Source organism: Kocuria sp. KD4, from assembly GCF_011769905.1.
Taxonomy (GTDB): Bacteria; Actinomycetota; Actinomycetes; order Actinomycetales; family Micrococcaceae; genus Kocuria; species Kocuria marina.
On the sequence record NZ_CP050449.1, the window covers coordinates 912,149 to 969,265 of the forward strand.

52 protein-coding genes and 1 pseudogene (2 of these 53 only partly in view) are annotated in these 57,117 nt (G+C 69.0%); 29 read left to right on the forward strand and 24 right to left on the reverse strand.

Annotation, left to right across the window (positions count from 1 at the left end):
• On the reverse strand, nt 1-187 hold the start of the coding sequence (locus HBK84_RS04255) for a malate dehydrogenase (RefSeq protein ID WP_167318279.1). Its footprint begins 800 nt before the window's first position; only the first 187 of its 987 coding nucleotides appear in the window; the start codon lies at nt 185-187; the stop codon falls past the left edge of the window.
• A gap of 176 nt (nt 188-363) precedes the next feature.
• Between HBK84_RS04255 and tpx the strand changes: the two genes are divergently transcribed.
• Nucleotides 364-861: a thiol peroxidase gene (gene tpx / locus HBK84_RS04260; RefSeq protein WP_085107133.1), complete on the forward strand. Its 498-nt coding sequence runs from the start codon at nt 364-366 to the stop codon at nt 859-861.
• A 179-nt stretch (nt 862-1,040) separates the two neighbouring features.
• Here the strand turns inward: tpx and HBK84_RS04265 are convergent, their stop codons facing one another.
• Nucleotides 1,041-3,254 (reverse strand): NADP-dependent isocitrate dehydrogenase, encoded by a 2,214-nt coding sequence (locus HBK84_RS04265; protein WP_167318280.1) that lies wholly within the window; start codon nt 3,252-3,254, stop codon nt 1,041-1,043.
• A 202-nt stretch (nt 3,255-3,456) separates the two neighbouring features.
• Nucleotides 3,457-3,993 (reverse strand): lipopolysaccharide assembly LapA domain-containing protein, encoded by a 537-nt coding sequence (locus tag HBK84_RS04270; RefSeq protein ID WP_240919098.1) that lies wholly within the window; start codon nt 3,991-3,993, stop codon nt 3,457-3,459.
• Nucleotides 3,994-4,268: 275 nt separating this feature from the next.
• On the opposite strand from HBK84_RS04270, the gene HBK84_RS04275 reads away from it, so the two are divergent.
• The 3 genes from HBK84_RS04275 to HBK84_RS04285 all read left to right on the forward strand — a co-directional run bounded on the left by HBK84_RS04275 (nt 4,269) and on the right by HBK84_RS04285 (nt 8,843).
• Nucleotides 4,269-6,062, forward strand: a complete 1,794-nt coding sequence (locus HBK84_RS04275; RefSeq protein WP_167318281.1) for an ABC transporter family substrate-binding protein — start codon at nt 4,269-4,271, stop codon at nt 6,060-6,062.
• Between the two features lie 106 nt (nt 6,063-6,168).
• Nucleotides 6,169-7,704 carry an ABC transporter permease gene (locus HBK84_RS04280; protein WP_167318282.1) on the forward strand — a complete coding sequence of 512 codons (1,536 nt, stop codon included), beginning with the start codon at nt 6,169-6,171 and terminating at the stop codon, nt 7,702-7,704.
• Entirely contained in the window at nt 7,701-8,843 is a 1,143-nt protein-coding gene (locus HBK84_RS04285; RefSeq protein WP_167318283.1) for an ABC transporter permease, read from the forward strand. The genes HBK84_RS04280 and HBK84_RS04285 overlap by 4 nt, the downstream gene beginning before the upstream one ends.
• Before the next feature lie 5 nt (nt 8,844-8,848).
• Here the strand turns inward: HBK84_RS04285 and HBK84_RS04290 are convergent, their stop codons facing one another.
• Nucleotides 8,849-9,475, reverse strand: coding sequence for a PH domain-containing protein (locus tag HBK84_RS04290; RefSeq protein WP_240919099.1), 627 nt, complete (start codon nt 9,473-9,475; stop codon nt 8,849-8,851).
• 71 nt (nt 9,476-9,546) lie between these two features.
• Between HBK84_RS04290 and HBK84_RS04295 the strand changes: the two genes are divergently transcribed.
• Both HBK84_RS04295 and HBK84_RS04300 read left to right on the forward strand, forming a co-directional pair.
• The gene (locus HBK84_RS04295; protein ID WP_240919100.1) at nt 9,547-11,673 is read left to right on the forward strand and encodes an ABC transporter ATP-binding protein; all 2,127 of its coding nucleotides are present in this window, start codon (nt 9,547-9,549) and stop codon (nt 11,671-11,673) included.
• A 138-nt stretch (nt 11,674-11,811) separates the two neighbouring features.
• Nucleotides 11,812-12,510, forward strand: coding sequence for a maleylpyruvate isomerase family mycothiol-dependent enzyme (locus HBK84_RS04300; protein WP_167318285.1), 699 nt, complete (start codon nt 11,812-11,814; stop codon nt 12,508-12,510).
• Between the two features lie 64 nt (nt 12,511-12,574).
• Here HBK84_RS04300 and HBK84_RS04305 read toward each other — a convergent pair whose 3' ends face one another.
• Together HBK84_RS04305 and HBK84_RS04310 are read right to left on the reverse strand one after the other, a co-directional pair.
• Entirely contained in the window at nt 12,575-13,726 is a 1,152-nt protein-coding gene (locus HBK84_RS04305; protein ID WP_144997925.1) for a calcium:proton antiporter, read from the reverse strand.
• 113 nt (nt 13,727-13,839) lie between these two features.
• Entirely contained in the window at nt 13,840-14,397 is a 558-nt protein-coding gene (locus HBK84_RS04310; RefSeq protein WP_240919101.1) for a hypothetical protein, read from the reverse strand.
• 106 nt (nt 14,398-14,503) lie between these two features.
• Between HBK84_RS04310 and gatC the strand changes: the two genes are divergently transcribed.
• The 3 genes from gatC to gatB are packed head-to-tail and all read left to right on the forward strand — an operon-like array spanning nt 14,504 to nt 17,909.
• Nucleotides 14,504-14,800, forward strand: a complete 297-nt coding sequence (gene gatC / locus HBK84_RS04315) for an Asp-tRNA(Asn)/Glu-tRNA(Gln) amidotransferase subunit GatC (RefSeq protein WP_167318286.1) — start codon at nt 14,504-14,506, stop codon at nt 14,798-14,800.
• 2 nt (nt 14,801-14,802) lie between these two features.
• Nucleotides 14,803-16,404 (forward strand): Asp-tRNA(Asn)/Glu-tRNA(Gln) amidotransferase subunit GatA, encoded by a 1,602-nt coding sequence (gene gatA / locus HBK84_RS04320; protein WP_035965363.1) that lies wholly within the window; start codon nt 14,803-14,805, stop codon nt 16,402-16,404.
• On the forward strand, nt 16,404-17,909 hold the full coding sequence (gatB, locus tag HBK84_RS04325) for an Asp-tRNA(Asn)/Glu-tRNA(Gln) amidotransferase subunit GatB (protein WP_167318287.1): 1,506 nt from the start codon (nt 16,404-16,406) through the stop codon (nt 17,907-17,909). The genes gatA and gatB overlap by 1 nt, the downstream gene beginning before the upstream one ends.
• Nucleotides 17,910-17,997: 88 nt before the next feature.
• Here the strand turns inward: gatB and HBK84_RS04330 are convergent, their stop codons facing one another.
• Nucleotides 17,998-19,320: a CapA family protein gene (locus HBK84_RS04330; RefSeq protein ID WP_167318288.1), complete on the reverse strand. Its 1,323-nt coding sequence runs from the start codon at nt 19,318-19,320 to the stop codon at nt 17,998-18,000.
• A 194-nt stretch (nt 19,321-19,514) separates the two neighbouring features.
• Between HBK84_RS04330 and HBK84_RS04335 the strand changes: the two genes are divergently transcribed.
• Nucleotides 19,515-20,354, forward strand: coding sequence for a hypothetical protein (locus HBK84_RS04335; protein ID WP_167318289.1), 840 nt, complete (start codon nt 19,515-19,517; stop codon nt 20,352-20,354).
• A 161-nt stretch (nt 20,355-20,515) separates the two neighbouring features.
• Here the strand turns inward: HBK84_RS04335 and HBK84_RS04340 are convergent, their stop codons facing one another.
• From HBK84_RS04340 to HBK84_RS04350, 3 genes are all read right to left on the reverse strand, one after another.
• Nucleotides 20,516-20,794 (reverse strand): DUF1540 domain-containing protein, encoded by a 279-nt coding sequence (locus tag HBK84_RS04340; protein WP_035965361.1) that lies wholly within the window; start codon nt 20,792-20,794, stop codon nt 20,516-20,518.
• Nucleotides 20,795-21,102: 308 nt separating this feature from the next.
• On the reverse strand, nt 21,103-21,402 hold the full coding sequence (locus tag HBK84_RS04345) for an AzlD domain-containing protein (protein WP_167318290.1): 300 nt from the start codon (nt 21,400-21,402) through the stop codon (nt 21,103-21,105).
• 1 nt (nt 21,403) lies between these two features.
• Nucleotides 21,404-22,114 carry an AzlC family ABC transporter permease gene (locus tag HBK84_RS04350; protein WP_167318291.1) on the reverse strand — a complete coding sequence of 237 codons (711 nt, stop codon included), beginning with the start codon at nt 22,112-22,114 and terminating at the stop codon, nt 21,404-21,406.
• Between the two features lie 111 nt (nt 22,115-22,225).
• Here HBK84_RS04350 and HBK84_RS04355 point away from each other — a divergent pair, with 111 nt between their 5' ends.
• From HBK84_RS04355 to HBK84_RS04385, 7 genes are all read left to right on the forward strand, one after another.
• On the forward strand, nt 22,226-24,250 hold the full coding sequence (locus HBK84_RS04355) for an alpha/beta fold hydrolase (protein WP_167318292.1): 2,025 nt from the start codon (nt 22,226-22,228) through the stop codon (nt 24,248-24,250).
• A 101-nt stretch (nt 24,251-24,351) separates the two neighbouring features.
• The gene (typA, locus tag HBK84_RS04360; protein WP_064846062.1) at nt 24,352-26,259 is read left to right on the forward strand and encodes a translational GTPase TypA; all 1,908 of its coding nucleotides are present in this window, start codon (nt 24,352-24,354) and stop codon (nt 26,257-26,259) included.
• Between the two features lie 50 nt (nt 26,260-26,309).
• The gene (locus HBK84_RS04365; RefSeq protein ID WP_239319475.1) at nt 26,310-27,167 is read left to right on the forward strand and encodes a PIG-L family deacetylase; all 858 of its coding nucleotides are present in this window, start codon (nt 26,310-26,312) and stop codon (nt 27,165-27,167) included.
• Nucleotides 27,164-27,649: a hypothetical protein gene (locus tag HBK84_RS04370; RefSeq protein ID WP_240505702.1), complete on the forward strand. Its 486-nt coding sequence runs from the start codon at nt 27,164-27,166 to the stop codon at nt 27,647-27,649. The genes HBK84_RS04365 and HBK84_RS04370 overlap by 4 nt, the downstream gene beginning before the upstream one ends.
• A 62-nt stretch (nt 27,650-27,711) precedes the next feature.
• Nucleotides 27,712-28,035 carry a ferredoxin gene (fdxA, locus tag HBK84_RS04375; protein ID WP_035965353.1) on the forward strand — a complete coding sequence of 108 codons (324 nt, stop codon included), beginning with the start codon at nt 27,712-27,714 and terminating at the stop codon, nt 28,033-28,035.
• Nucleotides 28,036-28,039: 4 nt separating this feature from the next.
• Nucleotides 28,040-29,185 (forward strand): succinyldiaminopimelate transaminase, encoded by a 1,146-nt coding sequence (gene dapC, locus HBK84_RS04380; RefSeq protein WP_167318293.1) that lies wholly within the window; start codon nt 28,040-28,042, stop codon nt 29,183-29,185.
• Nucleotides 29,186-29,360: 175 nt separating this feature from the next.
• A complete protein-coding gene (locus HBK84_RS04385) occupies nt 29,361-30,662 on the forward strand; it encodes a citrate synthase (RefSeq protein ID WP_064846064.1) in 1,302 nt (433 codons plus the stop codon).
• Nucleotides 30,663-30,814: 152 nt separating this feature from the next.
• Here the strand turns inward: HBK84_RS04385 and galE are convergent, their stop codons facing one another.
• Both galE and dapD read right to left on the reverse strand, forming a co-directional pair.
• On the reverse strand, nt 30,815-31,831 hold the full coding sequence (gene galE, locus HBK84_RS04390) for a UDP-glucose 4-epimerase GalE (protein ID WP_144932273.1): 1,017 nt from the start codon (nt 31,829-31,831) through the stop codon (nt 30,815-30,817).
• A gap of 112 nt (nt 31,832-31,943) precedes the next feature.
• Nucleotides 31,944-32,915 (reverse strand): 2,3,4,5-tetrahydropyridine-2,6-dicarboxylate N-succinyltransferase, encoded by a 972-nt coding sequence (gene dapD / locus HBK84_RS04395; protein WP_085107164.1) that lies wholly within the window; start codon nt 32,913-32,915, stop codon nt 31,944-31,946.
• 132 nt (nt 32,916-33,047) lie between these two features.
• On the opposite strand from dapD, the gene dapE reads away from it, so the two are divergent.
• The 4 genes and pseudogenes from dapE to HBK84_RS04415 all read left to right on the forward strand — a co-directional run bounded on the left by dapE (nt 33,048) and on the right by HBK84_RS04415 (nt 36,840).
• Nucleotides 33,048-34,151, forward strand: coding sequence for a succinyl-diaminopimelate desuccinylase (gene dapE / locus HBK84_RS04400; RefSeq protein WP_144932278.1), 1,104 nt, complete (start codon nt 33,048-33,050; stop codon nt 34,149-34,151).
• A 119-nt stretch (nt 34,152-34,270) separates the two neighbouring features.
• Nucleotides 34,271-35,014, forward strand: a pseudogene (locus tag HBK84_RS04405) (TIGR00730 family Rossman fold protein); the annotation flags it as partial.
• A gap of 224 nt (nt 35,015-35,238) precedes the next feature.
• A complete protein-coding gene (locus HBK84_RS04410) occupies nt 35,239-36,513 on the forward strand; it encodes a mannosyltransferase family protein (RefSeq protein WP_240919102.1) in 1,275 nt (424 codons plus the stop codon).
• A gap of 159 nt (nt 36,514-36,672) precedes the next feature.
• Nucleotides 36,673-36,840, forward strand: coding sequence for a DUF3117 domain-containing protein (locus tag HBK84_RS04415; RefSeq protein WP_064846068.1), 168 nt, complete (start codon nt 36,673-36,675; stop codon nt 36,838-36,840).
• Between the two features lie 72 nt (nt 36,841-36,912).
• On the opposite strand, the gene crcB is transcribed toward HBK84_RS04415, so the two are convergent.
• From crcB to HBK84_RS04430, 3 genes are read right to left on the reverse strand one after another with little or no spacing between them, the layout of a single operon-like run.
• Nucleotides 36,913-37,284 (reverse strand): fluoride efflux transporter CrcB, encoded by a 372-nt coding sequence (crcB, locus tag HBK84_RS04420; protein WP_085107172.1) that lies wholly within the window; start codon nt 37,282-37,284, stop codon nt 36,913-36,915.
• Nucleotides 37,281-37,715 carry a CrcB family protein gene (locus HBK84_RS04425; RefSeq protein WP_085107174.1) on the reverse strand — a complete coding sequence of 145 codons (435 nt, stop codon included), beginning with the start codon at nt 37,713-37,715 and terminating at the stop codon, nt 37,281-37,283. The genes crcB and HBK84_RS04425 overlap by 4 nt, the downstream gene beginning before the upstream one ends.
• Nucleotides 37,712-38,344, reverse strand: a complete 633-nt coding sequence (locus tag HBK84_RS04430) for an O-methyltransferase (protein WP_064846071.1) — start codon at nt 38,342-38,344, stop codon at nt 37,712-37,714. The genes HBK84_RS04425 and HBK84_RS04430 overlap by 4 nt, the downstream gene beginning before the upstream one ends.
• Before the next feature lie 241 nt (nt 38,345-38,585).
• Between HBK84_RS04430 and HBK84_RS04435 the strand changes: the two genes are divergently transcribed.
• Together HBK84_RS04435 and HBK84_RS04440 are read left to right on the forward strand one after the other, a co-directional pair.
• A complete protein-coding gene (locus HBK84_RS04435) occupies nt 38,586-39,278 on the forward strand; it encodes a hypothetical protein (protein ID WP_167318295.1) in 693 nt (230 codons plus the stop codon).
• Between the two features lie 46 nt (nt 39,279-39,324).
• On the forward strand, nt 39,325-39,684 hold the full coding sequence (locus HBK84_RS04440) for a sec-independent translocase (protein ID WP_085107176.1): 360 nt from the start codon (nt 39,325-39,327) through the stop codon (nt 39,682-39,684).
• A 179-nt stretch (nt 39,685-39,863) separates the two neighbouring features.
• Here the strand turns inward: HBK84_RS04440 and HBK84_RS04445 are convergent, their stop codons facing one another.
• The 3 genes from HBK84_RS04445 to HBK84_RS04455 are packed head-to-tail and all read right to left on the reverse strand — an operon-like array spanning nt 39,864 to nt 43,004.
• A complete protein-coding gene (locus tag HBK84_RS04445) occupies nt 39,864-41,051 on the reverse strand; it encodes a P-loop NTPase (protein ID WP_167318296.1) in 1,188 nt (395 codons plus the stop codon).
• Nucleotides 41,048-41,713 carry a DUF1003 domain-containing protein gene (locus tag HBK84_RS04450; RefSeq protein ID WP_082943258.1) on the reverse strand — a complete coding sequence of 222 codons (666 nt, stop codon included), beginning with the start codon at nt 41,711-41,713 and terminating at the stop codon, nt 41,048-41,050. The genes HBK84_RS04445 and HBK84_RS04450 overlap by 4 nt, the downstream gene beginning before the upstream one ends.
• The gene (locus HBK84_RS04455; RefSeq protein ID WP_035965335.1) at nt 41,706-43,004 is read right to left on the reverse strand and encodes a magnesium transporter MgtE N-terminal domain-containing protein; all 1,299 of its coding nucleotides are present in this window, start codon (nt 43,002-43,004) and stop codon (nt 41,706-41,708) included. Before HBK84_RS04455 ends, HBK84_RS04450 begins: the two co-directional genes overlap by 8 nt.
• A 181-nt stretch (nt 43,005-43,185) precedes the next feature.
• Between HBK84_RS04455 and HBK84_RS04460 the strand changes: the two genes are divergently transcribed.
• Nucleotides 43,186-44,292 carry a general stress protein gene (locus tag HBK84_RS04460; RefSeq protein ID WP_206069193.1) on the forward strand — a complete coding sequence of 369 codons (1,107 nt, stop codon included), beginning with the start codon at nt 43,186-43,188 and terminating at the stop codon, nt 44,290-44,292.
• A gap of 262 nt (nt 44,293-44,554) precedes the next feature.
• Here the strand turns inward: HBK84_RS04460 and HBK84_RS04465 are convergent, their stop codons facing one another.
• A complete protein-coding gene (locus tag HBK84_RS04465) occupies nt 44,555-46,162 on the reverse strand; it encodes an aminopeptidase P family protein (RefSeq protein ID WP_144997951.1) in 1,608 nt (535 codons plus the stop codon).
• Between the two features lie 199 nt (nt 46,163-46,361).
• On the opposite strand from HBK84_RS04465, the gene HBK84_RS04470 reads away from it, so the two are divergent.
• Nucleotides 46,362-47,213 carry a PHP domain-containing protein gene (locus HBK84_RS04470; RefSeq protein WP_167318297.1) on the forward strand — a complete coding sequence of 284 codons (852 nt, stop codon included), beginning with the start codon at nt 46,362-46,364 and terminating at the stop codon, nt 47,211-47,213.
• A gap of 71 nt (nt 47,214-47,284) precedes the next feature.
• Here HBK84_RS04470 and HBK84_RS04475 read toward each other — a convergent pair whose 3' ends face one another.
• The 5 genes from HBK84_RS04475 to HBK84_RS04495 all read right to left on the reverse strand — a co-directional run bounded on the left by HBK84_RS04475 (nt 47,285) and on the right by HBK84_RS04495 (nt 52,478).
• Nucleotides 47,285-48,157 (reverse strand): site-specific DNA-methyltransferase, encoded by an 873-nt coding sequence (locus HBK84_RS04475; protein ID WP_167318298.1) that lies wholly within the window; start codon nt 48,155-48,157, stop codon nt 47,285-47,287.
• Nucleotides 48,158-49,816 carry a DEAD/DEAH box helicase gene (locus HBK84_RS04480; RefSeq protein WP_167318299.1) on the reverse strand — a complete coding sequence of 553 codons (1,659 nt, stop codon included), beginning with the start codon at nt 49,814-49,816 and terminating at the stop codon, nt 48,158-48,160.
• Between the two features lie 301 nt (nt 49,817-50,117).
• A complete protein-coding gene (locus HBK84_RS04485; protein WP_035965329.1) occupies nt 50,118-50,351 on the reverse strand; it encodes a DUF3107 domain-containing protein in 234 nt (77 codons plus the stop codon).
• Nucleotides 50,352-50,441: 90 nt separating this feature from the next.
• The gene (locus HBK84_RS04490) at nt 50,442-51,122 is read right to left on the reverse strand and encodes a TetR/AcrR family transcriptional regulator (protein ID WP_085107688.1); all 681 of its coding nucleotides are present in this window, start codon (nt 51,120-51,122) and stop codon (nt 50,442-50,444) included.
• Nucleotides 51,123-51,161: 39 nt separating this feature from the next.
• Nucleotides 51,162-52,478: a glutamyl-tRNA reductase gene (locus tag HBK84_RS04495; protein WP_167318300.1), complete on the reverse strand. Its 1,317-nt coding sequence runs from the start codon at nt 52,476-52,478 to the stop codon at nt 51,162-51,164.
• A gap of 134 nt (nt 52,479-52,612) precedes the next feature.
• Here HBK84_RS04495 and hemE point away from each other — a divergent pair, with 134 nt between their 5' ends.
• The 4 genes from hemE to HBK84_RS04515 all read left to right on the forward strand — a co-directional run.
• On the forward strand, nt 52,613-53,782 hold the full coding sequence (gene hemE, locus HBK84_RS04500; protein WP_098053937.1) for a uroporphyrinogen decarboxylase: 1,170 nt from the start codon (nt 52,613-52,615) through the stop codon (nt 53,780-53,782).
• Complete coding sequence (gene hemG, locus HBK84_RS04505) at nt 53,779-55,266, forward strand: protoporphyrinogen oxidase (protein ID WP_085107679.1); 1,488 nt, start codon at nt 53,779-53,781, stop codon at nt 55,264-55,266. The genes hemE and hemG overlap by 4 nt, the downstream gene beginning before the upstream one ends.
• Before the next feature lie 118 nt (nt 55,267-55,384).
• Entirely contained in the window at nt 55,385-56,101 is a 717-nt protein-coding gene (gene hemQ, locus HBK84_RS04510; RefSeq protein WP_098053941.1) for a hydrogen peroxide-dependent heme synthase, read from the forward strand.
• A 1-nt stretch (nt 56,102) separates the two neighbouring features.
• Nucleotides 56,103-57,117: the 5' portion of a ferrochelatase gene (locus HBK84_RS04515; protein ID WP_167318301.1), read on the forward strand. Its footprint extends 191 nt past the window's final position; only the first 1,015 of its 1,206 coding nucleotides appear in the window; its start codon is at nt 56,103-56,105; its stop codon lies beyond the right edge, outside the window.

The window sequence follows — 57,117 nt, forward strand, 5'->3', positions numbered from 1 at the left end:
ACGCGCAGTCCTGCAGTTCCATGACGGTTCCCTCGAGGGCGGGCAGGGCCTGCGGGATCTCCAGAAGCCTCAGCCGGACGGGGCGTTCGGGGCCGAGCAGGTCCCCGTGAGCGATCCGGAACAGCAGGCTATATCCGATCTGGCCGGCGGCGCCGGTCACGGCCACGGTGACGGGAGTGGTATTCACGGTGATTCCTCCTGGGCTGCGCGCTCCGGGGTGCCCGGCGGTCACGCGACTCTGATGCGGGGTACCCGTGTGACTCGTCTCACGGGGCAGGGTGGCACAGAGGCTATCAGCGAGCCCGGTTCAGCGCACGGCGGACATACGTGTCACGGTCCAGTGGCGCGCACCACAATGGAGACATGGCTACTACTGCATTCCAAGGAAACCCCGTCCACACCGTCGGCGAGCTGCCCGCCCAGGGAGAGCCCGCGCCGTCCTTCGACCTCGTGGGAGCGGATCTGAGCCCCGTGGCCTCGGACGAGTTCACGGGCAAGCGCATGGTGCTCAACATCTTCCCGTCCCTGGACACGGGCGTGTGTGCCCAGTCCGTGCGCGAGTTCAACCAGCGCGCCGCGTCCCTGCAGAACACCGCCGTGGTGTGTGTCTCCAAGGACCTGCCGTTCGCGCAGGGCCGGTTCTGCGCCGCGGAGGGCATCGACAACGTCACCACCGCGTCCGCGTTCCGTTCGTCGTTCGGCGAGGACTACGGCGTGACCCAGACGGACGGCCCGCTCGAGGGTCTGCTGGCCCGCGCCGTCGTGGTCGTGGACGAGAACGGCAAGGTCGTCCACACCCAGCTCGTCGAGGAGATCACCGAGGAGCCGGACTACGACGCCGCTGTCGCCGCCGTCTCCTGATCAGCTCACCGGAGGAGGGGCGGGGCCGTGCGGTCCCGCCCCTTTCGCGTGTCCGGATCTTTCGGGACGGATAACGAACGACGCCGCACCGCCCCCGTACGGAGGCGACGCGGCGTCGTCGTCGGTTGCTGCGCGTGCTCGAACCTGGGTCCGTCACACGCGCGAGACACTCCGGAACGTCAGGCGCTGAGCCCGTCCACGATCTCGTTGAGCGTGGCGGAGGGGCGCATCACCGCGGAGACCTTCTCCGGGACGGGCCAGTAGTACCCGCCGAGATCCGCGGGGGAACCCTGCACGTCCAGCAGTTCGGCGTTGATGGTGTCCTCGTTCTCGCGCAGCTCGGAAGCGACCTTCTGGAACGCCTGCGCGAGCTCGGAGTCCTCGGTCTGCTGCGCGAGCTCTTCGGCCCAGAACATGGCCAGGTAGTAGTGCGAACCGCGGTTGTCGAGCTCGTTGACCTTCCGGGACGGGGACTTGTTCTCGTTGAGGAAGGTCCCGGTCGCGCGGTCCAGGGTATCCGCGAGGACCTGCGCCTTGGCGTTGTCGTGGCGGCTGGCGAGGTGTTCGAAGGACGCGGCGAGCGCCAGGAACTCACCCAGGGAATCCCAGCGCAGGTGGTTCTCCTCCTGCAGCTGCTGCACGTGCTTGGGCGCGGAACCACCGGCGCCGGTCTCGAACAGGCCACCGCCGTTCATGAGCGGCACAATGGACAGCATCTTGGCGGACGTGCCCAGTTCCAGGATGGGGAACAGGTCCGTGAGGTAGTCGCGCAGCACGTTGCCGGTCACCGAGATGGTGTCCTCGCCGCGGCGCAGCCGCTCCACCGTGAACTTGGTGGCCTCCGCGGGGGAGAGGATCCGCAGGTCCAGACCGTCGGTGTCCTCCTCCGCGAGGTACTGCTCCACCTTGGTGATCAGGTTGCGGTCGTGGGCGCGGGACTCGTCCAGCCAGAACACGGCGGGCATCCCGGAGTCGCGGGAACGCCGCACGGCCAGCTGCACCCAGTCCTTGATGGGGGCGTCCTTGGCCTGGCACGCACGCCAGATGTCACCGGGCTGGACCTCGTGGGACAACAGCACCTCACCGGCACCGTTGACCACCTGGACGGTGCCAGCGTCCTGGATCTCGAAGGTCTTGTCGTGCGAGCCGTACTCCTCGGCCTTCTGTGCCATCAAACCCACATTGGGGACGGTACCCATGGTCGTGGGATCGAACGCGCCGTTCTCGCGACAGTCGTCGATCACGACCTGGTAGACCCCCGCGTAAGAGGAGTCCGGCAACACGGCCAGGGTGTCCTTCTGCTCGCCCTCGCGACCCCACATCTTTCCGGACGTGCGGATCATGGCGGGCATGGAGGCGTCCACGATCACGTCCGAGAGCACGTGGAGATTGGTGATGCCCTTGTCCGAGTTCACGTAGGCCAACTCGGGGCCCTCGTCGATCGCCTTGTCGAACGCGGCCTTGATCTCCTGGCCGTTGTCCAGGGCGTCCAGGCCCGAGAGGATTCCACCCAGGCCGTCGTTGGGGGACAGCCCCGCCTTGGCGAGGTCCTCTCCGTAGCGGTCGAAGACGTCCCGGAAGAACGCGGTGACCACATGGCCGAAGATGATGGGGTCGGAGACCTTCATCATGGTGGCCTTGAGGTGGGTGGAGAACAGGACGTCCTCGGATTTGGCGCGGGCCACCTGCTCCGCGAGGAACGCGTCCAGCGCGGTGGCGCTCATGAAGGTGCCGTCCACGACCTCACCGGCCAGTACGGGCAAGGACTCCTTGAGCATCGTGGTGCCCCGGTCGGTGACGAGCTGGATGGTCAGGGTGTCGTCCTCGGGGATGATCACGGACTTCTCGTTGCTGCGGAAGTCGTCGTGGCCGAGGGTGGCCACGTTGGTCTTGGAGTCCTTGCTCCACGCGCCCATGGAGTGCGGGTGCTGCCGGGCGTAGTTCTTCACGGCCTTGGGGGCACGGCGGTCCGAGTTGCCCTCGCGCAGCACGGGGTTCACGGCGGAGCCCTTGACACGGTCGTAACGCGCGCGGATGTCCTTGGCCTCGTCCGAGGTGGCGACCTCGGGGTAGTCCGGCAGGTCGTAGCCGTCCGCCTGCAACTCCTTGATGGTGGCCTTCAGCTGCGGGATGGACGCGGAGATGTTCGGCAGCTTGACGATGTTCGCTTCCGGGGTCTCCACGAGTTCGCCCAGCTCGGCCAGGGTGTCCGGGACCCGCTGCTCGTCGGTGAGGCGGTCCGGGAACTGGGCCAGGATGCGCGCGGCCAGGGAAATGTCTCGGGTCTCCACCTCCACACCGGCGGTGGACGCGAACGCCTCCACGATCGGCTTGAACGAGTACGTAGCGAGCAGGGGTGCTTCGTCGGTCTCGGTGTAGATGATCTTGGGCATGAGCGATGGCTCCTTGCGTTGACGGTCACTGGGCTGCCTCCCAGGATACCCGCTGGCCCGCGCCCGATTCCGTGTGCGGCGGGCCGACCGGCTGGTCACCACGCGCCCTACGCGCTGTCACGCTCGCGCACTCCCAGGAGTACGACGACGCGCGGCGCCGGTCCCGATCGACCGGCGCCGCGCGCCGTGGTGCAGTGGGCTCTCAGCCGTGCAGCGAGGTCCTGATCCGCTCGCGCTCGCGTTCGAGCTTGCGCACGCGGTGACCCAGAGAGAACATCCGCACGGACCCCACGAGGGCCATGATCAGGGCCCCGGCGATCGCCGAGAGCAGCATGGCCACGCCCAACGGGAGGCTGAACGTCCACGCCATGTACTCGAATCGCGTGGCCACGTTGTTCTGGATGATAAAGACCAGCAACAGGATCAGCACGATCACGCCCAGGATCAGCGCCGCCCACACGGTCCCCGACACGCCGCGCTTGACGGGCTTGTCCAGCGAGGGATCCACGGGGGAGGCCGTACCCCCTGCCCCCGAGGCCGAGTGTGCGGTCCCGCTGTCCGTGACCGCCGTCCCGGGATGTTGCGCGTCCACGGGGGCCGACGACGCCGCGTGCGCGTCCGCGTACCCCTCGCGCAGCGGTTTGCCCGCGGAACGGGAGCCGGGAGTGTGAGGCGGGCGTGCGGCGTCGTCCGGGGGGAGACGAGGCGCGTTACGGGGCTCGTGCGGTGTGTCGGTCACGGGGGGCCTCCTGACGGGGCGAAGTGATGATGGCACCAGCGTACGGCCAATATCACGGAAGGTGATTCGATGCTCGGCATTGCCCGCGCCACGACGAAATCATCCGACACTCCCGAGACACGCGGGAGGTTTCTCCCCGAAAAGGTTATCCGCGAGTAACCTGTGCTTCATCGTGAGACGCACCACAATCCATCGGTGATGCCGGCCCCGGCTCGGGGTAACAACCACCGGGGTGCAACGCACATTCCATGGACACCATATCGGGAGGAAACGTCATGGGAAAGTACACCTTCAAGGGGAAGGCTGCCGTGTCCGTCGCGGCAATCGCTGCACTCACGCTGACCGGCTGCGCCAGCGTGGGCGGCGGCGGCAACGACAGCAACGGCGGCGGCGGTGACAGCAGCGCGAGCGCCCAGAGCGGCGGCGTGGTCAATGTCGCCGAGACCAACAAGTTCTCGGGTGCCAATCCGGGCTACACCAAGACGAACGTGGACATCAACGGCCACGTGGTCCAGATGACCCGCGAAGGGTTCATCACGGTGGACCCGGAGCAGAAGATCCACCCCAACGAGGGCTTCGGCACGTACAAGAAGACCTCGGACGATCCCCTGACCGTCGAGTACACGATCAAGGACCCCAAGTGGTCCGACGGCAACGCGGTGGACAAGGCCGACCTCATGCTGTGGTGGTCCGTGCTCTCCGGCTACGCCAATGACGCGAGCGAGGACGGCAAGGCCGGCAAGGACTACTTCGCGATCGCCGGCTCCACGGACATCCTGAGCTCCACGGACAAGCCCGAGTTCTCCGAGGACGGCAAGACCATGACCGTCACGTGGGGCAAGCAGAACGCGGACTGGGAGATCGCCTTCGACCAGAACTACCTGATGCCCGCGCACGTGGTGGCCAAGAAGGCCGGGATGTCCGAGGACGAGCTGCTCAAGGTGCTCGAGAACCAGAAGAAGGGCGATCCCAAGAACCCCCAGAAGCAGCCCGAACTCGAGAAGATCGGCAAGGCCTGGGACACCTCCTTCAACTTCACCTCCACGCCCGAGGACAAGGACGTCCTCGTGTCCAACGGTCCGTTCACGATCGACAATGTGGTGGAGAACAACTCGGTCACGCTCAAGAAGAACGAGAACTACAACGGCAGCATGCCCGGCAAGCTGGACGAGATCACCCTGCGCACCATCGGCGACGCTACGGCTCAGATCCAGGCGCTGCGCAACGGCGAAGTGGACATCATGCAGCCGGTCAACGTCAACAAGGACACCGTGGACCAGGTCGCGGGGATCGACGGTGTCAACGTCCAGAAGGGCGATCAACTCGCGTACGATCACGTGGACCTGAACTTCGGTGCGGGCACCTTCAAGGACAAGAATGTCCGCGAGGCGTTCCTGAAGACCATCCCGCGCCAGCAGATCGTGGACCAGATCGTGAAACCGGTCAAGGAAGACGCTCAGGTGCTGAACTCCGAGATGTTCGTTTCCAGCCAGGGCGAGCCCTATGAGAAGGCCGTGGAGGTCAACAAGGCCAAGGAACTGTACGGGGACGTGGACATCGACGGCGCCAAGGAACTGTTGGGTGGCAAGACGCCCACCGTGCGCATCCTGTACAACAACGCCAACCCCCAGCGCGTGGACTCCTTCCAACTGATCAAGGAGTCCGCGGAGAAGGCGGGCTTCAAGGTCCAGGACCTGGGTGACCCGAACTGGTCGGAGAAGCTCGCGGACGGCGACTACGACGCCTCCCTGTTCGGCTGGATCTCCCCGGGTGTGGGTACCGAGGCGCTGTCGCAGATCTTCAAGACCGGCGGTGGCGGCAACTACAACGAGTACTCGAACCCCGAGGTCGACAAGCTCGTGGACGAGGCCCGTTCCAACCTGGACGAGTCCTCGCGCAACGACCAGATCGCCCAGGTGGACAAGCACGTGTTCGAGGATGCGTACGGCCTGCCGCTATTCCAGTCCGCGGGCTTCGTGGCCTCGTCGGACAAGATCTCCGGCGTGGACCAGTACCAGCCGAACCAGGACGGCGTGTTCTGGAACGTCTCCGAGTGGAGCCGCAAGTAGGACGGTCGACCTCGGTTGACCGAGTCCTTCCCCTCATGATGCTGCGCGGGCGCGGAACGCCGTGTCCGCGCAGCGTCGTGATCACCACTCGTTCAGAGGCAGCATCATGATTTCTTACATCCTCAGACGGCTCATCACCGCCGTCCTCATCCTGCTGGGCGCATCGTTCCTCGTGTACCTCATGACGGCGGTCTCCGGCGACCCGCTGTGGGACCTGTACGGAAACCCCAACGCCCAACAGCTGATCCCCGCCCGCGTGGAGGCCCTCAACCTGGACACACCGCCCGTGCTGCGCTACTTCACGTGGCTCGGCGGGGCACTCGGGTGCCTCGTGCCCTTTGCGGACACCTGCTCCCTGGGCGTGAGCCGCGAGGGCCAGGAGGTGACGAGCCTGCTCTCCTTCGCCATGGGCCAGACCATCATGCTGGTCACGATCGGCACCATCCTGGCCATCGTCGTGGGTATCACCCTGGGTATCGTCTCCGCACTGCGGCAGTACTCGGGCCTGGACTACGGCATCACGTTCCTGACCTTCCTGTGTTTCTCGCTGCCGAGCTTCTGGCTCGCGGTACTACTCAAGGAAGTGGCGGCCATTCAGTTCAACGACTTCCTGCAGAACCCGTCACTGTCCATCGGGGCGCTGCTCGCAATCTCCGTGGTGGCCGGGCTCATCTGGTTCCTGGTCTCGTTCGGGCGCATGCGGACCCGCATCCTCATGGGTGTCATGGGCTTCGTGGTCACCTTCGGGATCATCTACTTCGTGCTCGCGACCAACTGGCTCGCGCACCCCTTCCTGGGCATCCCGCTGATCGCACTGACTGGCATTCTGGTGGCCGTGACCGCCACCGTCCTCATGGCGGGACTACGCAATAAGCGGGCCCTGTACGCCGGGCTGGCCACCGTGGCGGTGGGTCTCGTGCTGTACTTCCCCGTCCAGGCCCTCTTCGTCGGGGGCGGGCTGCTGACCCTGCTGGCGTTGGTCGTCGTGATGATCCTGGTGGGTGTGGGAGCCGGTTACGTCGCCGGTGGCTACGACCGTGGTCAGGGCGCCCGCGTGGGCGGGGTCACCGGCTTCTTCGTGGCCCTGCTGATCATCCTGGACCGCTTCATGCAGTCGTGGCCGGACTACGTGAACTCCGGTCACATCCGGGGCCGGCCCATCGCCACGGCCAACTCCTCCACCCCGGGCCTGTCGGGTGACTTCTGGATCACCGGACTGGACCGGTTCACCCACCTCTTGCTGCCCACCATCTGTATCACCCTGCTGGCGCTCGCGTCCTACTCGCGGTACTCGCGCGCGTCCATGCTGGAGATCATGGGCCAGGACTACGTGCGCACCGCGCGCGCCAAGGGCCTGTCGGAGCGGACCGTGGTCATGCGTCACGCGTTCCGCAACGCGCTGATCCCGCTGGCCACGCTCGTGGCCTACGACATCGGCGGTCTGATCGGCGGCGCGATCATCACGGAATCCGTGTTCGCGTTCACCGGTATGGGGCAGTTGTTCATCCAATCGGTGCGCAACGTAGACCCCAACCCGGTGATGGGCGTGTTCCTGATCACCGGCATTGTCGCCATGGTCTTCAACCTGATCGCTGACCTGGTGTACTCCGTACTCGACCCGCGCGTGAGGGTGAAAGCATGAGCCAGCCACAACCTATCGACGTCCCCCAGCGGGTCGAACAGAACCCGCAGACCGGCGAGAAGCCCGAGGACGTGCGCGGCAAGAGCCAGGGACAGCTGGTACGCCAGCGGTTCTTCGGCAACACGGGCGCCGTCGTGTCCCTGATCGTCCTGTTGTTCATCGTGGTGCTGTCCGTCACCTCGCTGGGTGTCGGTCCCATCCCGGGATGGTGGAAGTGGAACCCGGACGCCACGGGAACCGTGCTCAACGGTGGCCGGCCCACGCTGTCCCTGCTCCCGCCCTCGCTCGGGGAGCACCCGTTCGGCCAGGACAACCTGGGCCGTGACCTGTTCGCCATGGCCATGCAGGGCACCCAGTACTCCCTGGTGGTCATGATCGTGGTGGGCATCATCGCGGGCCTCGTGGGCACCGTGGTGGGTGGCCTCTCCGGGTACTTCCGGGGCTGGACCGAGGCCGTGCTGATGCGTCTGACCGACGTGATCATCATCATCCCCCTGGTGATCCTGGCAGCCCTGTTGGGCCGCCTGGCCATCTCGTGGGTGCGCACCCACAACCTGCCCACGTTCGCCACGGTGATCGCCCTGGGTCTACTGATCGGTCTAGCCTCGTGGCCGCCGCTCGCGCGCCTGGTGCGCGGTGAGTTCCTCACGCTGCGCGAACGCGAGTTCGTGGACGCCGCGCGACTGGCCGGTGCCTCGAGCGGGCGGATCATCTTCAAGCACATCCTGCCCAACACCGTGGGTGTGATCACCGTGAACATCACGCTGTTGATGTCCTCGGCGATCCTGCTGGAGACCGCGCTGTCCTACCTGGGTCTGGGTATCCAGGCCCCGGACTGGTCCCTGGGCCGGTTGATCAGCGAGAACCAGACCGCCTTCGCGACCCGTCCGTGGTTGTTCTGGTGGCCGGGTGTGTTCATCGTGGCGATCGCGCTGACCATCAACTTCATCGGTGACGGTCTGCGTGACGCGTTCGACCCGCGCCAGCGCAAGTTCAACCCCAAGCGCGCCCGCGAGACCGGCGAGCGCACAGACCAGTACCCGGACGCGCTCACCGCATCCGAGCCGGGGACGAAGCCCGCGGTGAACGCCGGGGCCGAGACCGGGACGCGCGGGGACACCGGCCGGGACGGACGATGATCAGTTCACACGGTGAACAGCACGGCGCTCGCGGCGGCCAGCAGCGCGACCGCCGCGAGCGGGCCGGGCGCGTACCGGGTCCACACCGGATCGGGTGCGGCGTCCCGGGCGAAGACGTCCAGCTCACCGGTCTCGATCTTGCGTTGCCACGTGTCGCGGACGCGGTGCGCGGCGGCGCCGGAAGCGGTCGAGGTCAGGTCGCCCACGCGCACCGCGCCGCCCGGTCGGGCAATCGGGTGATTGCGGTTCACGGCGTCCACACCGGAGCGCAGGGCGGCGCCGGCACCGGCGGAGGGCAGGGCGAAACACGAGTGGGCGCCCTGGTCCGTGGCGATGGTCACCGCGAAACGGGTGCGCACGTCCACGATCCGGCTCCACGGAATGCTCACCGTGCGCAGGGGGTTCACCACGCGCACCTCGTCCGCGTGCACCTCGAGCCGGGGGCGCCAGTACAGCGCGTACCCGAGCGCCGCCAGGGCGAGACCACCGAACACGGCGCCCGCGTGGTGCGCCACGGTGTGGCCCCAGCCCGCGAAGCACACCACCAGACCCAGGACCACCAGGAATCCCGTGAGCCACGGGGCCGACGACGCTCGGTAGGTTTCGGGCTCGCCGGCGGGTTCTCGGGTCATGACCCCCATGCTAGGCAATGCGCGTGTGCCGCGGCCGCGCGCCCAGTTCTCGACACGATGGAGCACACACGATGAGCACCTCGAACCAGCCCGAGGGCACCCCGCGACCCCACGACGCGGCGCAGGACCCGAACGCGGCGTCGTCGCACGAGGCCACGGCCGCCGAGCACAACGCCCCGTGGGACGGCACGCCGAGCGGCGACGGGCGGGTGGCCACCGAAGGCCCCGGTAACCCCTCCGCGGCTCACGCTCGCGCTGCCGGATCGTCCGGTGCCACGGCCGCCGACGCCGCTGCGGTCACCGGTCGCGCCGACGGAACCGCGGCCGCGGGTGCAGCCGCCGACGGCAGTGCCGCGGCGGGTGCCACCGCCGAGGGCGCGCAGAAACGGCGTGGTCGGCGGGCGCAGCGCAACGAACCCACCGTGCGGCGCGGCCCGGCCCGCAGGACCGTGGCCCGCGGTGAACCCGTGCTGAGCGTGCGCGGGCTGTCCGTGGACTTCGGCGTGGACCGGGACTGGGTGCCGGCCGCGATCGACCTGAACTACGACGTCGCAGCGGGGGAGGTGCTCGCGATCGTGGGCGAGTCCGGTTCGGGCAAGTCCGCGAGCTCGATGTCCATGTTGGGGCTGCTGCCCTCCAACGCGCGCGTGCGCGGTTCGGCCGTGCTGGCCGGGGAGGAACTGATCGGGCTGCGCGGCAACGCGCTGCGGCGCGTGCGTGGCGAGGAGATCGCCGTGATCTTCCAGGAGCCCATGACCGCGCTGAACCCCGTGTACACGGTGGGCCAGCAGATCGTGGAGACCATCCGCCTGCACCGGGACATCTCACCCGCCGAGGCCGCCGAACGTGCCCGGCAGATGCTCACCATGGTGGAACTGCCGGACCCCGAGAAGGCGTTCCGTTCCTACCCCCACCAGCTCTCCGGTGGTCAGCGGCAGCGCGCGATGATCGCGCAGTCCCTCTCGTGCGACCCCAAACTGCTGATCGCGGACGAGCCCACCACGGCCCTGGACGTGACCGTGCAGGCGGAGATCCTGGATCTGATCCGCAACCTCAAGGACCAGCTGGACTCGGCGGTCATCCTGATCACCCACGACATGGGTGTGGTGGCGGACCTCGCGGACAACATCGCGGTCATGCAGAAGGGCGTGATCGTGGAACAGGGCACGGCGGAGCAGATCTTCACCGCACCGCGCCACTCCTACACCCGCTCGTTGCTCGAGGCCGTGCCCCACCTGGGCCAGGGCAACGAGAACGACGAGTCCGTGGACATGGTCGCCGCGCTCGAGCGTTCCGTGGTCATGCCCATGGTGGTGGACCGCAGCACGGCGGAGGCAGCGTCCATGGACACGCTCGCCCAGCGGGTCGTGGAACCGGTGCTGCAGTTGAAGGACGTGGCCATCGAGTACCCCAAGCAGGGCCGCAACCCCGCGTTCCGCGCGGTCGAGGGCGTCAGCCTCACCGTGGCGGCCGGGGAGACCGTGGGTCTCGTGGGTGAATCCGGTTCCGGCAAGACCACGATCGGCCGCGCCGCGGTGGGACTGCTGCCCGTGGTCGAGGGATCGCTTGTGGTGGACGGCGTGGAACTGCATGGTGCCCCGCGCGCCAAGCTCAATGCGGTGCGCAAGGATGTGGGCATGGTCTTCCAGGACCCCGCGTCCTCGCTGAACCCGCGGCTGCCGATCGGTGAGTCGATCGGTGAGCCCATGTTCCTGGCCGGCGAGGCCAAAGGGGCGCAACTGCAGCAGCGCATCGAGCAACTCCTGGACCAGGTGCGGTTGCCGCGCAACTACCGCAACCGTTACCCGCACGAGCTCTCGGGCGGTCAGAAGCAGCGCGTAGGCATCGCCCGGGCCCTGTCCCTGAAGCCGAAACTGCTCGTGGCGGATGAACCCACGTCCGCGCTGGACGTGTCCGTGCAGGCCACGGTCCTGGAATTGTTTGAGCAGCTGCAAGCGGAGATGGGCTTCGCGTGCTTGTTCGTGACCCACGACCTCGCGGTGATCGACCGGCTCGCCAACCGGATCGTGGTCATGCAGCACGGGCACATCGTGGAACAGGGCTCGCGCGAAGCGGTGCTGCGCCACCCCGAGCAGGAGTACACCAAGCGCTTGCTCGCCGCGGTGCCCGTGCCCTCGCCCGAGGCCCAGCGCACGCGCCGCGAACTGCGTCAGCAGTTGGCCCACACGGTGTCCTGAGCATGATCGGAGCCCCGGGAGCAGCGCGGTTCGCGCGGCAGCCCGGGGCTCCGCCCATGGGGACTCGGACGATATGCGTATGTGTTGAGCCCTGCCATCGTGCGCTGGCTCGCGTGGGGAATTACTACAGTGGGAGCCATGATGAAACCGGCACGCCTCAACTCCGACCTCTCCCGTCTGAGGCGGGAGACCGACATGTTCCTCGCGACCGTGGAGTCCCTCTCGGACGAAGAAATGGTGGGCCCCACCCTGTGCGAGGGTTGGGACCGCGCGCACGTGATCGCGCACCTGGCCTCCAACGCCCGCGCCCTGGTCAAGCTCATCGACTGGGCCACCACGGGTGAACCCCAGCAGCCCTACGAGTCCCACGAGGCGCGCGAGCAGGAGATCGACGAGCTCGCCGCGCTGCCCAAGGACGAGCTGATCGAGACCTTCAAGCAGAACGCGCAGTTCTTCGCCGAGCAGTGCGAGCGTCTCACGGGCGACATCGTCACCGAAGAGCTCGACCTGCACGGTAAGCCCGTCCCGGCCACGTCCGTGCCCGCGGTGCGGATCGCGGAGGTCGTGGTGCACCACCACGACCTGGACACCACGTGGACCGTGGCGGAAGCGGACCCGGACTCCCTGCTCAACGCCGTGGAGGCCGCGGTGCGCACCATGCGGGCCAAGGGTGCCCCGGGGATGACCCTGCGCACCGAGGAGCGGGACGAGTGGATCATCGGCGACGGCGGTCAGCTCATCACCTCCGACCGCGAGGGCATGCTGCGGTGGCTGGCCCGCGGTGACGACGAGTTCGTGGAGTCCGAGGGCGCCCTGCCCGAGCTCCCCACGTGGTGAACGCGGCTCGCTGATCCGCTGTCGGACTGACCCCGCTGGGCCTCCCAGCGGGGTCAGTCGCGCATCAGGAGAACACCGTGATCCCGTAGGCCGCGAAGATCACCAGGTGCGCCGCACCGTGGATCGACGTGACCCTGGAGGATGCGAACGTGGTGAGGGACAGTCCCAGCGTGATCCCGAGCAGCACCAGGTTCGCGGGGCTCTCGGCGAGCACGACCGTTTGATCGGTGAGCAGCCCGATCACGAGTATCGCCGGGATGGTCAACCCCACCGTGGACACCAGCGCCCCATGGCACAGGTTGCTCACGCGCTGGATCTCCCCGGCCAGCGCGGCGCGCAGCGCGGTGAGGGATTCGGGCAGGAACACGATGGCCGCGATCAGCGCGCCGGCCAGCGCGGACGGTGCCCCCACACGGCCGATCCCATCGTCCAACAGCGAGGCCATGTCGTGGGACAGCACCACGATGGGCACCACGGTGATCACGAGCAATGCCAGGCGCGCGAGGATCTCGGTGCGGTGCTCGGCCAGGACCGAGCGCAGGGAAGGATGCGTCGTCGTCTCCCGGGCCGCGGTCTCCGGACCCGGGCGCAACCGGGGGTCCACTTCGGTGAAGTCCACGGCCTGCGCGCCCGTCTGTCGGTACAGGAAGAACGCGTAGATCGCCACGGTGACCGCGATGATGGAGATCTCCTGCCACGGCTGGTACGCGCCGTCGGTGCCGAGCGCCGCGGGTAGCACGAAGGTCAGGGCGCTCAGGACCACGAGCAGCGCCAGGTAGTTGGAGGTTCCCGTCCGATTGTGGGCCATGTCCCCGTGCTTGAGGCCGCCCACGAGCAAGCACAGACCGATTACCAGGTTGAGGATGATCATGGCCACGGCCATCACGGAGTCCCGCGCGATCGTGGCGTGCTCACCGGGGCCCAGCATGACCGCGGAGATCAACACCACCTCGATCACGACGATGGACAGGGTCAGCACCAGCGAACCGTACGGATCGCCGAGTCGGTGGGCCAGGTGTTCGGCCTGTCGCACGACGCCCGTGGCCGCGTACAGGATCACGCCCACGATCGCCACGAGCGCCCCCACGAGCAGCGGGGAGGACACGGGTGGGGCCAGCAGCGAGCCGGAGAGTTGAAGCAGCACGAAGAATCCCCATCCCGCGATCACGCGGGCCAGGGCTCCCGGAGTCAGGATGGAACGACGTGTGGGGGACATGGAAGCGTCAGCTCGATTCTCGGGACTGTGCGCGCCCCGGTCCGGGCGGGGTCGTCCCCGAGCTATCCGGTGTGCTGACGGGTCGTCCCGTCGGAGGAGGCGGTGTCCGGGTCTCAGTCACGCACCGCGAACAACCACGGATCCGCTCGATCCGTGTGCGGATCGCCAAAGTTCACGAACGTGCGGCCCTTGGCCTCCACGACATTGTATTCCTGGACAACTTCCAGGCTGAGCCGTTCGCGGTGGGCGACCTCCACGATCACCGCGGTGGCACCGGAGCGGTCCGGGAGGGTGGCGGGGTAGGCCAGTGCGGCGACGAGCAATCCGGAGGCCTTCTCGCGCGCGATGTCCCGCAGTTCGGCCAGCACATCCTGGGGGGCCAGATCGTTCACGCGAGACGGGTCCACCGAATCCAGTTCGAACTCCCCGTCCTTGGCGCCGGTGACCAGGAAGGCCGGGAATGCTCCGTACTGGCGCACCTGTTCCTCCACGACCGCCTGGACGTGGCTCAGTGCGGTGTCCACGGTCTCCACGGCGGAGTCCGAGACCCACTGGCGCCACGCGTTGTCGTGATCCACGCGGGCGCGCGCGGCGTCCGCCCGGGTCATCCGGGAGGTGCCCTTGGAAGGCGTGGAGCGGCGTCGTGATGAACGGGCGGAGGACTGAGCCACGAAGTGGGACCCCTTCGGGAGATCGGCGGGAGAACGGGAGTGCTGAGTCCAGGGTAGGCGCTCGCTAGACTGGATCGGAACCAATCAGCGAATACCAGGAGCATGCATGTCTGCGATCAATCGCGAGCAGGTGGCGCACCTGGCCGAACTCGCGCGCATCGAGATGTCGGACGAGGAACTGGCCCGCGTGGCCGGTGAACTCGATCTCATCGTCGAATCCGTGGCCTCGGTCAGCCAAGCCGCCGGGGACGACGTCCCCGCCACGAGCCACCCCCTGCCGTTGCACAACGTCTTCCGCGAGGACGTGGTGGGGGAGACCCTCACGCAGGAGGAAGTCCTGAGCAACGCACCGGACAGCCAGGACGGCAAGTTCCGGGTCCCGGCGATCCTGGACGGGGAGTGAGCATGAGCGAGCGCATCGTAGAACTGTCCGCCGCGGACCTCGCGGCCAAGCTGGCCTCCGGTGAGGTCTCCTCGGTGGACGCCGTGACCGCGCACCTCGAGCAGATCGAGGCCACGGACGGCACCCCGCTGGACGCCCAGGACCGCTCGCGCGGGACCGACGGGCTGAACGCGTTCCTGCACCGCAACCGCGAGGAGGCCCTGGACGTGGCCCGTGGTGTGGACGAGGCACGCGCCAAGGGTGAGCAATTGCCCGAGCTCGCGGGTGTGCCCGTGGCGGTCAAGGACCTCATCGTGACCAAGGGCCAGCCCACCACGGCGGCGTCCCGGATGCTCGAGGGTTGGATGAGCCCGTACGACGGCACGGTGACCCGCAAGCTGCGTGCGGCGCGCATGCCCATCCTAGGCAAGACCAACCTGGACGAGTTCGCCATGGGTTCGTCCACCGAGCACTCGGCGTTCGGTCCCACGCGCAACCCGTGGGACCTGCGCAAGATCCCGGGCGGTTCCGGTGGCGGTTCCGCCGCCGCGGTCTCCGCGTTCCAGGCGCCCCTGGCCCTGGGCACGGACACCGGTGGCTCCATCCGCCAGCCCGCGGCCGTGACCGGCACGGTGGGCGTCAAGCCCACGTACGGTTCGGTGTCCCGTTACGGCGTGATTGCCATGGCGTCCTCGCTCGACCAGGTGGGCCCGTGCTCCCGCACGGTGCTCGACGCCGCGCTGTTGCACGAGGTCGTGGGCGGTCACGATCCCGCCGACTCCACTTCGCTGACGGATCCCGTGGGCTCCTACGCCCGCGCCGCGCGCGAGGGATCTGCCGAGGGCGGGCTCAAGGGGCTGCGCGTGGGCGTGGTCCAGCAGCTGAGCGGCGAGGGTTTCCAGGCCGGTGTGCAGCAGCGCTTCGAGGAGTCCCTCGAACTCCTGCGCGCCGCGGGCGCCGAGATCGTGGACGTCCAGACGCCCAACTTCGAGTACGCGCTGGGTGCCTATTACCTGATCATGTCCTCGGAGGTCTCCTCCAACCTGGCCAAGTACGACGGCGTGCGCTTCGGTCTGCGCGTCACTCCCGAGGGCACTCCCACCATCGAGAAGGTCATGAGCGCGTCCCGCGCCGCAGGCTTCGGAGACGAGGTCAAGCGCCGGATCATCCTGGGGACGTACGCGCTGTCCGCCGGGTACTACGACGCGTACTACGGTTCCGCGCAGCAGGTGCGCACGCTCGTACAGCGTGATTTCGCGGCGGCGTTTGAGAAGGCGGACGTGCTGATCTCGCCCACCGCGCCCACCACCGCGTTCGACATCGGGGGCGTGGACGAGTCCGCGGATCCCATGCAGATGTACCTGAACGACATCGCCACGATCCCCACCAACCTCGCGGGGATCCCCGCGATCTCCCTGCCGGGCGGCCTGGCACCGGAGGACGGGCTGCCCGTGGGGATCCAGTTCATGGCACCGGCGCGCGAGGACGCCCGCGTGTACCGCGCCGGGGCCGGTCTGGAGCGGTTGCTCACCGAGCAGTGGGGCGGCCCGCTGTGGCGGGAACGCGCCGACGTGACCGCCACCGTTCGTGACTTTGCGGCCACTGCCGCGCAGGGAGGCAAGTGATGAGCCAGGACGTGCTGTCCTTCGAGGAAGCCCTCGAGCGCTTCGACCCCGTCCTGGGGTTCGAGGTGCACGTGGAGCTGAACACGAAGACCAAGATGTTCGATGCCGCCCCCAACACCTTTGGGGACGAGCCCAACACCAACGTGACCCCGGTGTCCCTGGGGCTGCCCGGCGTGCTGCCGGTGGTCAACGGCAAGGCAGTGGAATCCGCGATCAAGCTCGGTCTCGCGCTGAACTGCTCGATCGCGCAGAAGTGCCACTTCGCGCGGAAGAACTACTTCTACCCGGACACCCCCAAGAACTTCCAAACCTCGCAGTTCGACGAGCCCATCGCGTTCGACGGGCACCTGGACCTCGAGCTGGAGGACGGCACGGAGTTCCGGGTGGAGATCGAGCGCGCCCACATGGAGGAGGACGCCGGCAAGCTGACCCACATGGGCGGGGATGCCGGGCGGATCCAGAACGCCCAGTACTCCCTGGTGGACTACAACCGCGCAGGTGTGCCGCTCATCGAGATCGTCACCAAGCCCATCGAGGGTGCGGGGGAGCGGGCGCCGGAACTGGCCCGCGCCTACGTGGCCGCGATCCGCGAGATCGTGAAGAACCTCGGCATCTCGGACGCCCGCATGGAGCGCGGCAACGTGCGCTGCGACGCGAACGTGTCCCTGATGCCCAAGGGCGCCACGCAGTTCGGCACGCGCTCGGAGACGAAGAACGTGAACTCGCTGCGCGCCGTGGAGCGCACCGTGCGCTACGAGATCCAGCGCCACGCCGCCGTGCTCGCCGCGGGGGAGAAGGTCACGCAGGAGACCCGCTTCTGGCACGAGGACACCCGCTCCACCACGGCCGGGCGACCGAAGTCGGACGCGGACGACTACCGCTATTTCCCCGAACCGGACCTGGTGCCCGTGGTGACCACGGCGGACTGGATCGAGGAACTGCGCGCGAGCCTTCCCGAGCCCCCCGCCGAGCGCCGCAAGCGGCTGAAGGCGGACTGGGGGTACACGGACGAGGAGTTCCGCGACGTCGTCAACGCGGATGTGCTGGACGAGATCGAGCAGACCATTGCCGCGGGCGCCTCCGCCGCCGTGGCGCGCAAGTGGTGGATGGGTGAGATCGCCCGCCTCGCCAAGCAGCGCGAGGTCGAGATCGCGGACCTGCCCGTGACCCCGGCCCACGTGGTCGAACTCAACGGGCTGATCGACGGCGGCAAGATCAACGACAAGCTGGCCAAGAAGGTCCTCGGTTTCGTGGTCGAGGGTGAGGGCACCCCGGCGGAGATCGTGGAGTCCCGCGGGCTCGCGGTCGTCTCCGACGACGGCGCCCTCACCGCAGCCGTGGACGACGCCATGGCCCAGATGCCGGACGTGGTCGAGAAGATCAAGGGCGGCAAGGTCCAGGCCGTGGGCGCCCTGATCGGACCGGTCATGAAGGCCACGCGCGGCCAGGCGGACGCCGGACGCGTGCGCCAGATCATCCTGGGGAAGCTCGGCGTGCAGGGCTGACGCCCCCCTCACGAGCACGGAGAAGGCCGGTTCCGGGACCCTCACGGGGTCTCGTGGAACCGGCCTTCTCTCGTGGACGTTCCGCCGCTCAGTCTTCCGTTTCCTCCGCGACCCGCCACTCCCGCAACCCGTTCGCCGTCGCCGAGTCCGTGTTGATGATCCCCGCGATGCGCTCGCGGATCTGCCGGTCCTCCTGCGGGGAGCGGCACACACCGTTGGGCTGGTCCGAGGCCGTGGAGCACCACTGGAACCGGCCGTCCTGGGTGTTGGAGCTCGGTGCCCAGGCCAGGTCGCTGACCCGCCACGCGCCGTCGTCCCCGCGCGCGAACTGGAAGCGCGTGATCAGACCCTGGTTGTTGTTCTCGTACGCCGGGGAGGTCTCCGTGACGGTGTTGCCCAGTCCGTAGACGATCCACTTGCCGTTGTAGTGCTCGATGGGCTGCACGCTGTGCGAACCGTGACCGTACACGGCGTCGAACGCACCGGAATCAATCAGCGAGTGGGCCGTGGTTTTCTGGTAGGCGTCGGCGTCGTCCTGGTACTCGATGATCGAGTGCATGGCCGCGATCACCACGTCCGCGCCCTGCTGGCGCGCCTTCTTCGCCTGCGCCACGGCGCGGTCGATGTCCTGTCGCGCGGCCTGCGGCTCCTCGGCGGGGTCCCGCAGCCGGTCCACCTGCCAGTCGTGCTCCGCCCGCTGGCCGTTGAGACTGTTGGTCCCGGTGACCACGGCCACGGTCCCGGCCGGGGTCTCCAGCAGCATGGGCTCCTCGGATGCGCGCTCGGAAGTGTACGAACCGGTGTGCTTGAGGCTCGCCTCGTCGAGGGTCGCCAAGGTCCGGTTCACGCCCTCGGTGCCGCGGTCCACGGTGTGATTGGTCGCGGACGTGCACGCGTCGTAACCCGTGTTCTTGGCCGCCACGGTGATCTCCGGCGGCACACTGAAGCTCGGGTAGGCCGAGTAGGGCCCACCCTTGGGCGCCACCGGGGTCTCCATCTCGCAGATGGCCACGTCGGCCTGGTCCAGGTACGGCTTCTGACCGGCCAGCAGCGGGTCGAAGTCGAAGTGTCTGCCTTCATTCATGGCCGGGTCCACCGCGAAGTTGCGCCACAGGCCTTCGTGCAGCAGGAGATCACCGGTCATCGCCACGGTGAAGCACGCGTCCTCGGGACACTCCGGGCCCTTACCGGGCTCGCTCGCACGGGCCGTCTCGCTCGTCGCCCGGCTGGTGGCGGACGACGTCGCTGCGCCGGGATCCTGCCCCGCGTCCTCCTGGGCATCCCCGCCCGAGGCCCCGCACCCGGAGACCAGCAAAGCCACCCCGGTCAGTGCCGCGGCCCCGGCGATCCGCGGCGAGCGTGATCGTCGGGCGGCGCGGGATGAACGGGGTCGGAGGGGTAGGGGAGGCATGCTGCGATGCTATCGCACACGTCCGTGATATGAATCACCTCCGTTTAGGTCATAAAAATCTGACCAAATTCGTCGCAAACCCTTCCGTCCACCTTTTTGGGAGGTTAGGCTTTCCTAAGTTTTGCGGATCGGGTGCGGTCGGGATGTTCTCGGCGGGCCCGGTGGGATTGGTCACAACGGAAGCGGGGACGATCGTGGGTCGAACCGACAACGGTGCACAGCTCGGGTACGTGGGCGTGTCGGAGCGAGTCGTATCACTCGCGCACCGCATGCTCGCGGGCGCGGGCCGAGCGAACGTGGTCGCCTACCGCCTCGAGGGTCAACCTACACTGCCGTGCTTGGCGCACGGGTTCATGCCAAACGGCCGGATGGTCATGGCCGCGGCTCCTCACCCCGACGCCGCTGCGCTGACCCCGGCGGGGCAGACCGTGGACGTGCGCGTGGACATCGCCAAGTTCGCTCCGGACCCCTCCGTACGCATCGTGGCGGCCAGTGCACACTTCCTGGCGGGTCTCGAGTGGCTGACCCCGGGTGAGACCGACGAACTCCTCATGGCGGGGGAGTTGCCGGAGCTCGTGGCGGCCGTGGCCGACACGGCGTCCGGGCGACTCGCGATCGTCTCCACGGCACGGGTCGTGGTTCATGACGGTTCCGGTGCCACGCCACTGAGCGTCGACCAGGTGCGGGCGTTCGGCCGCGAGCTCGGGGATTCCATTGCCGCGGTGAACACCGAAGCCGTGGCCCTGGACGCCGCAGTGTCCGTGGATCCAATCGATCTGGCCGGGATGTGCGATGCCGCGGAAAACGGATGGATCCCCGCCCACCTGCTCACGCGTAAGCCCTCGAGCGGCGGGTGCGCTCACACCCGGAATCGGGATTTCGTGGTGGACGTGGATCTTACTGGGGTCACGGTTCTGCGCGAGGGTTCGACCGCGACCAGCGTCTACTTCGTCCCGTTCCATCGTCCGACGTCGTCCGCGCAAGACCTCGCCGACAACCTCGCATCCCTGCTGGGCACCCCCGCCGCAGCGTGACACTGCGCCGGTACCCCAGCGGCAGCGTCACACCCCGAGGCCGTCCGGCGGTCGTGTGAACCTGCCGGGGCTCGATCAATCGCTGCAGACATGAGAGGACCGCGAGTCGCATGACTCGCGGTCCTCTCATGTCTGCAGTTGTTATTCGGTGAGCTCCGCGATCAGCGGGCTTCGTAGCTCGCGCAGTTGGCGTCCGCAGTGACCTCGATCGACGAGGCGGTGCACAACAGGTCCTTGTTGTGCACGCACTCAAGGCGCTGGCACGCGCCCACCTGGCCGTTGGCGGTGGGCAGGCCACCGCGGGCGTCGAGCGAGATGAACGTGGTGCATGAAGCCTCGGAGCCCTGGCCGCCCACCGTGATGGCGGGGGCGGTGCAGCCGTTGTCGTTGAAGGCGCAGCCGGTGGCGGTGCAAGCGGAAACAGCGGTGAGAGTGGCCATGATCTTCTCCTGTGATTCGGGTGGTGCTCTGATCGTCGGATGAACTGATATGGACACTACGGGTGTTTTTCGAGGCGCGCCAGTAAGTTGACCCTTATGGTAAAAGGTCGTTACCTAATTGGGGTTAGGTATGCCTGAGTTTGTTGAGGGTGCACTCACCAGAATAGGGAAACAATATTTGATCTAATGGTGCGAGTGAGCTTGCGACCCCGTCGTCGGCTCATCGTAGATGCCCGCGGGACGTGTGCGCTCACTCACTGCGCGACGGGGCTCAGAGTTTCCGGGGCCGCTCGAATTGCCCCGGCAATTTACAGGAATAATCCCGACAATGAATATGCCGAGAATCCCGCGATGAATGCCATCAGGAAATTCTTGCTCACCGCGTTCACCATCACGGAAATCACCGCCGCGAGAATCAATCGGCTCAACTGCACCCCTGAATCGGCCTCCAGCAATGTATAGGCGACCAGGATCAACATGAGTCCCGCGGGGAGCAGGGCGGAGATCTCCCGCAGGTCCTCGCGATCGCGGAACCGATGGGCCAACAACACGGGGAGCAGGCGCAACGAATAGGTCACGGCGGCGCACACGACGATGGCTGCGAGCATCTCAGGCGCCGCCTTCCGCGGTCTGGGACGAACGACCGTGCCGTGGGCGTTTGACGAGCACGACGCATAGCACCGCGTAGCACAACATGGCACCGAGCAGGAACAGGTCGCGGGGCAGCAGCAGCCCCACCGCAATGGAGGCCAGGGCAGCGAGCACGATCATCACGCGCTGCGAGGCCGCACTCAGGGCGCTCACGAACAACAGGGTGAACAACCCGGTCAGTGCGAAGTCGAAACCGTCGAACGATTCCGGGATGAGTCCGCCGGCCACGGCTCCGACCGCGGCACCGAAGACCCAGTAGAACTGGGAGACGCCCTGGATCAGCATGAGCTCGTGCTGCGTGGTGGGGCGCACGCCGCTGTTAATCAGTGCATAGGCCTCGTCGGTCAGGGCGTAGGGGCCGTAGAACTTGGCGAAGGGCGAACGCAGCAGGTGGGTGGGATAGGAGAAGCCGTAGAAGATGTGTCGGCTGTTGACCAGCAGAGTGGTCACGGCGATCTGTAGCAGGCCCGCTCCCGCCGAGACCAATCCCACGAGCAGGAACTCGATCGAGCCCGCGAAGACCACGAGAGCCGTGAGGGGCGCCAGATAAGGAGCGAACCCCAGCGAGACCGCATAGGCGCCGAAGGCCATCCCGAGCGGCAGGTATCCCATGGCCACGGGAACCGTGACGCGCACCGCCCACGCCAACGTCCCCTTGTCCGAACTCATGCGTTCCACTCCCATCCGCCACCGCTGCGCCACGTGGCCGAGGGCCACGTTAGTGGCTGGGGTGACACGTGGGCGCTTATGCGTGACCGGCACGTCTGTAATGTGACTCATATGACACCCCGTTATGAAACTCCCGAACAGCTCGTGGCCACCCCACGACTCACCGGATTGAGCGGACACCGGAACGGCCCGGTGATCGCCCTGCGGCAGGAACTGTCCTCAGACGGTAAGCGCTACGTCAAACACGCGTGGTCGGTACCCCGCCCGACCGACGGCGATCATGCACCTGTCCCCCTGACCTCCGGCGATCAAGGAGTCCAAGAGGTGTGCCCGGCGCCGTCGGGGGAGCTCTACTTCACGTCCGACCGGCCCATGGACGGGGACGACGAGAAGCGCTCCCGGTTGTGGTTGCTCCCCGAACGCGGCGACGCCCGCATGGTGCTGGACATGCCCGAGGGCATCTCGGACCCCAAGCTGGGCGGGGACATGCTGTTCTTCCTCTCGGGCATGCACCCGAGTGCCAAGGGTGCGGCGGACGAGCTCGCCCGCAACCGTGAACTGCACGAATTGCGTGAGGAATCCGGGGCGAGTCCCATGCTCTACGACCGCGCGCCGTTCCGGTACTGGGACCACGACCTCCCAGCCGCCGAGACCGCCCTGTGGTTCGTGGACACCGCCGCGCTCGCCGAGTCCCGGGACGCGGGGGAGGCCGTGCGCCGCGTGGATCTGCCCGCCGGGCGGTTAATGCGCTACTCGGTCGCCCCGGACGGCACCTGGCTGATCGCACAGTTGACCGTGTGGTTGCCGGAGGGCTGGGAACGGTCCCAGCTGTGGCGGGTGCCGATTACGGCAGACGGCGCCGGTCAGGCCGAACTGTTCCGGGACGCCACCGAGGAGGACTGGTGGGAGCCCGGGCCCGTCTCCCCGGACGGCAGCCGGGTCGTCCTGGAGCGGGACGTCGTGTGGCGCGACGGCGTCAACCTGCAGATCTCGCTGTGGGTCCACGACCTGAGCACGGGTCGGGACACGGAAGTGGTGCCCACAGACGAATACTGGGCGGGGGAATCCCGGTGGATCGATGACGACTCCTTCGTGTGCACGTCCGACTATCAGGGCCGGGGGATCGTGCTGCGGGTCACGTGCCCGCGGGGCGGGGACTCCTCGATCGACGTCCTGGCCGGCGGTGCCGAGCAGCCGTGGACCTATTGCGCGGTCCACCCCGTGGGGGACGCGTTCTACGGTCTGCGGGCCACCTACGACCACCCCCTCGAGGCGGTGACGTGGTCCGGTCGGGAGTTCTGCGCCGAGCCCACCCGGATCGACGGTCTCGTGCCCGACGACGCCGTCCCCGGCCGCCTCGAGGAGGTCACCACGACCGCCGAGGACGGGACGAGCATCCGCGCGTGGCTCGCGCTGCCCGAGGGGGAAGGAACCGAACACCCGTTGCTCGTGTTCGTTCACGGTGGGCCGTGGGCGTCCAACAACCAGTGGAGCTGGCGTTGGAATCCGTGGCCGTTCGTGGCCCGCGGTTATGCCGTGCTGTTCCCGGACCCGGCCATCTCCACGGGTTACGGACAGGCCATGATCGACCGCGGTCAGCAGGAGCTGGGCGGGGCGCCGTTCACGGACGTGATGGCCCTCGTGGAGGCCACGACGCAGCGGGCGGACATCGATGCCCAGCGCCAAGCGCTGCTGGGCGGTTCCTACGGCGGGTACATGGCCAACTGGGTGGCCACCCAGACGGCGGACCGGTTCCGGTGCATCGTGACCCACGCGTCCCTGTGGAACTTGGACTCCATGGGTGCCACCACGGACAACACCGAGTGGCGTGAGGCCATGGGCCCGGCCCAGGCCGCCGTGTACTCACCGCACCGGTTCGTGGACCGGATCCAGGTCCCCATGCTCGTGATCCACGGGGACAAGGACTACCGGGTCCCGATCTCCCAGGGCATCGAGCTGTGGTCCGATCTGCAGCTGCGCACCCGGGTGGAGGGCCACCGGTTCCTGTACTTCCCGGACGAGAACCACTGGATCCTCAAGCCGGCCAACTCGCGGGCGTGGTACGAGACCGTGCTCGCGTTCCTGGCCGAACACGTGCTGGGTGAGGAATGGCAGCGCCCCGAACTGCTCGGCTGAGCACACGGGAGACATGCATCACGTGTGCTCCGGGTGGCGGCGGAGGGGAGTAGAATCTCCACGATTCCCCTCTGCATCCACTCATGAAGAGAGACCTGTGCATGTCTGAAACCACCACCCAGCGCGCCGATCTGCGCAACGTGGCCATCGTGGCCCACGTTGACCACGGCAAGACCACCATCGTCGATGCCATGCTCCAGCAGACGAACGCGTTCTCCAGCCACGGAGAGGTCGAGGAACGGGTCATGGACTCGGGCGACCTGGAGCGGGAGAAGGGCATCACCATCCTGGCCAAGAACACCACGGTGTTCTACGACGGCCCCGCGGCCAACGGTGAGACCATCACGATCAACGTGATCGACACCCCGGGTCACGCCGACTTCGGTGGCGAGGTGGAGCGCGGTCTGTCCATGGTGGACGGCGTCGTGCTGCTCGTGGACGCCTCCGAGGGCCCGCTGCCCCAGACCCGGTTCGTGCTGCGCAAGGCCCTCGAGGCCAAGCTGCCCGTGATCGTCGTCGTCAACAAGGTGGACCGCCCGGACGCCCGGATCGACGAGGTCGTCTCCGACACCATGGACCTGCTGCTGGGCCTGGCCTCGGACATCGCCGAGGACCACCCGGACCTGGACCTGGACGCCGTCCTGGACGTGCCCGTGGTCTACGCCTCTGGCAAGGCCGGCCGTGCCTCCACCGACCAGCCCGGCAACGGCGAGTTGCCGGACAATGAGGACCTCGAGCCGCTGTTCCGTACCATCATCGAGCACATCCCCGCGCCGTCCTACAACCCGGACGGCGTGCTGCAGGCGCACGTGACCAACCTGGACGCCTCCCCGTTCCTGGGTCGCCTGGCCCTGCTGCGCATCTTCAACGGGACGCTGAAGAAGGGCCAGACCGTGGCGTGGGCGCGTCACGACGGAACCCTCAAGAGCGTGCGCATCTCCGAACTGCTGGCCACCAAGGGCCTGGACCGGGTGCCTGCGGAGAGCGCCGGGCCCGGTGAGATCGTGGCCGTGGCCGGGATCGAGGACATCACCATCGGTGAGACCCTCACGGACCTCGAGAACCCCGAGCCGCTGCCGCTGATCACGGTGGACGATCCCGCGATCTCCATGACCATCGGGATCAACACGTCGCCCTTGGCCGGACGCGTCAAGGGGGCCAAGGTCACCGCGCGCCAGGTCAAGGACCGCCTGGACAAGGAGCTCATCGGTAACGTCTCGCTGCGCGTGCTGCCCACCCAGCGCCCAGACGCGTGGGAGGTGCAGGGCCGCGGTGAGCTGGCCCTGGCCATCCTCGTGGAGCAGATGCGCCGCGAGGGCTTCGAGATCACCGCGGGCAAACCACAGGTGGTCACCAGGACCGTGGACGGCAAGGTGCACGAGCCCTACGAGCACATGACGATCGACGCTCCGGACGAGTTCCTAGGTGCGATCACCCAGCTCATGGCCGCGCGTAAGGGCCGTATGGAGGGCATGAGCAACCACGGCACCGGGTGGGTGCGCATGGAGTTCAAGGTCCCCTCGCGCGGTCTGATCGGCTTCCGCACCAAGTTCCTCACGGAGACCCGTGGCGCGGGCATCGCGTCCTCCTACGCAGACGGCTACGAGCCGTGGGCCGGGGAGATCGAGTACCGCACCAACGGTTCCATGATCGCGGACCGCGCCGGTGTGGTCACCCCGTACGCCATGATCAACCTGCAGGAGCGCGGCTCGTTCTTCGTGGAGCCTACCTCCGAGGTCTACGAGGGCATGATCGTGGGTGAGAACTCCCGCGCGGACGACATGGACGTGAACATCACCAAGGAGAAGAAGCTCACCAACATGCGCTCGTCCACGGCGGACAGCTTCGAGAACCTCACGCCCCCGCGCAAGCTCACGCTCGAGGAGTCCCTCGAGTTCGCGCGCGAGGACGAGTGTGTGGAGGTCACCCCGGAGGCCATCCGCATCCGCAAGGTGGTCCTGGACGCCAACGAGCGCCTCAAGGTCGCCCGGCAGCGGGCGCGCGCCTGATCGTGGCCGATCCTCGATACCCGGGCGGGGGACACGCAACCGAGGGGGCGGTGGAGACACTGCTCCCCGGGGGCGTGGACCCCGCCCGGGCTCGTGTGTTGTGGGTGCACGCCCACCCGGACGACGAAGCCATCGTCACGGGCGTATCCATCGGGTACTACGGCGCGTTGGGCGCCACCACGGTGTTGCTGACCATGACGCGCGGCGAACGCGGTGAGGTTATCCCGCCCGCCCTGCGTCATCTCGAGGTGGGCCAACCCGGGTGCCCGGACACCGACGGCACCGCGCTGGGGCTCTACCGCGTGGGTGAGCTCGACGCCGCCGCGGCCGCCATGGGGCTCGCGGACCGGTTCTTCGCGGGAGAGCCCCCCGCCCACGATCCCGCCGAGGGTTTCGCCAACGGCGCGGACAAGTACGTGGATTCCGGGATGAGCTGGGGGCCCGACGGCCGCCCGCAGCCCGCCGAGGACGTCTCACCCGCAGCGCTCACGGCGGCGGATCCGCAGGAGGCCGCCGCCCACGTGGCCGCAGCTATCCGCGCGGTGCGTCCCCACGCCGTGATCACCTACGACGACGACGGCGGGTACGGTCACCCGGACCACGTGGCCACGCACGGGGTCACGCTGCGCGCCGTGGACCTCGCAGCGTCAGCACCGGACACCGCCCACGACGCGTGGGACGTCCCCCTGACGTGGGGGATCGAGAGCGACGTGAACCCCTCGGACGAACGGCCGCAAGCGGCGATCCACGGTGATCTGGCGGTGAAGCGCGCCGCAATGGCGGCGCACGCCACACAGATCACCCTGGGCGAGGACCCGCAGGGCACCACGTACGAGCTATCCAACGGCGTGCCGCAGACCCTCAGCGCCACCGAGACGTTTCGCCTGTTGCGCCGGGGCGGACAATGAGCGCGTCCGGACTGCGCCGCACCGCCCCGTGGGAGAGCGCCCCGGCCGTGCAGACCGCCGGCGACCACGCGCCCGGGGGAGCCGAGAAGCAACGGCCGGGAGCGGCGTCGTCGTTGGTGACGGCACTGCTCACGGGACTCGTGGCGGGAGCGGTGGCCACGGCCATGCACGCCAACATCTGGTACCTGGACGGCTGGTGGCTCCCGTGGGGGCTCGTATTCTCCGGGGCGCTGCTGCTGTGCGCGAGCGTGTGGTGCGGTACTGCGACCCGGCGCGTGTGGGCGGCTGCCGTCCCAGGGCTCGTGACGTACGTGATCGCCTGGGCCACCGCGTACCTGCGAGAGGGCTCGGCGCTCGTGGTCACCACGTGGGCCGAGCCCGTGGGGATCGTGGGGTTGCTGTGGTTCGCCGTGATCTTCGTGGCGGTCATGGCCTCCGTGATTGTTACGGGACATTGGCTGGTGCGCTCGCGGGCGCGGTAGCCTCGAATGCCCGCCGCTAAAATGGTCGAGGACTTGGGAACAGAAGGAGAGGTTCGTCAACCGTGACTTACGTAATTGCGCAGCCGTGCGTGGATGTCAAGGACAAGGCCTGCGTGGAGGAATGTCCCGTGGACTGCATCTACGAGGGCGAGCGATCCCTGTACATCCACCCGGACGAGTGCGTGGACTGCGGTGCGTGCGAACCGGTGTGCCCCGTGGAGGCCATCTACTACGAGGACGACACCCCCGAGGAATGGGCCGAGTACTACAAGGCGAACGTGGAGTTCTTCGACGATCTGGGCTCTCCGGGTGGGGCCGCCAAGCTCGGCAACACCCACAAGGACCACCCCATGATCGCGGAACTGCCCCCGCAGAACCAGGACTGATCCGGTGAGCGTGGCCCGCGGATTCGGTCTGAACCTGCCCGACTACCCCTGGAACTCCCTCGCGCCGTACCGCCGGACCGCGCAGGAGCACCCGGATGGTGTGGTGGACCTGTCCATCGGGACCCCGGTGGACCCCACGCCGCTCGTGATCCAGGATGCGCTCGCCGCCGCCGCGGACGCCCCCGGGTATCCCACGACGCACGGGACCCCCGCGCTGCGGGAGGCCGTGGCCGCGTGGTTCGCCGATCGTCGCGGTGTGCCCGATCTGGACCCGGACGCCGTGATGCCCACGGTGGGGTCCAAGGAACTCGTCGCGTGGCTGCCGCTGTTGCTGGGTCTGGGCCCGGGCGACGTCGTAGTGCGTCCCGTGGTCGCCTACCCCACGTACGACATCGGGGCGCAGATCGCCGGCGCCGAGGCCGTGGCCGCGGACTCGCTGGACGAGCTCGAGCCCTCGGTGCGCGAGCGCGTGCGCATGGTGTGGGTCAACTCGCCGGGCAATCCCACGGGCATCGTGCGGGACGCGCAGAGTCTCAAGCGGCTCGTGGACCAGGCCCGCGCGCAGGGGGCCGTGGTGGTCTCCGACGAGTGCTATGCCGAGCTCGGCTGGGGTCAGTGGGATCCCGCACGCGGTGGCGAACCCGTGCCGTCCGTCCTGGACCCGCGCGTGAGCGGCGGGGACACGTCCCTGCTGTTCAGCGCGTACTCGCTGTCTAAGCAGTCGAACCTCGCGGGCTACCGCGCCGCGTTCCTCACGGGTGACCCCGCGCTGATGCCCTCGCTCATCAACTCGCGCAAGCACGCCGGGATGATCGTGCCCTATCCCGTGCAGGAAGCCATGCGCGTGGCCCTGGGGGACACCGCGCACGTGACGGCGCAGAAGAACCTCTACAGGCAGCGGCGCGAGGCACTCAAGCCCGCCGTGGAGGCCTTCGGGCTCACGATCGAGCATTCCGAGGCTGGCCTGTACCTGTGGGCCACCGCCGGTGAGGACACGAGGGACACCGTGGAACGCTTCGCCCGCCTGGGCATCGTGGTGGGCCCCGGGACCTTCTACGGGGACGCCGGGCACGGCTACGTGCGGCTGTCCCTGACCGCGAGCGACGAGCGCATGGCGGCCGCCGTGCAACGGCTCTCAGGCGCCGTCTGAGCCCGCCGCACACGGGTGGGCAAGTGGAATCCCGATCACACCAACGGGTAGGTTGGTGGGGAATGACATCGTGTTCCCGCCCGGTGCGCACCGACCCGAACCGCCACGACGGCGTGGGGGTGAACCGGACCGCGAACCCGTCGTGGAACACCTAGCGAACCGTGAAGGACACATCATGGCAGAGGCCAAGAAGTCCACCGACAAGGTGGAGCTGAACTACGAGAAGGGCAAGTCCCTCGAGCTCCCCGTACTGGAGGTGACCGAGGGCAACAAGGGCTACGGCGTGGGTTCCCTGCTCAAGGAGACCGGCAACGTCAGCTTCGACCCCGGGTTCGTGAACACCGCGAACACGCGCTCCACGGTGACCTACATCGACGGCGCCCAGGGCATCCTGCGCTACCGCGGCTACCCCATCGAGGAGCTTGCGGAGCACTCCAACTTCCTGGAGACCGCCTACCTGCTGATCTACGGCGAGCTTCCCACGCGTGAGCAGTACGAGGACTTCCAGCACCGCATCACCACGCACACCATGGTGCACGAGGACATCAAGATGTTCTTCAACGGCTTCCCCCGCTCCGCGCACCCCATGCCCGTGCTGTCCTCGGCCGTGTCCGCGCTGTCCACCTTCTACTCGGACTCCCTGGACCCGTTCAACAAGGAGCACGTGGAGATCTCCACCATCCGCCTGCTCGCAAAGGTCCCCACTCTGGCCGCGTACGCGTACAAGAAGTCCGTGGGCGAGCCGCAGCTGTACCCCCATAACAACCTCAACTACGCGGAGAACTTCCTGCGCATGTGCTTCGGTGTGCCCGCCGAGGACTACGAGGTGGACCCGGTGGTCGCCAAGACCCTGGACATCCTGTTCATGCTGCACGCGGACCACGAGCAGAACTGCTCCACCTCCACGGTGCGCCTGGTGGGTTCCTCCCACGCCAACATGTTCGCGTCCGTCTCCGCGGGCATCAACGCCCTCTACGGCCCGCTGCACGGCGGTGCCAATGAGGCCGTGCTGGCCATGCTGGACCAGATCCAGAACCGTGGGCTCTCCGCGGACGAGTTCATGGAGAAGGTCAAGAACAAGGAGGACGGCGTCCGCCTCATGGGGTTCGGGCACCGTGTCTACAAGAACTACGATCCCCGTGCCCGCATCATCAAGGGCTACGCGCACGACGTCCTGGCCAAGATGGGCGGCAACAACGAGCTGCTGGACCTGGCCATCGGCCTGGAGGAGAAGGCCCTCGCGGACGACTACTTCGTGGAGCGCAAGCTCTACCCGAACGTGGACTTCTACACGGGTTTGATCTACAAGGCCATGGGCTTCCCGGAGAAGATGTTCACCGTGCTCTTCGCGATCGGCCGCCTGCCCGGCTGGATCGCGCAGTGGCGCGAGATGATCGAGGACCCCGAGACCAAGATCGGCCGCCCCCGCCAGCTCTACGTGGGCGAGGGTGAGCGCCACTACCCGACCGCCAACTGAGTTCCCCGGTCAAACCGACGAGCCCCGATCACCGTTCGGTGATCGGGGCTCGTTCGTCGGTGCGGGCACGACGCCGCCGCGCGGCGGCTCCGGAGGGCAGGGCCGTCGTCGGCGCGCGCCGCGCCCGCTACCCGACGACGCCGCCGCTCGGCTCAGCCGTCGTAACCGTTCGGATTGTTCTTCTGCCAGTTCCAGTGGTCCCGGCACATGGTGTCGATGTCCCGGTCCGCGGACCAGCCCAGCTCGGCGAGGGCGGAGGCGGGATCGGCGTAGGACACAGCGGCGTCGCCGGGGCGGCGCGGGGCGATCTCGTAGGGGATCTCCCGGCCCGAGGCCTTCTGGAATGCCTCGCGGACCTCCAGCACGGAGTAGCCGCGGCCGGTGCCCAGGTTCCACACGTGCACGCCGTGGTCCCGGCTGATCCGGTCCAGGGCACGTAGGTGCCCGTCCGCGAGGTCCACCACGTGGATGTAGTCGCGCACGCCGGTGCCGTCCGGGGTGGGGTAGTCGTCGCCGAAGACCATGAGCTTCTCGCGGCGGCCCACGGCCACCTGCGCGACGAACGGCATGAGGTTGTTGGGGATGCCCGAGGGGTCCTCACCGATCCGCCCGGACTCGTGCGCGCCCACGGGGTTGAAGTAGCGCAGCAGGGCCACGGACCAGCGGTCATCGGAGGCCGCGAGGTCCGCGAGCATGTCCTCGATGTGTTCCTTGGTACGGCCGTACGGGTTCTGCGCGTCCATGGACAGCTTCTCGGTCAGCGGCATGGTCTCCGGGGCGCCGTACACGGTGGCCGAGGACGAGAACACGATACTGCGGCACCCGTTCTCCTCCATGGCCCACAACAGGTTCACGGTCCCGCTGACGTTGTTCGTGTAGTACCACAGCGGCTTCTGCGCCGATTCCCCCACGGCCTTGAGCCCCGCGAAGTGGATCACGGCGTCCGGGCGGTGCTGCGCGAACACGCGGTCCAGACCCTCGCGGTCCAGCAGATCCACCTCTTCGAACGCCGCGACGTCGCGTCCGGCGAGTTCCGCCACCCGCTCGAGCGACGTCTTGGTCGAATTGGACAGGTTGTCCAGGACGACGACGTCGTGCCCCGCCTCGAGCAGCGCCAGAACCGTGTGCGAGCCGATGTACCCGGTTCCCCCGGTGACAAGAATCTTCATGGTCCCCACCCTATCCAGTGGACCTCACGAAAACGCGCGGCCGGGCCCGCGAGCTGCGGGACCCGGCCGAGCGTCGTCGTCGTCGCGATCCGTGGACGCGCGACGGCGGGGATCAATTGGCGTGCAGTGCGGCGTTGAGCTCCACCGTGCTGCCCTGGCGGGGCAGCGCCTCCACGGCGCCGTTGGTGGAATTGCGGCGGAACAGCAGGTTGTTCACGCCGGAGAGCTCGGACGCCTTGACCACGCGGGGTTCGGCGCCGCCCTCGATGAGGCTCACGCGGGTACCGGCGGTGACGTACAGACCGGCCTCGACGACGCAGTCGTCACCCAGGGAGATGCCCACGCCCGCGTTGGCGCCCAGCAGGCAGCGCTGGCCCAGCGTGATCCGCTGCTTGCCGCCGCCGGACAGCGTGCCCATGATGGATGCGCCGCCGCCCACGTCCGTGTGGTCGTGGACCACGACGCCGGCGGAGATCCGGCCCTCGACCATGGCCTCGCCGAGCGTGCCGGCGTTGAAGTTCACGAACCCCTCGTGCATCACGGTGGTGCCCTCGCCCAGGTAGGCACCGAGGCGCACGCGGTCCGCGTCACCGATGCGCACACCGGAGGGCACCACGTAATCGACCATGCGCGGGAACTTGTCCACGCCAAGCACGGTCACGGTCCCGCCGGCGCGCAGGCGCAGCAGGGAGCGGGTCAGTTCCTCCGCGAGCACGGGACCGCGGCTGGTCCACGCCACGTTCGCGAGCTTGCCGAAGACGCCGTCCAGGTTGAGGGTGTTGGGCCGCACCAAGCGGTGGGACAGCAGGTGCAGGCGCAGGTAGGCGTCCGCGGCGTCCTGGGGTGCCTCGTCCAGGTTGATCACGGTGGTCACGATCTCGGAGCGCACGTTGCGATCCGGGTCCGTGGTGGCGGCCACGCGCAGATCCGCCTCGTAGCTCGTATCCGGGTTGGCGCTCAGGCTCGGCGCAGGGTAGAAGACGTCCAGCACGGTCCCCTCCCGCTCGCCGGAGTCCACCACGGTGGCCAGCCCCACTCCGGAGGCGATACGGGAATTCTCGGTGCTCTCGCTCGTTGAAGTCATGGGCCCATCCTAAAAGATGCCCCGTGACCCGGTGGTAGATGACCCGACCCGCGCGGCTCGTCAATGAGGCCCCGCGGCAGCCGACCGCGACGCCCACTGCGGGGCGCAGGGGCAAACTGTAGGCTGGCACGCATGAGCTCAGACGCTTCCGTGACCCTCGACCTCACCATGGATCCCGCGGATCTGACCGCCGCGCTCGTGGACGTGGAGTCCGTGTCCGATCACGAGGGCCCCCTGGCCGACGCCGTCGAAACAGCCCTGCGCGCTCTGCCCCATCTCAGTGTCCACCGGGACGGGGACACCGTGATCGCCCGCACGGACCGCGGCCGAGACGAACGCGTGATCCTCGCCGGCCACCTGGACACCGTGCCCCTGCCCACCGTGGAGGGATCGCTGGGCGGGGTCCCGGCCACGCGGCGTCGGGAAGCGGACGGGGACGTGATCTACGGCCGCGGCACCACCGACATGAAGGGCGGTGTGGCCGTCCAACTGGTGCTCGCGCACGAACTCACCGAGCCCAACCGGGACGTCACCTACGTGTTCTACGACCACGAAGAGGTCTCGAGCGATGCGAGCGGGCTGGGCCGCGTGATGCGCAACAGCCCCGAACTGCTCGAGGCGGACTTCGCGGTGCTGCTCGAACCGACCAACGGGACCGTGGAGGGCGGGTGCAACGGCACCATGCGTTTCCGGATCACGACCCACGGCAAGGCCGCCCACTCCGGGCGCTCGTGGATCGGGGAGAACGCGATCCACAAGCAGGCGGAGGTCCTGGCCCGGTTGAGCGCGTACGAGGCGCGCACCGTGACTGTGGAGGGCCTCGACTACCGTGAAGGGCTCAATGCGATCCGGATCGGCGGGGGAGTCGCGGGCAACGTGATCCCGGACACCGCGTGGGTCGAGGTCAACTACCGCTTCGCCCCGGACAAGTCCCTCGAGCAGGCACAGGACCACATGCGCGAGGTCTTCACCGGGTACGAGCTCGAGTGGCAGGACCTCTCGCCGGCGGCCCGTCCCGGGCTGGACCGGCCCTCCGCCGCGCAGTTCGTGGCCGCCGTGGGGCGGGAGCCCATGCCCAAGTACGGCTGGACCGACGTCGCCCGCTTCTCGGAGGCCGGGGTGCCTGCCGTGAACTTCGGCCCCGGGGACGCCCTGCTCGCCCACACCGACGACGAGCACGTGTTCGATGACGCCGTCCGGGCCTGCCACCGTGCGCTCGCGTCCTGGTTGTCCTGAGCGCGGGGTGATCGGGTATCCGATCCGAGGCGGGGGAGGTTGGCTCGAGTACTCACCGCGTTGCATGCCGCAGGGGAGTTCTGCGGCGGCGTGCAGCACGAGAACGTAGCCTGGTGGGCATGCACACCCCTGAGACACCGCACGAACGTTCCCTACCCCCCGAGCGTCACAAGGGGCCGGTGGTGCTGCGCCGCAAACAGCTGCATCGGCGCACGTCCGACCAGCGTTTCCTGGACCAGCACCCCGCCGAACCGGACGACTTCACCCGCACCGACCCGTGGCGCGTCCTGCGGATCCAGGCGGAGTTCGTTGAAGGCTTCGACGCACTCGCGAACCTGGGCCCCGCCGTCTCGGTCTTCGGGTCGGCGCGCACCGCGCTGGGGCACCCGGAGTACGAGCTCGCGCGCGAGCTGGGACGGGAAATCGGCAAGGCCGGCTACGCCGTGGTCACGGGCGGCGGCCCCGGCGTGATGGAGGCCGCGAACAGGGGAGCGGTGGACGTGGGCGCGCACTCGGTAGGGATCGGCATCGAGCTGCCCCACGAACAGCGCCTCAATGACTGGGTGGACCTGGGCATCAACTTCCGCTACTTCTTCGCGCGCAAGACCATGTTCGTGAAGTACAGCCAGGGCTTCGTGGCGCTGCCGGGCGGCTTCGGTACGCTCGACGAACTCTTCGAGGCACTGACCCTCGTGCAGACGGGTAAGATCACGCGTTTCCCGGTGATCCTGGTGGGCACGGACTACTGGGGCCCGTTGCTGGAATGGATCACCACCACGCTGGTGGCCGACGGCAAGGTCTCCACCGCGGACCTCGAACTGTTCCGGGTCACGGACAGCGTGGCCGAGGTCGTGGAGATCCTCACCGCGGTCCACGCCGACGACGACGGCATCCCGGTCTCCGGCCCCGCCCCGGGTGCCTCTCCCGTCCCGGGGAAGGCAGCGGTCGACGCCGCGGCGCCCGGTTCCGGGGGCGACGACGCCGCTCCCGCGGATGGCGCGCGTGGTTCCGTGCGCGGCGACACCGACCCTGGCACCGCAATACCCCGTTCCAGGGACGACGACGCTCGCGCCCCCGGTTCCGGCGCGTGAGTTCCACGGCGGTGGCGGACCCCGCGCGCAGCGCGCACGACTCCCGTGCGGGGAGGATGCGTCGACTGTGGGCGGCGGCTCCGTGGTGGCTCGCCGTGCTCGTGGTCTACGGGGTGTCGCGGGTCTGGGGCTGGGCGGTGTTCACGGTCGTGGGTGCCCAACAGGGTCCCGGGCCGTGGGGCAACGGCGCCCTGGGGTACCTGGATTTCGTGAACACGTGGGACGCCGACTGGTACCACACCATCTTCCGGGAGGGGTATCCGTTCCAGGTGCCCCGGGACTCGCTGGGCACGGTGTCCGAGAACGCGTGGGCGTTCTACCCCGTGTTCCCGCTGCTCGTGCGCGGCATCGACGCACTGACCAGGACCGGGTGGGCCGTCACGGCCGCCACGGTGTCCCTCGTGGCCGGTTTCGGTGCGGCCCTGGTGTTCTACCGACTGGTGTGCCAAGCACCCGTGATGGCCGCGCCCCGCACTCCCGGGGGCGTCTCACGCCCGGCACTGTGGGCCGTGGCGGTGTTCGCGTTCAACCCCGTGGCACCCGTGCTGCAGACCCCGTACGCCGAGGCGCTGAGCATGCTGTTCTTGCTGAGCGCCATGCTGTGCGTCGTGCGGGACCGGCCCGTGTGGGTCACCGTGTTCGTGGTGGCGCAGGCACTGACCCGACCCACAGGCGTGGCCCTGGCCGCGGCGCTGGGGGTGTGGTGGTTGTGGCGCAGCGTGGGGGACGTGCTCGCGCGACGTCGGGCGTGGTACCGGTGCCTGGACCGCTGGCTCGTGGTGGCGCTGATCGCGTGCGCTGCCGCCCTCGCGTGGCCGGCCATCGCGTGGGTCGTCACGCGGGAGCCCATGGCCTACACCGAGACGGAGGCCGCCTGGCGCGGGAGCCAGCACGTGATCCCCGTGTTGCCGTGGTTCCACGAGGCCACCGATCTGCTGGGCCCGATCGCCGGACTCGTCGCTCCCGTGGTGCTCGTGGCGGCGGTCGTGATGCTGTTGCGTTCGGACACGGTCAAGCGGGCCCTGCCGTTCTTTGTCCGTGTGTGGATCGCGGCCTACGGGTGCTATCTGCTGCTCGTGCTCAACCCGCAGAGCTCCACGTTCCGGTTGCTGTTGCCGTGGGCGCCGCTCGCCGCCGCCCTGGTGCACGTGAGCGACTCGCGCGCCTATCGGGTGCTGCTCGTGATCTTCGGGGCAGTGCTGCAGATCGTGTGGGTCGGGTGGCTGTGGCACTGGAAGCAACTACCCGGCGGTGGCGACTACCCGCCGTGACCCCGCGCGGCGGCCCTTGCCGCAGGCGCTGTCCACACACGCGCTGTGCGCTACGGCACAGATGGTTCCGAGCGCTCCCGCGTCGTGTGCCGGGTCACGGTACTGGCTGAGCGTTCGATAAGATAGCGAGCGTAAGTACTCACGAAGAGGAGCTCATAAATGGCGGCCATGAAGCCGAGGACGGGTGACGGACCCATGGAGGTCACCAAAGAAGGACGCAGTCTGATCATGCGGGTCCCCCTGGAAGGCGGAGGGCGTCTGGTGGTGGAACTCAAGTCGGACGAGGCCGCGGAATTGCGCGAGTGCTTGGCTTCGGTGACGCAGTAGCACCGACACCCCCCACGCCCGTGTCGCGAGGGCCCCTCACATCGAGTGAGGGGCCCTCGCGGCGTTCGGGGCTCAGAACGCCCAGTGGCTCCCGAGGGTGAGCCCCGCGGCCACGGCGAGCAGGCTCCACAGGACGGTTCCGAGCACCGACACCACCGCGGCCCCGGCACGTTGTTCTCGCGCGAGCCGTACGGCGTCCACCATGGCCGTGGAGAACGTGGTGTAGCCACCGCACAGCCCGGTGCCCAGGGCGAGCGTCCACACGGGTCCCAGAACCGCGCTCAGTCCGGTGACCACACCGAGCACGAACGACCCCGTCACGTTGATCAGCAGTGTGGCCGCGGGAAAGGTGGGAGCCCACCGGGCGGTGATCCCGCGGTCCAGGAGGAAACGCAGGACCGCTCCCACGGCGCCGCCCAGGGCCACGGCGGGTACCGCGATCACCGCGCCGCTCCCGCGGTGGGCGTGCCGCGGCGTCGTCCCCGGAGCCAGGCGCCCACCGCGAGACCCGCGGCCGCGGCGGCCAGCCCCGCGACGAGCATCAGCACCGCGTCACCGAACGCGGCCGCGCTCGCCCCGGAGCGCACGCGCTCCCACAGCTCCAGTGCGAAGGTCGAGTAGGTGGTGAACCCGCCGAGAAGCCCGGTGCCGAGCAGCATGCGCGCGGTGTGGGCACCACGGCGCTCGCGGCCGGGGCGGGTGAGCGCTTCGAGCAGCAGCCCGAGCAGGAAGGCGCCGGAGGCATTGACCGCGAACGTGGCCCACGACCACCCGGATCCTGCCGGAAGCACGAGGGACACCCACCAGCGGGCCAGACTCCCCGCAGCGCCGCCGAGGGCCACGAGTCCGGCGTCCTTGAACAGGGAGCCGCTCACAGCCGGACGGCCAGCAGTACACCCGTTCCCGTGGGCACCACGGCCGTGGACAACCGCGGTTCGTCCCGCAGGGTGCGCACGACGTCGCGCATGATCACGGTCTCCTCCTGGCGCTGCGCGGGCTGGGGGACTAGGTCCTGGTGCAGGGCGTCGTTGACCACGAGCATCCCGCCGTGACGCAGCAACCGGGCGCCCTCGATGACGTACTCGGCGGTGTTGACCACGTCCGCGTCGATGAACACCATGTCGTACGCGTTCTCGGTGAGCCGCGGCAGCACCAGGGAGGCCGCACCGGAGATCGTGCGGGTGCGTTTGGTTTCGAAACCGGCCTCGCGGAACGTGTCCCGCGCGGCGCGCAGGGCCCGGATGTCGGTGTCGATGGTCGTGAGGACGGACTCGGACGGCATCCCGCGCAGCAGCGCGAGCCCCGAGACGCCCGCACCGGTGCCCACTTCCACCACGGTCGCGGGGCGGGACGACGACGCCAGGACGGTCAGCAGCGCCGCGGTGGCCGGGGTCACGGGGTCCAAGCGCAGGGCCAGGGAGCGCTCGCGCGCACGGAAAGCGGTTTCGTCCTCCGTGGCGTAGGCCTCGCAATAGGCCCAGCTCGTGGTTTTATCCGTGCTCATGGACGCGGCGTGCCCTTCACTGCTGTGTGTGCCCGGATCCCCGCGGACCCAGCGCTTCGACGTGGCGGGCCCGGCGTCATGTCCGGGCTCACGGTGCTTCAGCTTATCGCGGTCTGAGGGCACCGCCGGGAACGCCCGGTCGGTGTCCAGATCGCTGTCAGAATCCTGCCGCACAATGGGGGCGTCGAACGCGGCCGCCGCAGGGCGGTCGCAGCAGGGGACGAACAGGGAGGGGGACGGGGTGTCCACACGGGTCGCGGGTCGCAGCAGGGTGCGCCGGCCCTGGCGTCGGCCGAGTCGGCGGGCCGTGGGTCTCATGACCGCCTTCGCGGCCTGCGTGTGCGTCGCCCTGCTGACCACCGCCGTGTGGAGCGTGGGCAAGCAGGTGCAGCAGCGCCAGAGCGCGGACGCTCGGTCGGAGGCCACGTGGTCACCCGGTCCCCGGGGAATGGTAGACACCACCTCGGAGGCCGACATCCAGAGCCTGCGCGCCCGGGGGTGGGCCGTTCCGGGTCTGGCCGCGAAGGGGTACTCGGTCGCGGACATCCAACAGTCGCAGGTGGGGGGCCAGCCCGTCGTGGCGGTGGCCCTGCACAATGATCACGGCTCGGTGACCATCGTGGAGCAGCGCGGTGACATCAATCCCGACAACCCCATGGACGGCATCACCGGGCTCCCCGTGGGCGCCGAGGGCATGCACCGGTCGGTGCTCGACGGCGCGCGGTTGTGGGTGGACCGCTCCCAACCGTGGCGCGCGGTGATGGTGCGCCCGGACGCCGTGTACACCCTCACATCGGACACCGCACCGGCCACCCTGGCCCAGACCGTGAGCGCAGTCGTGGCGGAGGACCGGGGACGGGTCAGCCTGCCCTCGCAGAAGGACGAGAGTTTCGGGGCCACGGTCGCGGAGGGACTCAAGGAAATTTTCGGTTAAGGACCGCCCCCACCGGGGCGTTCCACGACGTTGATAGGCTCAGCGGGTGTTCGGGATTTCAGGCGGGGAAGCCATCATCATTCTCATCGTGGCCCTGGTGATCATCGGGCCCGAGCGGTTGCCCGAGTACGCCGAGAAGTTCAAGGACATGGTCAAGTCCATCCGGCGCTACGCCACGGGTGCCACGGACGATCTCAAGGCGACTCTCGGCCCCGAATTCTCGGACCTCGACTGGCGCAAGCTCGACCCCCGGCAGTACGACCCGCGCGTGATCGTGCGTGAAGCGCTGCTCGAGGACGACGAGGAACAGAACCGCCACCAGTACGAGGCCTCCACCGTGGCCGCACCCACGGTGCGACGGCTCGCGCGAGGCGAACGCGCCCCGTTCGACACCGAGGCCACGTGAGCCGTCGAGCGCGGCGTGAGCAACCGGCCGCCGCGCTATCGGCCGCGCGCCGCGTGAGCTGACAGCCGTCCCGTCATCAGACCGACGCCGCGCGTAGGTCGACGCCGCGTGAACAGACGGGTAGGTGCCGGGCGAGCGGGAAGCGGGCCGTGCGGCGGCGTCGTCCCGAGGGAGATCGCTCAACCGCGCGGCGTGATGCCCAGATTCTTACCGGCCAGCCCGCGGCCCTGCTGATCCAGGGCGCGCGCGACGGCCCACAGCTGCTCGGCGGCGGGGGAGTTCGGCCGATCCCATACCGCGGGCACGCCGCGGTCCGAGGCCTCCCGCACGGTGACGTCCAGGGGGACGCTGCCGAGCAGGGGGACGGGGTAGCCCAGGCGCTCGGACAGCGAGCTCGCGATCGTCTCGCCACCGCCCGCTCCGAAGACCTCCATGCGCGTGCCGTCCGGCATGACCATCGCGGACATGTTCTCGACGACGCCCGTGACCTTCTGCTCGGTCTGCTCGGCGAGCGTCCCCGAACGCTGGGCCACGCTCACGGCGGCGTGCTGGGGCGTGGAGACCACGACCACGCCCGAGCGGGGCAGCAGCTGACCCACCGAGATCGCGATGTCCCCCGTGCCCGGGGGTAGGTCCAGGAGCAGGTGGTCCAGGTCCCCGAAGTGCACGTCCGTGAGGAACTGCTCCACCGCGCGGTGCAGCATGGGGCCGCGCCACGCCACGGGCTGGGCGGGATCCACGAACATCCCGATCGAGATCACCTTGAGCACCCCGCGCGAGCGGTGACCGGCCCCAGCCGCGCTGTCCTCGGGCCGGCGGTCCGCACCCTCCGGGACCTCCACGACGGGCGGCAGGATCATGTCCCCCACGCGCGTGGGTGGTTGCGCGATCCCCAGCAGACCGGGTACTGAGAAGCCGTGGATGTCCGCGTCCACGATGCCCACGGTGCGTCCCATCGCGGCCAGCGCGGCGGCGATGTTCACCGTCACGCTGGACTTTCCCACCCCGCCCTTGCCGCTCGTGATTGCGTGCACGCGCGTGAGTGAATGCGGGTCCGCGAACGGGTTGGTGCGGTGGTGCCCGAGTTTCTCCTGCAGTTCCTGGCGCTGCGCCGGGGTCATCACACCCACGTCCACGGCGACGTCGCGGACGTCCGGGAGCTCGTTCAGGGCGGCACGGAGATCCGCTTCGATCGTGGTGCGCATGGGGCACCCGGAGACCGTGAGCAGCACGGTCACGCGTGCCGTCCTGCCTTCGAGGACGGCCTCGGGGATCATCCCGAGCTCGGTCACCGGGCGGCGCAGCTCGGGGTCGATCACGCCGTCCAGGGCTGCGCGCAGTCGGGGGTCGATGGTGCTCCCGTTCACTGATGCGGTCCTTCCTGCTCGGGGTCCTCGAGCTCGATCTTCTTCGCGCGCGGGGCCCTGGTGGAGCCGTCGGACTTCTTGCCCTCGGACTTCTTGGTCTTGGACTTGGTGGCCTGGGACTGCGCGGCGGCCTGATCGGCGGCGCGGCGGTCCTGGTCCTCGAGGATCTCCTCGAGCAGCCCGCGCAACTCGGAGCGGACGTAGTCGCGGGTCGCGACCTCGCGCAACGCGATGCGCAGGGACGCGATCTCCCGGGTGAGGTACTCGGTGTCCGCGAGGTTCTGCTGCCCGCGTTTACGGTCCTCCTCGGCGACCACGCGGTCACGGTCGTCCTGCCGGTTCTGCGCGAGCAGCAACAAGGGAGCGGCGTAGGAGGCCTGCAGCGAGAGCATCAGTGTCAGCAGTGTGAAGTTCAACGCGCGCGGATCGAACTGCATGCTCTCGGGCGCCAGGGTATTCCACGCCAACCACACCGTGACGAACACGGTCATCCACAGCAAGAACTGGGGCGTGCCCATCCAGCGGGCGAAGGACTCCGTGAGCCGCCCGAAGGCGTCCGGGTTGGGGCGGAAGCGGGTCAAGTACCCCGGGCGTTTCTCGCGCGGTTGGTCCAGGGGGCCGGGCGAATACTGCGAGGACGCGCTGCGCCGGGGATTACTCATACCGCTTACCCACCTTCCGGACCGGGGTTCCGTCGTCGTACGTGCGCCAGTCCTCGGGCAGCAGGGCGTCCAGGACGTCGTCGATCGTGACCGCACCCACGAGCCGGTCCTGGTCGTTGACGACCGGCAGGATCGTGAGGTCGTACGTGGCCAGTTCGCGAGCGACGTCGGCCAAGGACGCCTGGTCCGAGACGGGCTCGATGGACCGATCGATTAGGTTACCAATCGCCTCGGGCGGCGGGTAACGCAGCAGTCGCTGCGTGTGCACGAGACCCAGGTACTTACCCGTGGGGGTCTCGAGCGGCGGGCGGCACACGAGCACCGCAGACGCCGCGGCCGGGATGATCTCCTCCTGGCGGATGTGCGCGAGCGCTTCCGCCACGGTGGCCTCCGGGGGCAGCACGATGGGTACGGGCGTCATGAGCGAACCGGCCGTGCCCTCCTCGTACTCGCGCAGGCGCCGGACGTCCTCCGCGTCCTCGGGTTCCATCATGGTGATGAACCGCTCGGCCTCCGCTTCCGGCAGTTCGTTGAGCAGGTCGGTCGCGTCGTCGGGGTCCATCTCGGCGAGCAGCGTGACGGCGCGCTCGTTGTCCAGGTGGGTCAGAATGAAGACCTGGTCGTCCTCCGGCAGCTCCTCGAGCACGTCCGCGAGCCGCTCGTCCTGCAGTTCCGCCGCGATCTCGAGCTTGCGCTTGTCCGGCATGTCCCGCAGCTCGTCCGCGATGTCCGCGGCCTGGTCCTCCTCGTGCTGCGCGATCCACTGCGTGGCCGGTTGCGGCCCCGCGTTGGACGGGTCGTCCGCGTCCTCCCAGTCCACCACGAGCGTCTGATTACGACGCCGGATCAAGCCTCCCGTGGCCTGCGACCTGCGCACGAACAACTGCGAGATGACCCAGTCACCCCGGTTGTTGCTCTTCTCCATGGCCACGTCCTCGATCGTGGCGGTCCCGGAACCGTCCAACAGCACCACGGTGCGGTCGAAGAGCTCACCCACGGCCAGCGTCTCGGCACCGCGCTGCTCGAAGCGGCGCAGGTTCACGAGCCCGGTGGAGATGATCTGCTCCGCGTCGATGCTCGTAACACGCGTCATGGGCACGAACACACGCTTCTTCCCGAGCACCTCCACCACGAGACCCACGACGAGCGGGCGGGTGCGCACCGACGGTTTGCTACCCGGGCGCAACAGCACCACGACGTCGCGCAATCGCCCCAGGCGGTCGCCCAACGGGTCGAAGACGTCCAGGCCGATGAGTCTCGCGACGAAGATCTTGGAAAGGTTTGTGCTCACCCGCCCAGCCTAGTGAACCGTGCTGTGCGGTCCCATTCCTGGAGTGGGGGATCAGAACCCGGGCGATACCGGTTGCTGGGCACCCGATCCGGGGTGGGTTCACCGGCCGCCGTGTTCACCCGCTGCGATGATCCAGGGTTTTCCCGGCGGGCTCGTGGGTGACTACGGGACAATGGATGGCATGAGCAACTCGAAACGAGGCCCCGCCCAACTGTCCATCGCCCCGGAAATGCCCCGCGGTGAGGTGGTGGGCCGTTACCGGACCTACGCCCTGGCGCAGAAAGCCGTTGACTACATGGCGGACGAACACTTCCCCGTGGCCATGGTCTCGATCATCGGCAGCGACCTCAAGTCGGTGGAGCAGGTCACCGGTCGGCTCTCCTACCCCAAGGTCGCCCTGCAGGGTGCGCTCAACGGTCTGGTCTTCGGCGCGTTCTTCGGCCTTTTGATGTCCCTGCTGGGCGGGGCCAACATGGCTTCGTCCCTGTTGCTCACCATGATCCTCGGTGGCGCGTTCTGGATGCTCATGGCCACCATCACGTACGCCATGTCCCGCGGCAAGCGGGACTTCACCTCGACCAGCAGGATCGTGGCGGGCAGCTACGAGGTCCTCGCCGCCCCGGAGGTCGCGGGTCAGGCCCGCCAGGTGCTCAACGGCATGGAAGGCGGCCACGTGGTGGGGCAGCGCGGGCAGAACCCGGGTCAGGGGTACCGCGGTCCCGCCGGTCCGCAGGGTGACCAGTGGGGTGGTTCGGGTGCTCCGCAGGGCAGCCAGTACCCCGGTGGCCCGCAGTACGGTGGACCGGCCCAGGGCGGGCGGCCGGGCTCTCCGGGTCAGGGCGCCCCGGTTCACGGTGCTCCGGTGCAGGGTGATCCCGGGGGACAGAACGCTCCCGGCGGTTCCGAGCCGCGCTACGGTGTGTTCCTCCCGGGTGCAGATCAGCAGCAGGAAGACGCCAACCGCTCCGCGAAGTTCCCGGACCTCCCGGACGGACGCCCGCAGTACGGTATCCGGCTCGAACCCTCCGACGCCGCCCCGGCCGGTGGGCAGCCCGCACCGCAGGCCCCCGCGAACGCCGCCGCTCCGTCCCACCCTGCGGCCGACGCTCCCGCTCCCTCCACAGACGGGGCGTCATCGGGCACGATCCCCGCGAACCCGGCTCAGTCGGCCGACCGCGCGGCGCCGTGGACACAGCCGGGTACCCCCGAGGCACCGCGCGAGGGCGGGTCGACCCCGCACAACGGACAGGACACGACCCAGCGGCCGCACGGCGAGGACCAGCGCTGACCCACGGCACACGCGCAACAAAATTTCGGGCACGCCAGAGCCACAGATGGTGCCCGAAGGTGGCGCGGGAGTGACTGGGAGTTGCGGCGCCCGTGGATGGCCCCGCGACATACGACTAACGACATTTTGGACAGTGTGAGGCCACTTTCGGCCCCCGAATGTGGCGCGGGAGTGACTGGGAGTTCGGCGGCGTCACGCACAGAGAGCGATCTCCGGGTCCTGACATGCGGGCCCGGGGATCACTCTCTAGGTGTTCCGGGGGTTACGCCGCGGGGCCCGCGCTGGGGCCCACGTTCTCGTCCCGGTTCCAGATGCCCTGGATCCACGACTCCACGTCGTCGGGGTTGCGGGGGAGGGCCTCGGAGAGGTTCTCGTTGCCCTGCTCGGTGATCAGCACGTCGTCCTCGATGCGCACACCGATGCCGCGGTACTCCTCGGGGATCGCGAGGTCCTCGTTCTTGAAGTACAACCCGGGCTCGATCGTGAACACCATCCCCGGCTCGATCACAGCGTCCAGGTAGAGTTCACGCTTGGCCTGGGCGCAGTCGTGCACGTCCAGTCCCAGGTGGTGGCTCGTGCCGTGCGGCATCCAGCGGCGGTGGTGCTGACCGGCCTCGGACAGGGAGACCTCCGCGGACACCGGCAACAGCCCCCATTCCTCGAGCCGCTGGGCGAGCACCTTCATGGCCGCGGCGTGGAGGTCCCGGAACTTGTTACCGGGAACGGCGACGTCGAACGCGGCGTCCGCGGCGTCGAGCACGGCCTGGTAGATCCGGCGCTGCACGTCCGTGTAGCTGCCGGTCACGGGCAGGGTGCGGGTGAGGTCCGCGGTGTAGAGCGACTCGGCCTCCACACCCGCGTCCACGAGGATCAGCTCGCCCGGCTTGACCGAGCCGTTGTTGCGGATCCAGTGCAGCACGGTCGCGTTGTTCCCGGACGCCGCGATGGTGTCGTAGCCGAGGTCGTTGCCCTCGAGCCGGGCGCGGGAGAAGAACGCGCCCTCGACGACGCGCTCGCCGCGTTCACCGCCGATCGCGCGCGGCAGCACGGAGACGATGTCCTCGAAACCGCGGATCGTGGCCGCCACGGCCTCGCGCAACTGCCCGATCTCGTACTCGTCCTTGATGAGCCGCAGCTCGCTCAGGGCCTCGGCCAGGGTCGCGTCCTTGGTGTCCGACTGCTCGAGGTCCACGCCCGTGTTGATCCGGGAGGTGTCAACGAGCGCGTCCATGTTCAGGTCCACATCCCGCACCAAACGAATGCTGAGACCACCCAGGGCGGTGTTGCCTGCGTCCTTGGTGACCGCGGTCTCCAGAGCGGAGAGATCCTCGGTGGGCAGCGCGAACTCGTCACGCAATTGCGCCAGCGTGGGGCGGGGCCCCACCCAGAACTCACCGTTCTTGGCATCCGCGTAGAACTCCGCGGAGTCCCGCCCGGCCATGGGGTGGAAGTACAGGGTGGAGGTGTGGTCGCTGCCGTCGTCCCCCTGACCCTGCTCGGTGGGTTCCATGACCAGCACGGCCTCGGGCTCGTGGTCCACTCCCATGCCCGTGAGGTGAGCGAACGCGGAGTGCGGGCGGAAGCGATAGTCGGTGTCGTTCGAGCGCACCTTGGGGGCGCCCGCGGGGATCACGAGGCGCTCGCCGGGGAACATCCGGGAGAGCCGGGCACGGCGCTGAGCGGCGAACTCCGCGACCTCGGCGCGCGGCGTCGTCGTGTGCTCCGGAGCGGCCCAACCCGAGGCCATGAACTCGCGGAACTCCGCGTTGTCGGGGCGCTGCGAGCGGTTGTCCACCCGCTCGTCCATGGGCTGCGCGGCGTCCTCGCTTGCGTGATGGGAAGCGGTGGGGTGTGCTGAGCCTTGGCTCATGGACGCGGTCATCTCCTTCGGGGCGCGGGCTCCCGCGCGGGTCGCGATGCTGGCGGAATGTTCTCGTCCATGGTGCCACGCCGGTCAACCCTGGCCCGTGGGCAGCGAGGACCGGGCGATCGGTAGCGATGGCTCGGCCTTGTCCGGTCGGCGCGTATCGCGGGCCGACCCACCGCGGTCCGCGGGTATCGTGGAGGTGATGAGAATCGACCTGCACACCCACTCCAACGCGTCGGACGGCACGGAGTCCCCGGCGGACGTGGCCCGCGCGGCACACCGGGCCGGGCTCAACGTCTTCGCGCTCACCGATCACGACACCACCGCGGGATGGCAGGAGGCGGGGGACACCGCCGTGTCCCTGGGGGTCGCGTTCGTACCCGGCATGGAGATCACGTGCACCACCGCGGGCGGTATCTCGGTGCACATGCTCAGCTATCTGCACGGCCCGGACCACGCACCGCTGCTGGACGCGATCGAGGAGTCCCGGCGCAGCCGACTCTTCCGCGCGCACACGATGGTGGACCTGCTCGCGCAGGACTACCCGATCAGCTGGGACGACGTCATGGCCCACGTGAGTCCCGAGGCCACGGTGGGCCGCCCGCACATCGCGGACGCCCTGGTGGAGCTGGGCGTCGTCCCAAACCGCTCTGCCGCGTTCTCGGACATGCTCTCCGGGCGATCTAAGTACTACGTGCGGCACATGGCCCTGGACCCGGTGCAGGCCATCAAACTCGTGCGCGCGGCGGGCGGGGTCCCGGTGTGCGCGCACCCCATGGCCCCGTTGCGCGGTCGCGTGGCCACCCCGGCTGATTTCAACGCGATGATCGACGCCGGTCTGGCCGGCGTGGAAGTCGCCCACCGGGACAACCCGGACGAGTCCCGCGCGGTGCTCATGAAGCTCGCCGCGGACCACGATCTCATCGTCACGGGATCCAGCGACTACCACGGCGCGGGCAAGCCCAATCGGTTGGGGGAGAACTCCACGTCCGTGCGTTCGCTCACGAGGATTTGCGAACAGGCCACCTCCGGGGTGGAGGTCCGCTGGCCGTGAGGCCGGGGCGCACGGCGCGGTCCTGACGACGTTTCGAAGAACAGTCGGGATGCAGCGGCTCGTGAACCGGATCAGGACGCGCTGAACACCGCCGTATCCGGCAGGCGCCGACGCATGACGTCCACGGCCTCGGGGTTGGAGTCCACGCACACGAACTTCCGGCCCAGTTGCTCGCTGACCGCGCCCGTGGTCCCCGAGCCTGCGAAGAAGTCCAGCACCCAGTCCCCGGGACGCGAGGACGCCGTGACGATCCGGCGCAACACCCCGGCGGGTTTCTGCGTGGGATAACCGGTCTTTTCCTTGCCCGTGGGGGAGACGATCGTGTGCCACCACACGTCCGTGGGCAGCTTGCCGCGCGCGGCTTTGACGGGACCCACGAGCCCCGGGGCCATGTACGGCTCCCGGTCCACGTCCGCGGAGTTGAAGTGGTAGGCGGTCGGATCCTTGACGTAGACCAGGATCGTGTCGTGCTTGGCCGGCCATCGCTTGGCGGTGCGTCCGCCGAAGTCGTAGGCCCAGATGATCTCGTTGAGGAAGCACCGGCGGCCGAACAGCGCGTCCAGCAGCACCTTGACGTAGTGCACCTCGCGGTAGTCCAGGTGCACGTACAGCGTCCCGTGCGTGGCCAGCACGCGCCGGGCATGCATCAGCCGGGGTTCCAGGAAGCCCAGGTAGTCCGCGAATGAGTCCTCGTAGCGCAGCAACGAGCCCATGATCGTTTCGTAGGAACGCCCCGCGAAGCCCACGCGATCGCCCTCGCCCGAGGCCGCGGGGACGGAGCGAGTGGTGCGGCGCACCTGGTCCCTGCCCGTGTTGAACGGGGGGTCCAGGTACACCAGGGAGAACGCCTCGTCCGGCAGCCCCTCCAGCACGCTGAGGTTCTCACCGTGCACGATCGCGCTGGTGCCCTCCGCATCGAATGCGAAGGGCTCCCACTGCGTCATCTACTCTCCCGCTGCAGAGGACTGCTGCGCCTGCTGACCGCCCTGGGCAGCCTTGTTCTGCCCCGAGGAACGACGACGCCGCCGGCGCCGCTTGGTGCCCTCGCCCGTGTCCTCCACGGAGGTCTCCCGGGAACGCTCGCCTTGCTCGGAGCGGGGCCGCTGGTTCTCCGCGTGGGAGCGCCCCGCGGAGCCGCCGCGGGGGTCGGAACCGCCCGAGCGGCGTCGTGCGCCGGAGCCGTTGCGGCCACCGGAACCACCGCGACCGTCGCGGCCCGAACGCTTCTCGGAGTGCTGCGGCCTGCCGTCACCGAGGTCCTCGAGCTCCTCGGCGTCGAGGCCCTCGAGCGTGCGCTGCGACTTGGGCAGCTTGCCCTTGACGCCGCGCGGGATGTTCAGGTCCGTGTAGAGGTGATCGGAGGACGAGTAGGTCTCCACGGGTTCGGGCACGCCCAGCTCGAGGGCATTGTCGATCAGGCGCCAGCGGGGGACGTCGTCCCAGTCCACGAACGTGATGGCCGTGCCCTTGTTGCCCGCGCGCCCGGTGCGCCCGGTGCGGTGCAGGTAGGTCTTCTCGTCCTCGGGGCACTGGAAGTTGATCACGTGGGTGACGTCCTCCACGTCGATCCCTCGCGCGGCGACGTCCGTGGCCACAAGCACGTCCACCTTGCCGTGACGGAACGCGCGCAGCGCCTGCTCGCGGGCACCCTGGCCCAGGTCGCCGTGCAGGGGAGCGGCGGCGAAACCGCGGTGGATGAGCTCGTCCGCGAGCTTGGCGGCCGCGCGTTTGGTACGCGTGAAGATGATGGTCCGTCCCCGGCCCTCGGCCTGCAGGATGCGCGCGACGACCTCGTCCTTGTCCAGGTGGTGGGCGCGGTAGATGACCTGACGGATGTCCTTCTTGGTGCTGCCCTCGTCCGGGGCGGCCGCACGGATGTGCATGGGCCGGGACATGTACCGCCGTGCCATGGCCACCACGGGGCCGGGCATGGTCGCGGAGAACAGCATGGTTTGGCGCACCTGCGGAACCGTGGCCAGCAGCTTCTCCACGTCCGGGAGGAAGCCCAGGTCCAGCATCTCGTCCGCCTCGTCCAGCACGACCATGCGCACGTGGCTCAGGTCCAGGAAGTGCTGGCGGTTGAGGTCGATCAGGCGCCCGGGGGTGCCCACGACGACCTCCACGCCCTTGTCGAGCTCGGCGATCTGCGACTCGTAGGGGCGGCCACCGTAGATCGTGGCCACGCGGGCGTTGCGGGTCTTGGCGGCGATCGCGAGGTCGCTGCCCACCTGGACCGCGAGCTCACGCGTGGGGACCACGATCAATGCCTGGGGGGCGCCGGGCTTCTTCAACTGGGCCCAGCCGTCGTCGTCACGGCCCACGGCGCGCTGCAGTGCGGGGATGCCGAAACCGAGGGTCTTGCCGGTACCGGTCTTGGCCTGGCCGATGATGTCCTGGCCGGACAGCGCGATGGGCAGCGTCATGGCCTGGATGGGGAACGGGGAGGTGATGCCGTGCTCGGCGAGCGCGTCCACGATGTCCTGGCGGACGCCGAAGTCCGCGAACGAAGACTCGGTCACGGGTTCGGCGGTGTCGACCGCCTGGGTCCCGGCCTCGTCCGGCTCGATGATGTCGTGTTCGGGTGTTGCAGTGATATCGGTCACGAATGTCCTTCACGGGTCGGCGCGGGGCACCACACCGGATCATCGGCCGGGCCGTCCCGGAGGACGGAGCGGCACGAAGCGGGGGCCGCCGCGCTGTGAGAGGAAGCCGATCGTGAAACGCACCCCGCCCGGGCGCTCAGCGGAAGGCGCGGGACCTTCCGGGCGCGGGCCGAAGCCGGGTAACAAGTGAACGTGACGGTCTCATGGGACGACCGGTCATCCTGATAAACAGCTCCAGTGTACCCGCAAAATGGTGAGGCCCCCGGACGCGGTGGTCCGGGGGCCTCACGGCGTGGGCGGTTCAGCCGAGGGGCAGGGGGGTGAAACCCACCTTTCGCTTGGTCTCCTGGCCGGTCTCCACGTAGCCGATGCTCGCGGAGGGGACCACGGTGGTGGAACCCTTGGTGTCCTGCAGCACGAGCGGTGCGCCGGAGCTCAGCGCCTCCGTGACCTTGGTCTGCACCTCGTCCGCGGAGAGGTCGGCGTTGACCACGAGCTCGCGGGCCACGTTCTGAATCCCGATCTTGATTTCCATGAGTACCTCCTGCGGCGTCACCGGCCCACGGTGATCACGGGCCGGACCATGTCTTCCAGGTGCCGCGCACCCCGGTGAGGGGCGGGCGCGTCAGCCTCGGTCGTTGCCGATCAGTTTAGGAGCAGGTTCCCGGCGCTCCTCGTCGAGCGTCCTGATTCCGCCCCAGGCTAAACGGAAAATCCGGTCCTGGACCTCTTCGCGTGTGCCCGCTTCCGGGTGGCGGGTCCAGAACACAGCGGAGGTCTGGACCAGGTGCACGAGGCCCCGGGACAGCATGGTGGCCTGGGCCGGTGGCATGCCCGCTTTGGGTCCGAGCACCGCGGCCACGGCCACGGCGATCCCCTGGTAGAACTCGTCCAGTTGCGCCGCGACCTCGGGGAAGGACATGAGGTCCGCGCTGAACACGAGCCGATGGGCCTCCGGCCGGCTGTTCACGAACTCGAAGTGGGTGTCGATCACGTTCTGCACCCGCGCCTTGTTGGTCTCGGCGTTGGCCAGGGACCGCTCGAGCTTCTCGGACAGTTCCGCGAGCGTGAACTGCACGAGCGCCAGGAACAGGTCCCGCTTACCCGGGAAGTGCTGGTAGAGCACCGGTTTGGAGACCCCGGCCGCGGCGGCGATCTCGTCCATGGAGGTCGAGTGGTAGCCGCCTTCGGAGAACACCCGCAGTGCCGTGCTCAACAGCTGCTCCCGCCGCTGGTCCCGGGTCATGCGAGGGGCCCGCGTGTGGCCGGTGGGCGCGGGCGCGTCGCGTGCATCGGGAGCGTTCATGGGGTCCTCCTCTGTGACGGGCCCTCGCCCGTCGTGGCTTCAACCGGCCGCGCGGGGACGCGGGGCGTCTGAGGGGGATCGTTCAGCGAGGGAATCCTGATCCGCGGGGAGGGTCTGCGGTGGCGCGACCTCCAGACCGAACAGCGCTTCCAATCCGGAAATGTATTCGTCCGCGCGGCCCTCCGCGGCGAGTTGACGGGCACGGACGGTGGGGATGTGCAGCAGTGAGCGGACCATGCGGCGCATGGCCATCTCGATCTGTTCCTCCGCGCCGGTGCAGCCGTGGTGGGCACGGACCTTCTCGAGTTCGGCGTCCAGCACGGCCATGGTGTGCTTGCGCAGCGCCACGATGGCCTGGTCCATGGTGCGGGCGTTCTGGGCCGCCGCGAAGCCCTGGGCGGCCTCGTCCACGATCTCGCGCGCCGCGCTCACGGACTCGCGGGTCTCCTCGGGTGCGGCCACGCGCACCGATTCCAGGGTGATCAGCTCCACGTCCGGCAGGTCCGCGACGGCGGGGTCGAAGTCCCGCGCGAGCGCGAGGTCGATCACGGTGCGCGGTCCGCTCGGGAAGGCGGACGCCGGCATGGGGGCGGAGCCGCCCGAGCAGCCGATCACGACGTCCGCGCGGCGCAGTGCCGCCGGCAGCTCGACCTCCGTGACGGGGGAGCCGCCGCGCTGGTCCGTGAACTGCTGGGCGCGTCCGGAACCGGAGTAGACCTCGATGTCCGCGCAGCCGCGGTCGCGCAGCGCGGCCATGGTGGCGCCAGCGTACGCGCCGGTGCCGAAGATCAGGGCGTGCCGGTCGGGCCAGCTGCCGCGGGTGATGTCGTCGGCGAGGTCCAGGGCCACGGACACGATGGAGCGTCCCCGCTCACCGAGGCCGGTGCGGGCCCCGACCTCACGTGCGGTGCGGGCGGCGGCCTCGAACAACTGCACGAGGTGACCCGAAGCGGTGCCGGACTGGCGGGCCTGGTTCAGCGCGCGGCGGACCTGTCCGGTGATCTCACGCTCGCCCACCACGGCGGACTCCAGACCGGAGACCACGGTGAACAGGTGTTGCGGGACCTCGGTGCCGTGGTAGGTGTCCATGGTCTCCAGGACGAAGCGTTCGTCCAGCCCCGCGCGCTCGGCCACGCGTTCGGCGAGCTGCTGCTGGGCCAGGGCGACGTCGCGGGTCCCGTCCTCGGGCAGCTCACCGTAGAGTTCGAGCCGGTTGCACGTGGACAGCGTGATGGCCCCCGAGAGCGCCCCCTGGGACACGGCCTCCTCGGCCACCCCGAGAGCCCCCGTGCTCAACCGTGCGACGGTGTTGAGGTCGACGGAACGGTGCGATGCGACAAGACAGAAAAGAACCACAATCCGGCCATCCTAGACGAATTCATCCTGGCTCGCTCAGCATAACCACTGGGCGCGCCCGGCGCAGAGATTGCGTTCCCGGCGGACACTACGTCATCAAAACCGGCGGGCTCCTTTGGCACAATGGGGCCATTATGGCTTCCCAGAATGATCGCACCGTAGAATCCCGCCGCGCCGAGTCCCCCCATGATCCCGCCGCGGCCACGGAGCCGGGCGGCGATCACGCGTGGGAGCAGCGCATCGCCGCGCTGCCCACCGAGCACCCGCTGCGCTCGGCGGGTGTGGCCGACTCCCCCCTGATCAGTACCCTGCGGGGGCTCCCCGCCGCGCACACGCCCGTGTGGTTCATGCGTCAGGCGGGTCGCTCGCTGCCCGAGTACCGCGCCGCCCGGGAGGGCACGGGGATGCTCGAGGCGTGCCTGACCCCGGACCTCGCCGCGGAGATCACCCTGCAGCCGGTGCGCCGGCACGGCGTGGACGCGGCCATCTTCTTCTCCGACATCGTGGTGCCCATGAAGCTCGCCTCGGTGGCCGTGGACATCGTGGCCGGGCGCGGCCCGGTGCTCGACCACCCCGTGCGCACCGCCGCGGACGTCACCGCGCTGCCCGAACTGCCGGACTCGGCGCTGGACCCGATCCGCGAGGCCGTGGCGCGCACGGTCGCCGAGCTCGGGGACACCCCGCTGATCGGTTTCGCGGGCGCGCCGTTCACGATCGCCGCATACGCCGTGGAGGGCGGGCCCTCGCGCGACCACTTGCGCCCGCGCACTATGATGCACGCGGACCCCGCGTCCTGGACCGCTCTGGCCGAGTGGGCCGCGCGCACCTCCGGAGCGTTCCTGCGCGCCCAAGTGGAAGCGGGGGCCTCGGCCGTGCAGTTGTTCGACTCGTGGGCGGGTTCCCTGTCGCTCGCCGACTACGAGGCGCACGTCCAGCGCCACTCCGCGGACGCGCTCGCCGCCGTGGCGGACCTGGGGGTGCCGCGGATCCATTTCGGCACGGGTACGGGCGAGCTGTTGGCCGCCATGCGGGACGCGGGAGCGGACGCCGTGGGTGTGGATTACCGCATCCCGTTGGACGTCGCGTCGCAGCGTCTGGGTGGGCGCACCGTGGTGCAGGGCAACATCGATCCCGCGCTGCTCGCCGCCCCGCGGGAGGTGTTGCACGAGCACGCCCGCGACGTTCTGCGCCGCGGTCGCAGCGCCCCCGGTCACGTGGTCAACCTGGGCCACGGCGTGCCGCCGGAGACGGACCCGGACGTACTGAGCGAACTGGTGACCTTCATCCACAAGGAGACTCGGTGACAACTTCCCCCGGTGCCCAGCGGCGCACCGCGCCACGGCGTCCTCGCACGGCTCTCGTGGTGGGCGGCGGCGTCGCCGGGTTGACGGCCGCCCGTGACCTGGCGCGCGCCGGTCTGCGCGTGACCCTGGTCGAGGCCTCGGACCACTTCGGCGGCGCTGTGGGTGCCCACGAGGTGGCGGGACTCGTCCTGGACTCCGGCGCGGAATCCTTCGCCACACGCTCGGACGCCGTACCCGATCTGCTCGAGGAACTCGGGCTCTCCGACCGCGTGGTCACCCCCCATCCCGCGGGCTCCTGGTTGCAACTCCCTGAGGGTGCGGTGCCCGCCCCCAAGTCCGGGGTGCTCGGGATCCCCGCGGACCCCACCGCGCCGGAGCTGCGCAAGCCCCTGGGCCGGGCGGGCGTGGCCCGTGCGCGCATGGACAGGGCGCTGCCGGCCCGCGTGGGCGCGGGGGAGCGTTCCATCGGCGGTCTCGTGCGTGCCCGCATGGGCCAGCGCGTGCTGGACCGGTTGGTCACCCCGTTCGTCTCCGGGGTCTACTCGACCCACCCGGACGAACTCGACGTCGACGCCGTGGCCCCCGGTTTGCGCGCCCGCTTGCGCGAACTCGGCAGCCTGGGCGCGGCCGCGGGTGCACTGCGCACAGCGAGCCCCGCGGGTGCGAACGTGGCCGGTCTCGACGGCGGGATGAACCTGCTCAGCGAACGGCTCGTGCGGGACGCGGAGCGGTTGGGCGTCAAGCTCGTGACCCGCTACGACGTCATCGCCCTGGACCGCGACCCGCGCAGGCCCGGGTGGATGGTGATCCAGCGCCAACCAGTGAACGGGGACAAGACGGCCGTGGCCCGCGGGGAACTGCTCGTGATGGCCACGGACGGACCCACCACGGTGCGCTTGCTCGGCACGCAGGTCAGCGACGTCCAGAACTTCACGCCTCGCTCGGGGCCCCGGATCGCGCTCGCCACCCTCGTGCTGGATTGCCCCGCCCTGGACAGTGCACCCCGCGGGACCGGTCTGCTCGTGAGCGACGACGTGCGCGAGGTGCGCGCCAAGGCCCTGACCCACGCCACGGCCAAGTGGAAGTGGGTGGCTCGCGAGGCCGGGGAGCACCGCCACGTGGTGCGGTTATCCTACGGCCGGGCCACCCCGCGTGGATCGGGCCCCTCCCCGGAGGTCACGCTCGAGGACAAGCACCTCATCTCGCTCGCCCTCGGGGACGCGAGCACGCTGCTGGGCGTACCGATCGAGCCAGAACAGCTCGTGGGCGCGGACGTCGTGCGGTGGCACACCGCCCTGCCGCGCACGGACGCGGGTCACAGCGCCCGCGTCACGGGGTTCCGCCGGGCGCTCAAGGACGTCCCGGACGCCGCGGCCGTGGGGGCGTGGCTGTCCGGCACGGGACTCGCGGCGGTCGTCGCGGACACCCGCCACCAGGTCAGGACCCTGCTCAAGCACCACGGGTTTGACGTGACCCCGAACTGAGGGACCGCCGCGCGCGGGACCGAGCCGTGCGACGTCGTCCGCGCAGCCCGGGCAGTGCTGCGCGGGACGAGAACCACCGAACGTGAACAGAACGAGAAGTCGAAAGGGAGCACACACGATGAGTGAGCACGCAACCGAGGCACGCCAGGACGCGGCACAGGCCGGCGGGGACACGCTGTACTGGGCCGGTTACACGGTGTTCGAGCGGACGGGTGAGCGCCCGCGGGACGCGGACTCGCAGGCCAACCGCAGCGCGTTCGACGAGCTGGTGAAGGACCTCGAGGGTCGGGGCGTCACCGTGCGCGGCGTGTACGACGTCTCCGGGATGCGCGAGAGCGCCGATCTGATGCTGTGGCTCACGGGCAAGGAACCGGACGCCCTGCAGGCCGCGATCCGGCAACTGCGCCGTCAGCCGCTGCTCGCGGGCACCCGGCAGTCCTGGAACGCCATGGGCGTGCACCGCGAGGCGGAGTTCACGTCCAACCATTCGCCCGCGTTCGCGCGCGGCGCGGAGGCTGGCGCGTGGGTGTGCGTCTACCCGTTCGTGCGCTCCTACGAGTGGTACTACATGAACCCGCAGCGCCGCGGGGAGATGCTCAAGAACCACGGCATGAAGGCCCGGGAGTACCCGCAGGTGCTCGCCAACACCATCGCGTGCTTCGGGCTCAACGACTTCGAGTGGCTGCTGGCCCTGGAGGCCCCGGAGCTCGTGGACCTGGTGGACATCATGCGCCACTTCCGCAACACCGAGGCACGCCTGCACGTGCGTGAGGAGACCCCGTTCTACACGGGGCGCCGGATCACCACCCACGAGATTGCCGAGGTGCTTGACTGAGATGACTGGCACCCGAGAGACCAATGCCCTGAGTGCCGAGCGCGCCAACGCGCCGCACAGCTTCGACGCCCTGATCCTCTCCTCCTTCGGCGGGCCGGAGGGTCAGGAGGACGTGATCCCGTTCCTGCGCAACGTCACGCGCGGCCGCGGCATCCCGGACGAGCGGCTCGAGGAGGTGGCCACCCACTACCGTGCGAACGGTGGCGTGAGCCCCATCAACGCCCAGAACCGGGCGCTGCGCGATGCGCTCGAGGCCGAGCTGCGGCGTCGTGGTGTGGAGCTGCCCGTGCTGCTCGCCAACCGCAACTGGGACCCGTACGTGGCGGACGTTCTGCGCGAGAGCCACGAGCGAGGGTACCGGGACCTGCTGGTGCTCGCCACGAGCGCGTACTCCGGGTACTCCAGCTGCCGCCAGTACCGGGAGGACTACGGCGTGGGCCTGGAGGAGACGGGGCTGCAGGACGAGCTGCACGTGGAGAAGATCCGGCAGTACTACGACTCCGAGGGTTTCCTGCGCCCCTACGCGACCAAGCTGCGTGAGTCACTGGAGGCTCTGCGGCAGCGCACGGACGGTGCGCTCCGCGTGCTGTTCACGACCCACTCGGTGCCCATGACGGACGCGCATGCCGCGGGTCCCGAGCGCATGGACTTCGAGGGGGACTCCGCCTACGTGGCGCAGCACCTCGCGGCCGCGCGCTGGATCGTGGAGCAGGTGGGCGAGCCCATGAACGGGGTGGAGTGGGAGCTCGTGTACCAGTCCCGCTCCGGGCCCCCGCAGGTCCCGTGGCTCGAACCGGACATCTGCGACGTCATCCAGGAGCTGCCTGGTAAGGGCGTCACCGGCGTGGCCGTGGTGCCCCTGGGCTTCGTCTCGGACCACATGGAGGTGCTCTGGGACCTCGACACCGAGGCCCGTGACGCCGCGGCCGAGGCCGGCCTGGAGTTCGAGCGCATCCCCACCGCCGGCACCGATCCCGAGTTCGTGGCCGCGCTCTCGGACCTCGTGGAGCAGCGGC

Bases quoted from the DNA above. Each gene is read 5' to 3' on its own strand.
- HBK84_RS04475 (WP_167318298.1), bottom strand. From the start codon at position 48,157: ATGACGCAGTGGGAGCCCTTCGCATTCGATGCGGAGGGCACCAGCGCG.
- typA (WP_064846062.1), top strand. From the start codon at position 24,352: ATGTCTGAAACCACCACCCAGCGCGCCGATCTGCGCAACGTGGCCATC.
- HBK84_RS04265 (WP_167318280.1), bottom strand. From the start codon at position 3,254: ATGCCCAAGATCATCTACACCGAGACCGACGAAGCACCCCTGCTCGCT.
- gatB (WP_167318287.1), top strand. From the start codon at position 16,404: ATGAGCCAGGACGTGCTGTCCTTCGAGGAAGCCCTCGAGCGCTTCGAC.
- gatC (WP_167318286.1), top strand. From the start codon at position 14,504: ATGTCTGCGATCAATCGCGAGCAGGTGGCGCACCTGGCCGAACTCGCG.
- HBK84_RS04330 (WP_167318288.1), bottom strand. From the start codon at position 19,320: ATGCCTCCCCTACCCCTCCGACCCCGTTCATCCCGCGCCGCCCGACGA.
- hemE (WP_098053937.1), top strand. From the start codon at position 52,613: ATGGCTTCCCAGAATGATCGCACCGTAGAATCCCGCCGCGCCGAGTCC.
- galE (WP_144932273.1), bottom strand. From the start codon at position 31,831: ATGAAGATTCTTGTCACCGGGGGAACCGGGTACATCGGCTCGCACACG.
- hemQ (WP_098053941.1), top strand. From the start codon at position 55,385: ATGAGTGAGCACGCAACCGAGGCACGCCAGGACGCGGCACAGGCCGGC.
- HBK84_RS04460 (WP_206069193.1), top strand. From the start codon at position 43,186: ATGAGCAACTCGAAACGAGGCCCCGCCCAACTGTCCATCGCCCCGGAA.
- HBK84_RS04340 (WP_035965361.1), bottom strand. From the start codon at position 20,794: ATGGCCACTCTCACCGCTGTTTCCGCTTGCACCGCCACCGGCTGCGCC.
- gatA (WP_035965363.1), top strand. From the start codon at position 14,803: ATGAGCGAGCGCATCGTAGAACTGTCCGCCGCGGACCTCGCGGCCAAG.
- HBK84_RS04305 (WP_144997925.1), bottom strand. From the start codon at position 13,726: ATGTCCCCCACACGTCGTTCCATCCTGACTCCGGGAGCCCTGGCCCGC.
- dapD (WP_085107164.1), bottom strand. From the start codon at position 32,915: ATGACTTCAACGAGCGAGAGCACCGAGAATTCCCGTATCGCCTCCGGA.
- HBK84_RS04450 (WP_082943258.1), bottom strand. From the start codon at position 41,713: ATGAGTAATCCCCGGCGCAGCGCGTCCTCGCAGTATTCGCCCGGCCCC.
- dapE (WP_144932278.1), top strand. From the start codon at position 33,048: ATGAGCTCAGACGCTTCCGTGACCCTCGACCTCACCATGGATCCCGCG.
- HBK84_RS04385 (WP_064846064.1), top strand. From the start codon at position 29,361: ATGGCAGAGGCCAAGAAGTCCACCGACAAGGTGGAGCTGAACTACGAG.
- HBK84_RS04280 (WP_167318282.1), top strand. From the start codon at position 6,169: ATGATTTCTTACATCCTCAGACGGCTCATCACCGCCGTCCTCATCCTG.
- HBK84_RS04470 (WP_167318297.1), top strand. From the start codon at position 46,362: ATGAGAATCGACCTGCACACCCACTCCAACGCGTCGGACGGCACGGAG.
- HBK84_RS04275 (WP_167318281.1), top strand. From the start codon at position 4,269: ATGGGAAAGTACACCTTCAAGGGGAAGGCTGCCGTGTCCGTCGCGGCA.
- HBK84_RS04355 (WP_167318292.1), top strand. From the start codon at position 22,226: ATGACACCCCGTTATGAAACTCCCGAACAGCTCGTGGCCACCCCACGA.
- HBK84_RS04295 (WP_240919100.1), top strand. From the start codon at position 9,547: ATGAGCACCTCGAACCAGCCCGAGGGCACCCCGCGACCCCACGACGCG.
- HBK84_RS04300 (WP_167318285.1), top strand. From the start codon at position 11,812: ATGATGAAACCGGCACGCCTCAACTCCGACCTCTCCCGTCTGAGGCGG.
- HBK84_RS04345 (WP_167318290.1), bottom strand. From the start codon at position 21,402: ATGCTCGCAGCCATCGTCGTGTGCGCCGCCGTGACCTATTCGTTGCGC.
- tpx (WP_085107133.1), top strand. From the start codon at position 364: ATGGCTACTACTGCATTCCAAGGAAACCCCGTCCACACCGTCGGCGAG.
- HBK84_RS04465 (WP_144997951.1), bottom strand. From the start codon at position 46,162: ATGAGCCAAGGCTCAGCACACCCCACCGCTTCCCATCACGCAAGCGAG.
- HBK84_RS04350 (WP_167318291.1), bottom strand. From the start codon at position 22,114: ATGAGTTCGGACAAGGGGACGTTGGCGTGGGCGGTGCGCGTCACGGTT.
- HBK84_RS04285 (WP_167318283.1), top strand. From the start codon at position 7,701: ATGAGCCAGCCACAACCTATCGACGTCCCCCAGCGGGTCGAACAGAAC.
- HBK84_RS04415 (WP_064846068.1), top strand. From the start codon at position 36,673: ATGGCGGCCATGAAGCCGAGGACGGGTGACGGACCCATGGAGGTCACC.
- HBK84_RS04430 (WP_064846071.1), bottom strand. From the start codon at position 38,344: ATGAGCACGGATAAAACCACGAGCTGGGCCTATTGCGAGGCCTACGCC.
- HBK84_RS04290 (WP_240919099.1), bottom strand. From the start codon at position 9,475: ATGACCCGAGAACCCGCCGGCGAGCCCGAAACCTACCGAGCGTCGTCG.
- HBK84_RS04485 (WP_035965329.1), bottom strand. From the start codon at position 50,351: ATGGAAATCAAGATCGGGATTCAGAACGTGGCCCGCGAGCTCGTGGTC.
- HBK84_RS04490 (WP_085107688.1), bottom strand. From the start codon at position 51,122: ATGAACGCTCCCGATGCACGCGACGCGCCCGCGCCCACCGGCCACACG.
- HBK84_RS04370 (WP_240505702.1), top strand. From the start codon at position 27,164: ATGAGCGCGTCCGGACTGCGCCGCACCGCCCCGTGGGAGAGCGCCCCG.